This window comes from Bartonella sp. AP4SXKL, from assembly GCF_042195845.1.
Lineage (GTDB): Bacteria > Pseudomonadota > Alphaproteobacteria > Rhizobiales > Rhizobiaceae > Bartonella.
The window spans coordinates 1-57,671 of sequence record NZ_JBHIPA010000002.1 but is presented as its reverse complement, the minus strand read 5'-3'; the positions used below and the strand labels follow the sequence as shown (position 1 = coordinate 57,671).

The following is a 57,671-nucleotide window of genomic DNA, read 5'->3' as shown; positions in this document are numbered from 1 at the left end:
AGTGGTAGTGCTACAATTTGGTATTTAGGAAGAGCCTCTGGAGGTACGACACGTTCGAATACTGAAGCACAGTGTGTAAACAAGAAAACGAAGATTCCTCTTGCATTATCTGATCAAGGTGCTCCTTCTAGAGGAAAAAATACAGGCTCTCGTAAACCTACTATAAAACAACCAGCTAAACCACGACCTCCACGTCATTTAAGAGGGGCACAGAATGTCTCTAGTGTTTCTGTATCTCCAACTGTTTCCTCTCTTGGAAGTCACGTTATTGAAGTCTTAGGTTCAGGAAGTTCTCATCCTTTTTCTGATGAAAAACAACAAACTGCTGTTTCAACCTCTTCTCAATCTTTAGCCGATCAAATGATTGTGCGTCCAGTTCATAAAGAACAACCTTTTCTACAATTGAGTGAGAAACTTTCAGTTTCTCACTTTTTGACCACTCCCTCTACAGATGCGGTATTGTCTATGTCTGTGGCTCCAGCGATGATTTTTCACAATGAAATGCAAACCGTACGTGCGGGAAGAGGAATTCTAGATAAAAGTAAAAAGAATACGGCTTTATGGACCTATGCGATTAAATCTAAAGAGAGTGTTGTTACAGAGCATATAGATTTTAAACTGGATCAGACCGGTATCGTTTTGGGGATCAATGGTTTAAGCGAGTGGGAAAATGGAGAATTTTATATAGGTGGTTTTGGCAGTTATGATCGTGCCCGTGTTGCGCATGCACGGGGGGGCATCAGTGGTATCAATACTTATGGTATTGGTGCTTATGTCACTTATTTTGATCATAGTGGATGGTATCTCGATGGTATTTTAAAATACAATCATTATCAAAATACTCTAAAAGCCGTTTCAACGAATGGTTTAGGGATTGAAGGAACATATACTCAAAGGGCATTGGGAACTTCCTTTGAAGCTGGTTATCGACTTAAGACGTCAAAGAACAGTTGGTTACAGCCTTATGGACAATTTACATGGTTACAAGTTGAGGGTAAAGAAATCAAGTTATCGAATGACATGACAGGTGACATGTGTCCATTCACTTCATTACGCAGTGAGGTTGGCTTATCTTTAGGATATGAATTTGGTTCTCACATGGATTCCTCATCGCTTGCGTATATTACAGCAGCATGGTTGCGTGAGAATAAAGATGACAATCAAACGTTAATTAATCAACGCCATCCATTTACCACTGGCTTATCGGGGAATGCAGGTAAATTAGGAATAGGTTTAAGCAGTTTAGTGAGTGAGAAGTTAAAGTTATATGGTGAGGCACATTATATTAAAGGGCGTAAAACAAAACAGTCCTTTCAGGGTATTTTAGGTGTACGCTATCGTTTCTAACGATATGGTTATTTTTTAATTGATCTCAATGATAATTTTGATGGAAAGTGTTGAGGAATATAAAAGAAGTTCAACATTTGCTGAGGGGCGGTAGCGCATCTTTATGATGGGATGAGCAATTGCAGGTATTTTTATTAAAGTCTTCTTTATAATTCATTCTATATTTTTGAGAATTTGTATAGATTTTTGCAGAGTCACTTGGCAAAGGGCTCCTTGCTCGCTATAGAAATGGCTAGAGAATATTATAAATGAAATAAAGGTGGTTAAATGGCTTTAGAGCGTACTTTTTCGATGATTAAACCAGACGCAACCCGTCGTAATTTGACTGGCGAAATTACTAAAATGCTTGAGGATGCGGAGCTACGTGTTATTGCATCTAAACGTGTCTGGATGAGTAAACGTGAGGCTGAAAAATTTTATGCTGTTCATAAAGAACGCCCTTTTTTTAGTGAATTGGTTGAATTCATGTCTTCTGGTCCAACCGTTGTACAAGTTTTGGAAGGCGAAAATGCAATAGCTAAAAACCGTGAAGTAATGGGGGCTACGAATCCTAGTGATGCAGAAGAAGGGACAATTCGTAAGGTTCATGCTTTATCGATTGGCGAAAATTCTGTCCATGGATCCGATAGTGCTGAAACGGCAAAAACAGAAATCGCCTTTTGGTTTTCTGAGGCAGAAATTGTTGGTTAATAAAGCGTTTATAATAATAAAGCGTATATAAGAAGCAAAAATCCGAAACACTATATTTCGGTTTTTTGCTTATGAGATTATAGATTTTTTTGAAAGCATATGGAGCATTAATCGTTTTTTTAGCTTTTAATATTGCAGCTGCTTTTACGAAAATATAAAGGCTATTTACTCTTTTTTGAATAGCTTTTATCTACACGTCTCCCTTATTTGTAATGTGCAAAAAAGCATTTTATTGATCTATCATTAATAAAAATAAATCAATCTTATGCTATTCTCATCTCTTATTTAAGTACAAAAAGATAAATCATCATTATAAAATTCCATACTATTCATAGGATAACGTGTTTTAAACCTGCACGAAAATAATCCCACCCTGTCCACAATGTAAGGAGGGCAGAAATCCACAGCATAGTAATGCCAAACTCTACTGTGTAAGGGAAAATTTTATTACCGGCTGGTCCAGCTAAAAGAAATACAATAGCGATCATCTGTACAAAAGTTTTCCATTTTGCAAGACGAGAGACAGGAACACTAACTTTTAACTCCGCCAAATATTCACGTAATCCTGATACAAGGATTTCTCTGCAAAGAATGATAATAGCTGCCCATAGAGTCCACCCAGCGATGGTACTGTCTGCGGCAAGCAAGAGCAAACAAGCAGAGACGAGAAGTTTATCGGCAATTGGATCTAACATGCGACCAATATTGGATGTTTGTTCCCAAATACGAGCAAGGTAACCGTCAAGAAAGTCAGTAATGGATGCAACGATAAAAATAGAAACAGCAATCCAGCGAGTGATATCACTTGATTGTAGTCGCCCTTCTAAAAAAAAGCATGCAACAACCATTGGGACTGCAACAATTCGTGCATAAGTTAAAATATTTGGAAAAGAAAAAGTATGATTTTTCATGGAGCCATTTTTAATTCTTGTGAAAGAGAATATATTTCCTAAACGTAACAAGGCGAAGGTTATGAAACAAGCCTATTTTTCATGAAAATGGTTATGAATTTTTTGTGCAATTGTCATAGAAATTCCCGTAACTTTTTTTAAATCTTCAAATGAGGCACTAGCAACAGCTTTGGCACTTCCAAAATGATGAAGCAATGCACGCTTTCTTGTCGGACCAATATTTTCGATTTCATCAAGTGGGTTTTTGAATGTTGCTTTCTTTCGTTTTATCCTATGAGTTCCAATCGCAAAACGGTGTGCTTCATCACGCAGACGTTGCAAAAAATAGAGGATAGGATCACGTGGAGGAAGTGTAAAGGGGGGAATACCTTTTATAAAAAATCGTTCACGTCCCGCATGACGGTCAACACCTTTGGCGATTCCAACAACTGTGAAGAGATCATTTAATTGTAATTCAGCAAGTATTGCATGTACGCTGTTGATTTGTCCTTCACCACCATCGATTAAGATAAGGTCAGGCCAAATGGGAAAAAGATCATCATCTTTTATGTCATGACTTCTATTTGGCAGATCATACTCTTTGATAAGGCGTGAAAATCTTCGTTTAATCACTTCTTTCATCATGCCAAAATCATCGCCAGGCGTGATATCTGTTGAGCGAATGTTGAATTTTCGATATTGATTTTTAATAAATCCCATTTGACCAGCAACAATCATAGCCCCTACAGCATTTGTTCCCATGATATGAGAATTGTCATAGACTTCTATCCGGCGTGGAGGAACAGGTAGTTGGAATGTTTTAGCAAGACCTTGAAGCAATTTTGTATGGGTGGCTGTTTCAGAAAGCTTATGTTCAAGTGCTTCATGAGCATTGAGATAGGCACGATTAACAAGAGTTTTCCGTTCACCTTGTTTAGGTAAAGAGAGGGATACTTTGTGGTTTGCTTTGAGACTAAATGCTTCTGTAAGAAGTGCCTTTTCTTCAATTTCTTCAGATAAAAGGATGCTTTTGGGAAGTGGTTTATCATCGTAAAATTGGGCAAGAAAACTCGCTAAAATTTCAGTACGGGAAAAAGAGGGATCTGCTTTAGGAAAATAGGCACGGTTTCCCCAATTTTGCCCCATGCGAAAAAAGAACACTTGAATACAGGTCATTCCTTCTTTTTGCGCAATTGCAAATACATCCGCTTCTTTTATCGTTTGAGGATTAATACCTTGATGGCTTTGTATGTGAGAAAGGGCTGATAAGCGGTCACGATAGGAAGCTGCTTGTTCAAAATCAAGATTTTCTGCGGCTTTATGCATAGCTTGAACCATATCGCTTTTAATAGATTGATCTTTTCCCGAAAGGAACGCTTTTGCTCCTTTCACCAGTTCTTTATAATCACTGTCACTAATTTCATGAGTACAAGGTGCAGAACATCGCTTAATTTGATAAAGCAAACAGGGGCGTGTACGGTTTTCAAAAACTGAATCAGTACAGGTTCGTAATAAAAAGGCGCGTTGTAAAACATGAACTGTTTGTGTCACTGCACCAGCAGAAGCAAAAGGACCAAAATAGTGAGCTTTTCGTGTTCGAGCACCACGATGTTTGTAAAGTGCAGGCACTCGATGATCATCTGTAATCATAATATAAGGGAAACTTTTATCATCACGCAGGAGTACATTAAAATGTGGATGCAATCTTTTGATGAGATTGGCTTCTAAAAGGAGTGCTTCTGTTTCTGTATGGGTGACGATAAACTCCATATGATATGTTGCACGAATCATGCGGGTAATACGATTATTGTGTCCTTGTTCACGTGTATAGTTTGAAACACGTTTTTTGAGATTACGGGCTTTGCCAACATAAAGAATATCACCATTTTCATCAATCATCCGGTAAACCCCTGGCTTATGCGGAAGGTGTCTAACAAACTCTTGTATGAATTTGATACCTTGGAACTGATTTTTCTCATTGCTTTGATTGGCATTATGCCATGTAACATTAGAGAGAAAAGAAAGTTTTTCCCGTTCATTTTGCGGACAATTTGTATTATTTTTCAGGACCATTCCGTTTGTTACGAATATGTTGTTTGTTTAATATATGAAATATTCTTTTTTATTAAATAATGATTATTTATGTCTTTATAATTTTTTTCTATAAATAATATCTTATAACATAAGAGTATGATTTTAGAGAGCCGATCTTTCATAAAAAATATGAGAGTTGTTATTCTAAGACAGCTTTATGAATTTGCCCAATTTATCCATTAAAATGATTGAAATAAGAAATCCATGATGATTAAGAGGATAGACTTTCTAAAAGGAAAAAAATTAATTCACGCTGATCGTTATTAGCTTACCATTATAATATGTTGGTATTATCCAAAGAATCAAAGAACTTTATCATTTAATGCCTTTGTATTTTACAACATGATATTTGATTTAGAAAAAATATCAGAGAAAGATCTAACATAACAGATGTTCTTTTTGAAGCCACTTATGCGTTATTTGGGCATTTTCATCTTGTCCCAGACGGTTGATAAGAAAGGGGCTGAGTTTTTTCATTTCTTCTTCCAAAAGGTAGGGAGGGTTAATAATAATCATACCACTTCCATTCATTGTCGGTGGACTTGAACTTTTTCGGATACGCATTTCAAGCTGTAGAATCTTAGGAATTCCGGTTTGATAAAGCGCGTGAAGAAAACTTTCAATTTCTTTGTCATATTTAACAGGATACCATAAAGCGTAGATTCCTCCAGAAAAGCGACGATAGGCTTTCGTTAATCCATCAATAAGGCGGGAAAACTCTCCAGTTTTTTCAAAGGGAGGGTCAACAAGGATAAACCCACGTTTTTCTTTTGGTGGTACATGAGCATTTAAGGAAAGCCAACCATCTAAATGCAGAACTTTTGTTTGATAATCTCCTGCAAAGTTTTTTGCTAAAATATGATAATCTTCATTGTGCAATTCTATTGCGGTGAGGCGATCTTGTTTCCGTAATAATTGACGAATAAGAACAGGAGATCCAGGATAAAATACAATTTCTTTTTCCCCTTTATTGAGGGCATCAATGATATCACACCATGGACAAAGGAGTGTTCTTAAATCTTCTGGGATAGGAGTTGAAAAAAGTCGTTGGACACCTTCGCGACACTCTCCTGTTTTATGTGCTTCTAAAGAAGAAAGGTCATAAATACCGATTCCAGCATGCGTATCTATAACGCGAAAAGCTTTTTCTTTGCGTTTGAGATATTCTACAATGCGAGTGACAATAATGTGTTTAAAAACATCAGCAAAATTGCCAGCATGATAAATATGCCGATAATTCATGGAGTAAACTCTATCATATGTATAACTGTACCGGATTATTAGCATAGAATAATAGAATTGATATCCATAAAAATACTCTTGTAGAAATCAAACAATACCCTCACTCCCACATTATACACTACAGAAAAAATATTAATGTCATCAGAGCATTTATTCACAGAGCTATTTTTATATAATGAGATTAATCGTTAAAATTTTAATTTTTTTATATGAAAGATAGACAAGAAGAGATCAAACATTTCAATAGAGATATTTATGTTGTAAGAGAATTTTTTTATGACCGCGGACTCTTTCAGGAAAACTATAAAAAAACTCAATTAACGAGAATATTAGTGAAGTTTGTTGAAAAATTGAAGGGTATCTTTCAAATTCATTTTGTTTAAAGATTAAAGAATTTCAAATGCTTGATAAAAACATTGTTACATTTATAAGTTTTTTAGCAAGCGTAAAATTATGGATAGAGCAATAAAGTGCTGGTGTTATAGTGATAGATTTTTGTAAAAGTGTGAATGAATTTCATTGTTTTAAGCGGAGCCGAAGCTTTACATTATACACGCTAAATAGCTAGGTTATTGTGTATGATGCTAAAATAAAACTTTTGAAAATTGATATGTGCTCTGCAAGCTATCTCAATCAAAATGAGGAATTTTAAACTAAAGTAAATAGGTTTATCTATCTCTAACACTGTATTATCGAGCGGCTTTATGAGGTAATCTTATAAAAAAGGCTAGGATAAGAAATTCTTTTTATATGGATTATGCTTCTATACCATGCTTTTGATTGAATGTAATTTTCTATTCATGCCCATTCTGTTTTCAATACTGAGATAGGTTAAACACATGATATTATGAGAACGCATGCCCAGAATCCGGAGACTTGTAATAGTTAGAGCATACAGTGGCTTAGAGAGCTGGTTATATGGAGGTATTTTACTGAATAAAGGCACAAGCTGGTACCTTTTTTATTTTTTAGCAGTATTGCCATACCTCTTGGCACTTGAGTTGGTTCATAAAGTGCATTTTTACTCTTTCCGCTAATAGTTTTTACTTACACGCCAGATATTTAACTGAACGCGATGATGGCTCATATTTCGTATTGTACATAGAATAATGAATGATAAAATTCCTACCCCAACGCAAAGAATAAATGTTGTGCGTAAGATGATCGTTTTTGAAGAGACTGATGATGTGTTAAGAAAGTTTTTTAGAGATTTTTCTTTCTGAATTTTTTAATTGAATACGTAAAGTGTTTTACAACATGTTATGATCTTTATCAGTAAAGGATAATTTGACGGAAATGTTTGTAATGATACGTAAAACATTGTGTAAAAGGAGAGACATTAGCTATAGTATTTACAGGAAGATGAGTAACCTAGGAAATCAGATGAAGTTATTTTAGAAAAGTTTTTAAGTGTTTTGAATTTTGTATGAGGCGGTTTATCATTGTTGAATGGTTTGTGTTATAGTACGCTAAAAAGGGATGAGAGGATAAAAAGTTCTTTTGCAATAAAAGCGTGTAATTGTTTTTAAGTTAAGAAGAAAATATACAAGTAAGATATTATATTTGATACATTCTTCAGAGGAAGCATGAATAAATGAAATCAAATTTAAAAGCATAAGTTAGAGAGAGTAATGGGTAATATTTTTTCACCAACGCATTTAATTGTAATTTTATTGATTATCTTTGTGCTTTTCGGTCGCGGTAAAATTTCTGAATTAATGGGCGATGTTGCTAAGGGAATTAAAGCCTTCAAAAAAAATATGAAGGAAGAAGATGACAGCATTGAGGATAAAGTTGAAATGGCTCCTACTTCCCAAATAATTGATGTAGAATCACAACAATCTCAGCCGTTATCGGTAAAACATGCAACAGCGCGCAGAAAGGTTTCTTCTGCTTCTAAAAAACGCAAAACATCTGTTGCTAAAAAACAGTAACAAAAACGCAATCATCATTGTGCATTATTTTTTGATGAGAAAGTCGAATTAAGAGATGTTTGGGATTGATGGACCAGAGTTTATCGTAATCTTACTTGTTCTCATCATTGTCGTTGGACCGAAAGATTTACCTAAAATATTAAAAACAGTAGCAAAGGTAAGAGCTCATATGTGTTCAACAGCAAATGAATTGCGTCATCAGTTTGATGATGCAATAAGACAAATCGAGCTCGATGCTTTGCAAAAAACATGTTCGAATATTAGCGATTCAAGTAAGAAGTTGACAGAGACTTTTGATCCCATTCAAAATACATTAGAAGATATCCACGATAATTTGGATGTTAAGGCAACACACCATAAATCAAAAAAAGATAAAGAAATTTTGGAATGCGATCAAAACGTAACCAATAAAGATACGACAGTATCTATTGCTTCTAAAGATAAAGAAGATATGTCATGAATGTTAAGAAAGATGAAGTTGATGCCCATATGGCACCACTTTTAGAACATTTAATTGAACTTCGTCAGCGAATTATTGCTGCCTTGGTTGCATTTATGATCGCTTTTATGATGTGTTTTCTTGTTAAAGATTATATCTTAATTTTTTTACTATGGCCATATCAGTGGGCAATGAAAATAGCAGGGGGTAATCCTGAGGGTATTCGTTTGCAATCAACGCAAGTATGGGAAACTTTTTTAACGAAGATGAAGCTTTCTGCTTTTGGGGGAATTATTTTATCTTTTCCCTATACGGCTTTTCAGTTTTATAGTTTTATTGCACCAGGGCTTTATAAAAATGAGCGGATGGCTTTTTTACCATTTCTCATTGGGGGGCCTATTTTATTTTGTATTGGGGGAGCGTTTGTTTATGGTCTATTAGCGCCAATAATACTATGGTTTAGCCTTTCTCAACAATTTCTTCCAGATGTTCATTTAAAAATAGAGTTTATAGTGCGTATTTCTGATTATTTGGGCTTTATGACATCATTTATCCTAATTTTTGGTTTGATTTTTCAATTACCTCTTGTCATCAGTCTTTTAACAAAAATTGGATTTTTAACGTCTTATGATTTGGCGTCTAAACGAAAATGGGCTATTTTGCTCTCTTTTATTATTGCGGCAATCATAACGCCGTCGGATTTTTTTACGATGTTTGCAGTGGCTTTACCAACGATAGCACTTTACGAGATTTCAATTTTAATTGCTTACAGTATAGAAAAGAGAAGAAAATCCGCTTAAGAAAAGTGTATAATCTTATGCGATAAGGAATGAATAAAAACAATATAAATGAGGAATTTTTATGCTTGATATTAAGTGGATTCGTGACAATCCTGAGAAATTAGATAAAGCACTCGTAAGTAGAGGTCTTGAGCCACAAGCTGAAAGGTTAATACAACTTGATCTTGCACGTCGGTCGTATATTGCTAAGGTGCAATTGGCGCAGGAACGTCGCAATGCTGTTTCAAAGGAAATAGGACAGGCTTTAGCGGTATCGGATCAGCAAATGGCTGAACGTCTTAGGGCTGAAGTTGAAGAGATTAAAGCTTTTCTTTCCTCTGCAACAGTGGAAGAAAAACAGCTGACGGAGAGTCTTGAGAAACTTCTTTCAGCACTTCCAAATATTCCATTAGATGATGTTCCAGAAGGTAAAGATGAAAGTGATAATGTCGTCATTCGACATTTTGGTACACCTCCAACATTTAATTTTACACCAAAGGAACATTTTGATCTTGGTCAAGATCTCAAACAGATGAATTTTGAACGAGCTAGTCGTTTGTCTGGAACACGTTTTACAGTACTTTCAGGGGCATTAGCACGGCTAGAACGAGCATTAGGCCAGTTTATGCTTGATGTGCATGTCAATGAGAATGGTTACACAGAAGTCTCAATACCTCTTCTTGTTCGTGATGAGATTGTTTACGGAGCAGCACAATTACCGAAATTTGCTGAAGACCTTTTTCGTACAACAGATGGTCGATGGCTTATTTCCACAGCAGAAGTGCCATTAACCAATTTGGTCAACGATGAAATTCTTGAAATATCAGATTTACCACTGCGATTTTCTTCTTTATCTCCCTGTTTTCGTTCAGAGGCGGGAGCAGCCGGTCGTGATACGCGCGGTATGTTGCGTCAGCATCAATTTTGGAAAGTTGAAATGGTCTCGATTACCAGTGAAGAGCAGTCTTTAATTGAATTGGAACGTATGACGGAATGTGCAGAAGATATATTAAAGCGGCTTGGTTTGCCTTTTCGCACAGTGGTTCTTTCTACGGGTGATATGGGGTTTGCAGCGCGTAAAACCTATGACATCGAGGTTTGGCTTCCTGGTCAAGAATGTTATCGTGAAATTTCTAGCTGTTCAGTTTGTGGAGATTTTCAAGGTCGCCGTATGAATGCGCGCTATCGTAAAGAAGGCGATAAAAAATTGCATTTTGTTCATAGCCTTAATGGTTCTGGTACGGCTGTTGGACGTTGTCTTATTGCCGTACTTGAAAATTATCAACAGGCTGATGGATCAATTATTATTCCAGATGTTTTACAACCTTATATGGGAGGCATGCGCTGTATTACTGCTTAATTTTACGAAAGGAGAGACAATATGCGTTTATTGCCAAGAGGTGATGATACACAGACGCAAGTTTTTGCCATTTTAAAAGAAGCAGTTTGTCAGTATGATAAAAGTGCACCTCCATTGGAGATTGAATGATACTATGGGGCAAAAGGGTATTTTACAATTTCGTGAGGAGTTAGCCGCTCTTGTACTGAAAATGCGTAGCAAAGGCATTGATGACGTGCGATTTTTTTCGGCATTAGAGAAAATTCCGCGTCAACAGTTTGTTGCTGCTCCTTGGTTCAATAGTGCTTATGATAATAAAGTTATTCCCCTTGAGTGTGGTGAATATATGGAACGTTTGGAAGAACAACTCTTAATTCTTTCGGCATTATCGTTGAAAAAAAGGCATCGTGTCTTAGAAATTGGTACAGGATCTGGTTTTTGTACTGCTCTTATGGCATGTCTGAGTGACCGTGTGACAACGATTGATCGTTATAAAACGCTTGTTGATTTAGCACGCCAAAAATTTCAAACTTTAGGAATTGAAAATATTGTTATACGGCAGATTGATGGAAGTCATAGCGTGACAGGCTTAGGATCATTTGATCGCATTCTTATTTGGCCATCACGTTTTGATGAACCAAAGGAATTTTTAGAACTTTTAGCTGAAAATGGAATTCTCATTCAGGCGATAGGACCTGACGAAGGGGTACAAACGGTGACGCGCTATACAAAAATTGGTAGTCGATTTGAGTGTTTAGAACTGTTCCAAGTGCGTTACCAACCTTTTATTAAAGGCATTGCGGAGATACTTTAATTTTTAAAAGCTAAGAAGTTTCTGCGAATTGTCTACGTTAAATTCATTTTGATCTTATATAAAGATATTTATGAATAAAACATCTCATTTTAACTCTTCGGTAATTTAAAAAAGCTTTAATGGAGTGAGTTGATTATTGATGAGTGAGCAAAACGATGTGTCTAAAAGCTTTGGATAATATTTTCCAGCATAATTTTCAGAGAATAACTTTGTTAGCGGTGGTAACTATTGTTGCTGGTTGTAGTTCTGGTACACAGCGTTTTTCCAATACGTTCTCTCATCGTACGGTATCATCTCAATCAAATATATCAAGCACTATGTATACAGACCCGCGAATGCTATCATACGGTAGTGGTATGATACAAAGCACTGAATTGCCACCTGTGGAATCAAGCGATGATTCGTGGGGAGATGATAATTCCCCCTATAATTTTCCACATCAAGATAGGATAACTTCTTCTGATGGTCGCGTTATGGGCTCCCCTCCACGTAATCTTGGAACACTTTCTCGTTCACAAATGGATAAATCTCCTATTTTTCGGCGGAATTCTTATATTGTCCAGAGCGGAGATACACTGCTCAGTATTGCACGACAAGTAGGGGTTAGTGTTGAGGCATTAAAATTAGCAAATGGTATAAACAGCAATTCCATTTATATCGGTCAGGTCCTTGTTGTTCCAAGCAGGCGTACATTAGCAGCTTCAAATGCACACAATAATAACGATTGGGCAGTGTCAACAACAGAATCTGCATCCCAATCTCAAGTGATGTCCTCTATAAAAAACAAGAAGTCCTCTCCTATATATAAAGCTCCTGTAACAACGCCACCCTCTGCAAAGATGAACAAATCAAGTTCTGAGAAAAATTTTTCTAAACAGATGACGCAATTGAAACATGAGACTGGTTTGTCAAGTACTGTTACGAATACAGATAATATGACGACTCCGCAAGCCACAGGAATTTCTAAGATGCGTTGGCCAGTACGAGGGCGTTTATTAAGCCAGTTCGGTCAAAAAAAGGGAACAGTAATGAATCGAGGAATAGATATTGCAGTGCCTGAAGGGTCTTCGGTAAAGGCGGCAGAAAATGGTGTGGTTATTTATGCGGGAGATGGACTAAAAGAGCTTGGTAATGTTGTGATGATTCGACATGAAAATGATATTATCACTATTTATGGATGTAATAGTAAGCTTGTTGTTAACAAAGGACAAAGGATAAGACGCGGTGATGAGATTGCTAAATCTGGTGTTTCAGGAAATGTTAAAACGCCACGTGTCTATTTTGAGATGCGTAAGAATTCATTACCTGTTGATCCCCTTAAATATTTAGAAAACTAATTTATTGATGACTTTTACATTTGAATAGTCTTACAGTTTATAGAAAATTCATGAAAAACAATTGATTTTCTTAAATTAATAACATTGCAGCAAAAAATCATTGGTTTTAGAAAAGTAGTTCGTTGGGGTCGTTAGATATTACCATCTTTGTATTTATGAAAGTGTAAGACAATAGTATCATACTATTTGTCAGCTTTGAGTGTTCCAATTGCTCTTGCATTTGAGAGAAGCATGAAAAAGATATTTTCACGCCTTTCTTAAAAAGTTTTTATCTACAGGCTCATTTAATATGTGTGACGTGCAAGAAAATCGTTTTGATTAATTCAGAAGGTTTGAAATGAGAGCGTTTTATTGTATTTAGATCTGTCATTTGATATCAAAAACGATAAATTATCTATATAAATTAAGTTTGTTCATTAGAAAAATTATCTTGTATAATTTATTGAGTTAGTGAAAAGATTTGTATTGTAGGATATACAATAGGGGAAAGTGAATCTATTTTTTAAGATTTTTCTCATTGTATTTTGGTATTCTGCCTCTTAAGGATTTATTGTATTTTTGTAAAGCTGTGATTAGATTATGTAGTTATTGCTTTTTATGATAAATTCTTTAGGAATTTTTTCTGTATCGGAATTTCATTTTAATAGAGTGGGAAATACCTGAGGTTTAACTATAGGAGATAAAAATGTTTATTACGAACGCTTATGCTCAAGTTGCAGGCGATGTTTCCGGTGGAATTTCATTTGCTAGCGCTGTCCCATTCATTTTAATTTTTGCAATTATGTATTTTTTTATCATTCGTCCACAGCGTGCCCAAATGAAAAAACGCCAAGAAATGCTTAATGCAGTACGTCGTGGTGATACAGTTATAACGGGTGGTGGTATTATCGGCAAGGTTACGAAGGTTCACGACGAGAGTGGTGAATTAGAGGTTGAAATTGGTGAGAGTATGAATATTCGTGTTATTCGCTCAACATTAGCTGATGTGCGCGTTAAAGGTGAGCCGGTTGCAGAAAAAAAATCAAAACTTAATGCTAAAGCAAAAAGACCACAAAAGTCTAAATCTAAAACGACAACGAAAGAAGATATGAGTATCTCTGAAGAGAAAAAAGCTATATCAAAGGAAAATGCATCTTAAGGTGTAATGGCAGTTTATTACATTTTTTAAGCATTTTTATAAAAAGCTTGGCAAGATCAAGACAATTTCATTGAAAAAGAGGCTTTTATAGTGGCTACAGAAAATGGAGTTTTTGTTTTCTTTAGATTATTAAAATAGTTGTTTTATTTATAGAATATTACGCAATTTTTTTCTGTTTTTTAAACAAGATCATTGTTTTTATAAAAAGCAATTTGTGAGTAAATAAGCTGAGGAAACTTTTTAAAAGATAGATTTATTTAAGCAGGTATAGCATTTTACCGCGGTTTATTCCCAAATTTTCATATATTTGTTGTATGAGAAGATTAGGGCATTATATAAAAATTTTTACTTCAATACTAGGCTATGTTTAACATATCAATGTTTATATCAGCCTTATTTTAATTTTTATGATGAGAAGAAGCAAAGACAATTGGATTATTCAAAAATAAAAGGTGCATATTCATGTTCGATGCAATTCAAATTCGTGAAGCACATTTTCCAAGTCGCGCACCTATTGATGCTTATGGAAATGGTGGGTTTCGTTTTGCTGATATGTCTCATAGAGGTTCTATTATTTGTGTACCATCAGGTATTTATGGCATTGAGATGGCAGGGCCTGTTCCCACTCAAAGGGATATATCTCGTATTTTAGAAGAAGCTTCTGAAATCGAAGTTTTATTAATAGGTACTGGAATTGAATTATTACGATTACCTGAAGAGTTACGGGTGCTTTTATGGGAAAAACGTATTTCATCAGATACAATGAGTACGGGAGCGGCGGTGCGTACATTTAATGTTTTATTGGCTGAAGATCGCGCTGTTGCGGCGTTATTATTTGCGGTAGAATAGAGTATTGTTTAATAAAACAAAGGCTCTGGTCTAGCATGAAAGACTTGTGTGATTATTTTCTGCGCTGTAAAATACTGTCGTTTAAGGCGGTGATATAAGGGTATAGAATATACATAACTTAACACATTAAGTGTTTTTTAAATACAGCAGCAAGTATTCAGGACAAAGTTTGCTCATAGTTCCTAATGAATCACATGAGTGATCAGCTCTTGGCACTTAAGACGGTTCATAAGAGGCATTTTAATTCTTTCTTATACAGTTTTTACCTACAAGCCAGTTCCGCTTGTGACGTGCAAGGGAATAGTTTTTATTGATGTAACATGGAATTGGTTTGAAATGAAAGTATATCTACGATATTTGGGATTCTAATTTAACATACAAAACACAAAATTATCATTATAAATCAATGCGTTTATAGTAACAGAAACGTACCGAGAGCAATTGGATTTTTTACAAATTGGTGTTGGTAAGAGCCTTTGTCTTTTAGGATGGGGAGGAGGTCAATGATTTGATGAAGTTTTTGTGATCAGTGCATTTTTTATAAAATAACATTGTCATCTATCCACTGAAAAAGTGTCTTGCATTGTTTGTTGTTCAAGTTTTACTATGCATGTTACGATTGGTTTTTAGCTTTTTTATTGCAAATGAAAACTTGAAGTCCGATAAGATAAGTTTTATCAGAAAAATTATTTATTTAATTTTTTTCTTTCTAAAACGAAAAGGGATTAGAAAAGAAATTTTAATTCATAATACAGTTAAGAGACACATTTAAAAATCTTATTTTCTGAACTGTATTTGCTTATCCTTCATTTTTTAATATGAATAAAAAGAGGGTATTAATTTAATTGCTAAAAAAGGGACGTTAATAGGTTCATAGAATGATAGGCTCTCTTCCTTATTGTCTTGATATTTTACGTACCATAGATCGTGATCGCTATATATCGGTTTTATTTGCACCTAAAAAAAAGCGCCAAGCATTGGCTGCTCTTTATGTATTTAATGCTGAAGTTTCTCGTATCCGCGAAAGTGTACATGACCCACTCATAGGAGAAATACGGTTACGTTGGTGGTATGATGCTATTGCTCATGGTGAAATGCAAACGAGTGGAAACAATCCGATTTTGAATGATTTATTAAAAGCAATCACTCTTTTTAATTTACCTAAGACAGCTTTTTTACGTTATTGTGATGCGCAAATTTTAGATCTTTATCACAATCCAATAGAAACACTTCATGATCTAGAGCATTATTGTGGTGAGACAGCAGGCATAATTTTACAGCTTTCTTGTCAGATATTAGATCCTGAAACTGCACAAGAGTTTACAGATATCTATGAACATGGAGGGATTTCTCAAGGATTAAGCGGTGTATTGCGTCTTTTATCATTCATGCAATCACGATATCAATATTATTTACCCACTGATATATTAAAGGCTGTAGGAGTGAATAGGGAAGATTTGGAATCTCATCGTCTCAGCGATCAACAAAAGGGTTGTATTGTTGAAGCTATGGTAGCATTATCGCGCGATCATTATACCCAATTTTACGAGTATTCTTGTACTTTACCTAGAGTTCTTAAGCCAGCTTTTCTTCCATTGGTCATTGTACCAGCTTCTCTTCAAAAAGCTATACAGCTGGGGGCAGCAATTTTTCAAGAGAGTGCAACTTTGCCATTGATGTATCGCTATTGGTTGATAACAAGGGCAGCAATAAGCGGCAATTTTCCAAAGATATTGTAAAAAAATATTACTACGTTGGAATGCGTAACATGTAGACTGATTTTTTCATATGAAGATAAAAGGAGCTATTGTGATTCCAAACCATTTTTTTGTTATAAAAAATGTTGATGTTTTGGTTGTTATGAACGCAAAAGAATAAGAAATTTTATGATCTTGAAAATACGCTGTATTTCTTCATCAGTAATATGTTTTATTCAGAGTATTGGATGGGTGAGATGCAGAGAAAGAAAAACATGAGATAAATCTTAATACATTGGTTTGTTTGAAGAAGAACTTTTAAGTACTCTGAATGTATTGATTGTATCTCATTTGCAAATGAAATGAAATTTCTATTTTATGAGAGAAGTTATCTTAGCAGTCTATAAGTCTATAAAAAACTCTTATTTTTGAGAAATTATAACATCATAATTGATGACTGTTATGATTGATGAATATATTGATTTATAATGATAATACGTTTTTTCTTATATTGAATGAGAGTCTTGAATAGAAAAAGATTTCTCCATTTTTATAATGAATTTTAAAAATAGTTTTTTTATCTATTATAAGTTGGATGTGTAAATGAAATCATTTAAGGAAGAAGCAATACGCTCCCTATGAATGAATATTAAGAGTAGCAATATAATGAGCTATGAATGAATGACGATAGGGATGATGTTTATAGCTTAATGGGCGGCAACCTTTACGACCTTTGGATGGATAATGTTTTTTAATGCATTGCAAAAACGATTCTACATTCCATTGACTATTTTCTCGCAAATCCATACATGCACTGTTTTGCGAGAAAATGAATCATTATACAAACGCTGATCCTAAGATATGCAGACAAGAAATCCGTCTTACCTCTTCAACTATAGACGAAGAGCTGATGAAAACTTTATCAATAAGTTCTTAAAATTATGCACAATCTTTTTATTGGAGAGCGTTAAAGATCTGATTATAATTTGTGCTATTAATTTCCAAAGGATGTTCTTTATTGGCAACTTGTAGCATTTCTAGCTTGAGATCTTCTCTTATCATCATATCTATATTGGCGCGGACCTCAGTTGAAAGATTATGAGACGTGATATCTTTAGGCATGGTTACAGTCTTTATTTGATAAATGATACGGTTTGTTGCAACCGGACCTTTTATGATGCCATAATGACCTTTGGGAGCGGAAAATAATGCTTTAATGCCTTCAACGCCAAGGGTTTCAGATGAGTCTTGACGCCGGAGGGTTGGTGTTGTTTGTTTTGTAACACCAAGGGTATGAGCAAGAGCAACAAGACTTTTTCCTTCCGTGAGCTGTTTGAGAGCATTTTGGGCTTTTTCATCAAGAAGACGTTGGATTTCCTCATTTTTCCATTGAGAAAGAACATCTAGCTTAGCCTCTTCAAGTGTCTTATCACGGGAAGGAATAATTTTATCGACCTTGTACCAGAGATATCCACCATTTTGAAAAGAGAGAGGATCAAGATCGACTCCTTCGTTTGATTGATAGATGGCATTCAGTAAAATATCTTTTTGAGGTAAATCCGTGAGTATTGCACCTTCAAGCGTTTTTCCCGTTTTATCAATAGTAATTGTGCGCAAAGATAACTTGTATTGGTCAGCTAACTCTTTGAGAGAAGCACCCTCAAAACGAGCATTTTCAATGGCAGCATAATTGTTACGGATATCATCAGTAGCACGATTTTTGGCAAGTATTTGGCGAATATTTTCTTCTACACTTTCAAAAGGAAGAGAGCTTGAAGGTTCAATATGCGTAACGCGAATGAGAACAGGTCCCTGTAAGTCATTTATCACAGGACTGACTTGGCCTTGTTGAAGTTCAAAAATTTCAGATGTCAGATGATTAGGAAGTTCGTTTTCTGCGAGAGGACCTTTTTTTATGTCATTAAGAGTCTTTTTTTCAGCTTTTACCAGTTCATCAAAACTCAATCCGTCAGCTATTTTTTTTGCTGCATTATCGGCTTCTTCGCGTGAGGGGAATCGCAGTTCTTCGAATGTACGCTTTTCAGGCGTTACAAAACGTGAAGCATTTTGTGTATAATAGGCTTTCGCCTCATCTGTTGAGATATCTTTAGGTTTTACAAAATCATTAAGTTCCATAGATAGCAAAGAGACAGTACGGTATTCTGGAGCACGAAATTGACTTTGATGTGTTTCAAACCATTTTTGTAATGTTTCGTAATCAGGATCAGCAATTGTTTTCTTTTCTTTTAGATCAATAACGAGATAATCAGCAATACGCATTTCTCCTTGATAAAGAGCAAGTGCTTTATAAAAGAGATTTGGTGCCTTCATATCAGAAAGTAAAGCAGCAATAAGCTGATTACGCTTTTCTTGTTTGGTGTAATAATTAAGAAAAGCACTTTCACTAATACGTAAATGCTGAAGATAGTTATAAAACAAGTTTTTATCAAAAGTGCCATTTACCTGGAACATCTTATCAGAACCAATCGTATGAGCTATTGTATCTTTTGAAAGACTTATTTTCATTTTACGTGCTTGTTCATCAAGCAGTACATTTTGTTGTAATTGATTAAATACAAAAGCAGGAATTTGGTATTGCTGCATTTCATTTGTTGTAAACATTCGTCCAAGATGAGCAGCATATGCTAAACGTGCGCTTTGATCGGCGAGTGCAAGACGATAATCATCGACAGTTACTGTGGACTTTCCAGAAGTAATAAGATCTCTTTCACTTTTTTTGTGTAACTGCGGTACCCCCCATAAAAGAATGAAGCATAAGAGTAAAATAGCAAGGAAAATTCTAAAAATCCAAGAATTTGTAGCATTTCTTATGATGTCAAGCATTGTTCAAGTCCATTTTTAATATGAGTTATTATCAAAGCTGTAATGGAATTTGCAATAAAGAGATGAAAGATGCAAGCTTTAAAGACTTGCTTTCATTTTATAATTTGGTAACTACAGATAAACAATGTATTGTAAAAGCTCTTGAGGTGAAAATATGTCTCAAAATATTCGGCCTTTTCTTGCTGGAAATTGGAAAATGAATGGAACGAGTGAATCGCTTGGAGAGTTGCGTGCTATTGCTACAGGCGTTAGCTCTGATCTAGGTCATCTTTTTGAGGCGCTTATTTGTGTTCCAGCAACGCTTTTATCGCGTGCTTCTAATACGCTGAATGGTGAAAATCTCCTTTTGGGAGGACAAAATTGTCACTTTGATGATCATGGTCCTTATACTGGAGATATTTCAGCTTTTATGCTTAAAGAAGCGGGAGCAAGTCATGTTATTATTGGGCATTCAGAACGTCGTACAGTGTACCAGGAAAATGATGCGATTGTCTGTGCCAAAGTGCAAGCTGCGTGGCGAGCAGGTCTTGTGGCTCTTGTATGTATTGGTGAAACATTGGAGGAGCGTAATAATAATAAAGTACTGGATATTCTCACGCAGCAGCTTGAAGAATCTCTCCCAGATGATGCAACAGCAGAGAATACCATTATCGCTTATGAACCAGTTTGGGCGATAGGCACCGGCAACACAGCGACTCCAGAAGATATTGCAAAAGTACATCATTTCATTCGTGATAGGGTGCGCTCTCGTTTTGGTGATGAAGGCAATAAGATACGTTTGCTTTATGGTGGATCCGTAAAACCATCCAATGCATTTGAGCTTTTAAGCATTGCTCATGTTAATGGTGCTTTGATAGGTGGAGCAAGCTTAAAAGCGATTGATTTTTTAACTATTTGCGATGTTTGTCGTAAACTATAGCAGAGAAATTTGAGTTTCCCCTTGGATTGTGCGTTATTTATGTGTAAATAGCTATTAAAGAGTTATTTGAAGAGCAGGGTTTATGCAAACAGTACTTATAGTTATTCATTTTTTGATTGTGATTACTTTGGTTGGTGTTATATTAATTCAACCTTCAGAAGGTGGTGGGCTAGGTGTGAGTAATAGCTCAGGGTTGATGAAAACTCGTGGATCTCGAAACCCTTTAACACGTTTGACTGCTATTTTAGCCTGTTGTTTTTTTGTTGTGTCTATTGGACTTACCGTGGTGAGTAATATATCAAATTCTAGTTCTGATATCTTAAAGCGTATACCGGTTAATTCAGAACAGAATTCTACCAATAAAGACTCAGGATCAGTCCCATCGTCAGATGGTGAGTCCTCCCCTTCTATTCTTGAACAGCTAGGAGGCACTTCGAATTCTTCGCAGGAACAGAAACAGTCCACAAATCCTGAAGCAGAAAGTCCAGTTCCTCAGGTTCTTGAAAATACAGTTCCCGATAACAGTACAAAATAGTTTTTTAAGAAAACATAGACTTTTTAAAAAAGGTGATTTTTTTCGCCTTTTTTATTTTAGAAGAAAAATTGTTTCTTTTTGCATTTTTTGCTGGAAAAATCATTATAAATTGCTTATCACCATAAGCCCATGGCACGTTATGTTTTTATTACTGGTGGTGTGGTTTCTTCCCTTGGAAAAGGCATCGCAGCGGCGGCGTTAGCAGCGTTATTACAGGCTCGTGGCTATCGCGTACGTCTTCGCAAACTTGATCCTTATTTAAATGTTGATCCAGGTACGATGTCGCCTTATCAACATGGTGAAGTATTTGTGACCGATGATGGTGCAGAAACGGATCTTGATCTTGGTCATTATGAGCGTTTTACTGGGCGTTCTGCAAATAGCCAAGATAATATTACAACAGGGCGTATTTATCGCAATATCATTGAACGAGAGCGGCGTGGTGATTATTTGGGGGCAACAGTCCAAGTTATCCCTCATGTTACAGATGAAATTAAGAGATTCATTACGATGGGAAATGAAGAATTTGATTTTGTTTTGTGTGAGATAGGTGGAACGGTTGGTGATATTGAAGCAATGCCTTTTCTAGAAGCGATTCGTCAGCTTCGCAATGAGCTACCGAGACAAAATGTCGTTTATGTCCATCTCACATTAATGCCTTATATTCCTTCAGCAGGTGAATTAAAAACGAAACCAACACAACATTCTGTCAAAGAATTGCAAGCAGTTGGTATTTCTCCTGATATTTTGCTTGTACGTGCAGATCGATCTATTCCAGAAACAGAACGGTGCAAATTATCACTTTTTTGCAATGTTCGCTCCAATGCAGTCATTCAGGCATTAGATATGCCAACAATTTATGATGTTCCTATGGCATACCATAAGGAGGGTTTGGACTCTGAAGTTCTTTGCGCTTTTGGAATCGATTCGGCACCTTCCCCCAAGATGGATCGTTGGGAAGATATTACGCATCGTATTCACCATCCTGAAGGAGAAGTTACGATTGCTGTTGTGGGAAAATATACGGGCTTAAAGGATGCTTATAAATCTCTTATTGAAGCGATTGCGCATGGTGGTTTAGCGAATAGAGTGAAGGTTAATATTGAGTGGATTGATTCGGAGCTTTTTGAAAAAGAAGATTCTGTTTCAGCTTTACAAAAAGCCCATGGAATTTTGGTTCCAGGTGCTTTTGGGGCACGAGGGGCAGAAGGGAAGATTCGAGCAATTCAATTTGCGCGAGAGCGTAAAGTTCCATTTTTAGGGATTTGTTTTGGGATGCAATTAGCTTGTATAGAAGCTGCGCGCAATATTGCACAGATTGAGAATGCTTCATCAAGTGAGTTTTGCGAAACAGACAATCCAATTGTAGGTTTAATGACAGAATGGCTTAAAGGAGATGTTCTTGAAAAACGTACAAGAAATGGTGATCTCGGCGGTTCAATGCGCCTTGGTGCTTTTGCTGCTGAATTAAAAGAAGAGAGTCATATTGCTCAAATTTATGGGATGACCAAGATTGTCGAGCGACATCGTCATCGTTATGAGGTCAATATTGATTATAAGGATAAGTTAGAACAGTGTGGTTTGATTTTTTCTGGGATGTCTCCTGATGGTATTTTACCAGAAACGATAGAATATGTAGATCATCCATGGTTTATTGGTGTTCAATATCATCCAGAATTAAAATCACGTCCTTTTGATCCACATCCTCTTTTTTCTTCTTTTATTGAAGCCGCTGTAGAACAAAGTCGATTGGTTTAATGCGTAAATTGGATTACTTTGCTTTTGAGGGATAAAATGACTAAACCAAATGCCCGTGTGAAAGTTGGAAATATGATTTTTTCAAATGAAATGCCTCTTTCATTAATTGCAGGGCCGTGTCAGATGGAAAGTCGTGATCATGCTTTTGAAATGGCTGGTCGTATTAAAACAATTACCGATCAGCTTGGTATCGGGTTTGTTTATAAATCAAGTTACGATAAAGCCAACAGAACCTCTTTGGGGGCGGCACGTGGTATTGGTCTTGAAAAAGCAATGTCCATTTTTTCTGATTTAAAAAAAGAGTTTAATTGTCCCATATTAACTGATGTGCATACAGAAGAGCAATGTACAATTGTTTCTTCTACAGTTGATATTTTACAAATACCGGCTTTTTTATGTCGTCAAACAGATCTTTTGGTAGCAGCCGCCAAAACAGAATGTGTTATTAACATTAAAAAAGGTCAGTTTTTAGCGCCGTGGGACATGGAGAATGTTTTAAAAAAGGTTGTTTACAGTGGTAATCCGAATGTTATGCTTTGTGAGCGAGGCACGTCATTTGGTTACAACCGACTTATTTCTGATATGCGTTCGTTGCCTATTTTACGTTCATTTGGTGCTCCTGTTATTTTTGATGCAACGCATTCTGTTCAAGAACCTGGGGGGCAGGGGGCTTCATCTGGTGGACAGCGTCAATTTGTTGAAATTTTAGCGCGTGCAGCTGTTTCTGTTGGGGTCGCTGGTATTTTTTTAGAAACACATCAAGATCCAGATAATGCACCTTCTGATGGACCCAATATGGTTAAAGTTGATGATTTACAAAGATTGCTTGAGACTTTAATGGAATTTGATTATCTGTCAAAAAAGTTGAGTTGAGAAGAGAAAAAATATTTCATTAATAGGGCATTATAAATGAATCGAGACTTTTATTGGATAAGGAAACACATATGACTATAATTGTCGATATCTTTGGGCGTGAAGTTCTTGATAGCCGTGGTAATCCAACGGTAGAAGTTGATGTTCATTTGGAAAATGGTGCTTTTGGTCGCGCTCTGGTTCCTTCGGGAGCTTCAACAGGAGCACACGAGGCTATAGAGCTTCGTGATGGTGGTTTGCGCTATCAAGGGAAAGGTGTTGAAAAAGCGGTTGCTGCAGTTAATGGCGAAATTCTTGAAGAACTTGGTGGGCGGGATGCAACAAATCAAATTGCTATTGATCAAGCAATGATTGCTTTGGATGGAACGCCAAACAAAGCCCGTCTTGGTGCCAATGCACTTCTTGGTGTTTCATTAGCTGTTGCAAAAGCAGCTGCGGATTCATTAAATTTACCTTTGTATCGTTATATTGGTGGTACACAAGCGCATATTCTTCCAACCCCCATGATGAATATTATTAATGGTGGTGTTCATGCTGATAATTTGATTGATTTTCAAGAGTTTATGATTATTCCTATAGGAGCTCCTACTGTAAAAGAAGCTATCCGTTATGGCGCTGAGATTTTCCATGCATTGAAAAAGCGTTTAAAAGATGCGGGTTATAATACCAATGTTGGTGATGAAGGTGGTTTTGCTCCTCAATTTAAAAGTGCTGATCAAGCAATTGATTTTATTATGGAATCTATCATGATATGTGGTTATAAACCAGGTGAACAAATTGCCATTGGTTTAGACTGTGCTTCAACCGAATTTTATAAAAATGGTTCGTATTTTTATAAAGGTGAGGGGAAATGCCGAGACACCCAAGAGCAGGTAGATTATTTAGCGCAGCTTGTGAAAAATTATCCTATTATTACAATTGAAGATGGAATGGCAGAGGATGATTGGGAAGGTTGGAAGCTACTTACTGACACAATTGGAGAAAAATGTCAGCTTGTTGGCGATGATTTGTTTGTAACGAATTCAGCACGTTTGCGTGATGGTATCAAAATGGGGGTAGGCAATTCTATTCTCATAAAAGTTAATCAAATTGGTACATTGAGTGAAACACTTGATGCTGTAGAAGTAGCACATAAAGCAGGTTATCGTGCCATTATATCTCATCGTTCAGGCGAGACAGAGGATTCTTTCATTGCAGATCTTGCTGTTGCAACGAATTGTGGACAAATTAAAACAGGTTCTCTTGCACGTTCGGATAGATTAGCAAAATACAATCAACTTATTCGTATTGAAGAAATGCTAGGAGCCCAAGCGCATTATGCGGGTGATTTATATCGTGTATAGTTGTGAGCAAAAAATATGAAAGTATAAGATCATTTAGATTATGAAATTGAGATTTCTTATCAAAGGCATATACGCAATAATTTTTAAGTGTTTAAATTTATAGGGATTAAGATGAGAGGTATAATTATTAGTCAAGATCAAGGAAATTATCTCGTTTCGGGTGATGATGGTAAACGTTATCAGTTTGCGACTTGGGATTGGTTGGGAAAGAATCCACCAAGGATTGGTAATGCTGTTGATTTTGTCTGTGAAGGAGGTGTTGTCAGTTCTGTTTTCCCATTGTTGAGACCAGGTACAGAGAACACAAAGATAATGTTCGCACTGCTTTGTTGGGTTGCAGGTATCTTTGGTGTCCATCGCTTTATGGTTGGTAAAGTTAGGACTGGTGCTTTAATGCTGGTTCTATCTTTATCATTGTTTGGATTGATAATTACCGGAATTTGGGCAGTTGTTGATTTTATAGTCATTCTTGGAGGAAGATTTACGGATAAAGATGGGAATCAGATTACAGATTTTTAAAAATTTTATAATAAAGAGAAAGTAATTCAGTTCGCTTTTTATTTTTATAAATAATTAAGTTGCATTATGCAAAATTATTGTACTATATTTGTTTGATATGAGATATTAAAAAACATGTATAGCTAAGTAAAAGTATTGAAAAAGGCAATGCTATTTTATACGGGTAAAGAAAAGACGCAAATTAATTAAGGCGTGCATTATTTTTCTGCTTATAGCAGTGGATAGCATTGGATTATTGGAGGCTCCAAACTATCCTAATTTCACGTTTATTACGGCTGCTACAAATTGTATTTACACCGTGAGGTTAATCCGCATATTATCAAATTAGAAATAATCTCTTTATGAATAACACATAAGGAGCGTGGGTAAGGATGAAGAGTAAAATTATTGTTCAAAATCAAGGGGTTTATTTCGTTTTGGGAGGTGATGATAAGCGTTATCAATTTGAGGATTGGAATTGGTTAGGAAAAAACCACCAAGCATAGGGGATACCGTTGATTTTATCTTCATTTTAATAGGAAATTTTAGGAAAAAAGCTACAAATTAGAGGATATCCAATATTTATAATATAAAAAGTGAGGCATTCAACTTACTTTGATCGTATTAAGGGGGGGATAAATTGAAATAACAAATTATTTTGGTGTAGATTTGGTAATGAGGTATTAATCAAAATCATGCATAGTTGGGCAAAATATCAAGAAATTTGTGCTGTAAAGACTGTGCTATTTTATGTGGACAAAGCAGAAACGTCGATCAATCAAAGTACGCTTTGTACTACCTCTTATGACGGTGGGAGTCTTAAGCTATTTCAGTTATCACATTTATCATGGTGAGTATGGATTGTATTCACGCAGTGAAGTTAATCAGCATATTAGCGAATTAGAAAAGGAGCTTCATGAAATAGAAGCTGAGCGGATATTCATGGAAAAGCGTATTTCTCTTTTACGCAATGGGCATATAGAAAAAGATATGTTGGATGAGTATGTCCGAAAGAATTTGAACTTTTCTAAGCCAAATGAATTGACAATCTTAATACCTTGAAATGATACCAAAGGTAAATGAAAAATCGCTTAATTTAAACAACAATCAGCAATGATATTGTTTAAGCCGATTGATAAGGCTTGTAACTTTTGTTCGTAAAGGTTATTCCTAAATAATCATAAAAGGGAGTTTAATATGGCAGAACGACTTAAAAAAAATTCTGCGTCGGCGGCGCGCACTGCATTATCAAGCACCACAAAGAAAGCACCAATAGCAGATTTTACAAAAGAAGAAGAAATTGATGCCTATCGTGAAATGCTTTTAATTCGCCGTTTTGAAGAAAAAGCAGGACAACTTTATGGTATGGGGCTTATTGGGGGATTTTGTCACCTTTATATTGGTCAGGAAGCCGTTGTTATAGGAACATTGAAAGCGGCAAAAGAAGGTGATCAGGTTATTACGTCTTACCGTGATCATGGTCATATGTTAGCCGTTGGGATGAGTCCGCGTGGTGTTATGGCAGAATTAACGGGACGTCAAGGTGGCTTTTCCAAAGGGAAAGGTGGCTCGATGCATATGTTCTCTAAAGAAAAGAACTTTTATGGGGGACATGGTATTGTTGGTGCGCAGGTTCCCATTGGTTCAGGTTTGGCATTTTCGAATCAGTACCTTGGTAAAGATAATGTGACATTGGTTTATTTTGGTGATGGTGCTGCAAATCAGGGGCAGGTTTACGAGAGTTTTAATATGGCTTCACTTTGGAAGCTTCCCGTTGTTTATATTATTGAAAACAATCAGTATGCTATGGGAACGTCAGTTTCACGTGCATCTGCAGAAACTGATTTTTCCCGACGTGGTCTTTCTTTTGAAATTCCAGGTATTGTTGTTGACGGTATGGATGTTCGATCAGTAAAAGGAGCTGCTGATAAAGCAATTTCTTGGGCACGCTCAGGTAAAGGACCGATCATTCTTGATATGCAGACCTATCGCTATCGTGGTCATTCCATGTCTGATCCAGCAAAATATCGTTCAAAGGAAGAAGTCCAAAAAATAAAAGAGGAGCACGATCCGATTGATCAAGTAAAAAGTCGGATTCTTAAAAAAAATTGGGCGAGCGAAGACGATTTAAAATCTATTGAGAAAGAGGTCCGTGCAATTGTTGCTGATGCGGTAGATTTTGCACAAAGTGATCAAGAGCCAGATGCTTCTGAGCTCTATACTGATATTTTAGTTTGATGCGAGGGAAGCAAGTATGTCTATTGATATTTTGATGCCGGCGCTTTCACCAACTATGGAAGAAGGTAAACTGTCTAAATGGCTCAAGAAAGAAGGTGATAAGGTTAGCTCTGGCGATGTTATTGCTGAAATTGAAACGGATAAGGCTACAATGGAAGTAGAGGCCGTTGATGAAGGTACTCTTGGTAAAATTTTTGTGCCTGAAGGTTCAGAAGGCGTAAGGGTTAACACTGTTATTGCAATTTTGTTAGAAGAAGGTGAGCGTACTGAGGATATTTCGCAACCTACTGATACAGCACAAAAACCTAAGGAATCTGCTCTTTCTCTGCCTTTGTCAGTTCCGCAGGCTGCTCCTACTTTTGATACATCTCTTAATTTTGATATTCCAGCGGGAACACAAATGGTTACAATGACAGTTCGTGAAGCGCTTAATCAGGCTTTGGCTGAGGAAATGCGGCGTGATGAAAAAGTTTTTCTCATGGGGGAAGAGGTCGCGCAATATCAAGGTGCCTATAAGGTTAGTCAAGGTTTGTTGGAAGAATTCGGAGAACGCCGAGTTATTGATACCCCAATTACAGAGCACGGTTTTGCTGGGCTGGCTGTTGGGGCTGCTTTTGGTGGGTTACGTCCTATTGTCGAGTTTATGACATTTAATTTTGCGATGCAGGCGATGGATCAAATTATTAACTCAGCAGCCAAAACACGTTATATGTCTGGTGGACAAATGACCGCTCCTATGGTTTTCCGAGGTCCCAATGGCGCGGCTGCCCGTGTTGGTGCTCAACATTCTCAATGTTATGCTGCATGGTATAGTCATGTACCAGGTCTGAAAGTTGTCATGCCTTATAGTGCTGCAGATGCGAAAGGTTTGCTGAAATCTGCTATTCGTGATGATAATCCTGTTATTTTCCTTGAAAATGAGATTTTGTATGGGCATCAATTTGATGTTCCTCAACTGGATGATTTTCTTTTGCCTATTGGTAAGGCACGTATTCATAAGTCTGGACAAGATGTGACGATTGTTGCATGTGGAATTGGGATGCATTATGCTGTTCAAGCGTTACCAGAAATTGAAAAACTTGGTATTGATGTTGAATTGATTGATTTACGAACCATTCGCCCGATGGATCTTCCAACAATTCTTTCGTCAGTTAAAAAAACAGGTCGTTTGGTTACAATTGAAGAGGGATTTCCTCAGTCATCTGTGGGAACTGAAATAGCAACGCGTGTTATGCAGCGGGCTTTTGACTATCTTGATGCGCCAATTGCTACGATTTCTGGCAAAGATGTTCCGATGCCTTATGCCGCTAATCTTGAGAAGTTGGCTTTGCCTAATACTGCTGAAATTATTGAGGCCGTTAAGGCTGTGACATACAGAGCATAACGGAGGAAAGCATAATGCCCATTAAAATTACAATGCCAGCGCTTTCCCCTACGATGGAAGAGGGAAATTTAACAAAATGGAATATTAAGGAGGGAGATAAGGTTTCCTCTGGTGATGTTATTGCTGAGATTGAGACGGATAAAGCGACAATGGAAGTCGAAGCCGTTGATGAAGGTAGGGTTGCTAAAATTGTTGTTCCTGCTGGAACACAAGGCGTTAAAGTAAATGCTTTAATTGTTGTTTTAGCAGAAGAAGGTGAAGATTTAGCTGAAGCTGCAAAAGTTACAGAAGAAATCTCTTCTTCTACAAGACAAAAACCAGGGGGCATCAAACAGACAGATTCTCTGAAACAGACGGACTCAAAGGGAATAAAAATGTCTCATGAATCATCAACTGGGCAATTAATACAGCAAGATAAAAAGGAAGCTCGTCTTTTTGCCTCTCCCTTAGCGCGGCGATTAGCATCTCAGGCAGGTCTTGATTTATCCCTTATTTCTGGAAGTGGTCCGCATGGGCGTATTATTAAGCGCGATGTAGAAAAAGCTGTGAGCAGCGATATGTCTAAAGTGTCTTATTCATCACCGATAGGGGAGCTAATAGCTACAGGTGCTTCGGACAAACAGATATTGAAACTCTTCAAAGAGGATGAATATAGCTTCGCTCCCCATAATAATATGCGTAAAACAATCGCGACACGTTTGGTGGAATCAAAACAGAGAGTCCCACATTTCTATGTAACGGTAGATTGTGAACTTGATGCGCTATTAGCACTGCGTACACAACTAAATGCTGCTGCTCCAATGGTTAAGGGGCAGGAAGAAACTCAGCCTACTTATAAGCTTTCTGTTAATGATATGGTGATCAAAGCTGTTGCACTTTCTTTGAAAGCGGTTCCTGATGCGAATGTTTCTTGGCTTGAAGGCGGGATGCTTCATCATAAACATTGTGATGTTGGGGTTGCTGTTTCTATTCCCAATGGATTAATTACACCGATTATTCGCCATGCAGAGGAAAAGCCGTTATCACTTATTTCCAAAGAGATGAAGGATTTTGCAAAGCGTGCGCGCGAGGGCAAGTTAAAAATGGAAGAATATCAGGGTGGAACAACAGCTGTATCAAATATGGGGATGTATGGTATAAAAAGTTTTTCGGCTATTCTTAATCCACCGCATGCGACGATTTTTGCGATTGGTGCAGGGGAGCAACGCGCCGTTGTTAAAAATGGTGCATTAGTTGTTGCGACAGTTATGTCAGTTACGCTTTCTGCGGATCATCGTGCTGTCGATGGTGCTTTAGCAGCAGAGCTCGCGCGGACTTTTAAGAAGATGATTGAAAATCCATTAGCAATGTTGGTTTGAACTGTTTAACAGTTCTTCACGTAAATTGTGAGAAAGCGTGTTAAGAGAATAGAAACAAATTTAAAGAGTTTAAAGAGCAATGTTATTGCTATTTCTGGTTTGGGTAAAGCATTTACATGAAGCTTAAAGCAAAGACATAAGATAATTCTCTCATGTTATTTTACAGTCTTAAGTTCAAAAAATGCATATCCGTTTTTTATATATCCATGGAGGAATTACTGTGGCAAATCTTTATGATGTAATTGTGATTGGATCAGGTCCAGGCGGATATGTAACCGCAATTCGTGCAGCACAATGTGGCTTTAAGACTGCGATTGTTGAACGTGAACATTTGGGAGGGATCTGTTTAAATTGGGGATGTATTCCCACAAAGGCCCTTCTACGTTCAGCGGAAATGAAACATTTTGCTGAACATGCGATAAATTATGGACTAAAAATTAATGGTTCAATTGAGGCAAACATCAAAGATGTTGTGGCACGTTCACGGGGTGTTTCAGCACGTTTAAATGCTGGTGTTGGTTTTTTAATGAAAAAAAACAAAATTGATATTATCTGGGGTGAAGCAAAGCTTACTAAAGAAGCAAAGGGAAGCCTTCCTGCGGAAATTATGGTTTCTTCATCCTCCAAACCGATTATGCAACCGCAAAATCCAGTCCCTAAAGGGACGTTAGGGGAGGGAACTTATCAAGCAAAGCATATCATTATTGCAACGGGCGCACGTCCTCGTGTCCTTCCTGGTATTGAGCCAGATGGAAAACTCATTTGGACTTATTTTGAAGCTATGATACCGCCAGCAATGCCAAAATCGCTTTTGGTTATAGGGTCTGGGGCTATTGGCATTGAATTTGCTTCTTTTTATCATGATATGGGGGCGACAGTAACTGTTGTTGAAATGATGCCCCATATCATGCCTGCTGAAGATATTGAAATTTCAACGTTTGCTCGTAAACAGTTAGAGAAAAAAGGTTTACGCATTCTTCGTCAAGCAAAAGTAACAAAGGTTGAAAAATCTTCCGATTCTGTAAGTGTACATATTGATGTTCAAGGTAAAATAGAGTCAATGACTGTTGACCGGTTGATTTCCGCTGTTGGGGTGCAAGGTAATATTGAGAATCTTGGTTTAGAAGCTTTGGGAATAAAAAACGATCGCGGCTGCATTGTAACTGATGAATGGAGTTGGACGGGGGTGGAAGGCATTTATGCTATTGGTGATGTAGCAGGTCCTCCTATGTTGGCCCATAAAGCAGAAGAAGAAGGTGTGATATGTATTGAGCATCTTGCAGGTTTGAAAAGCGCTCATCCACTTGATAAAAGAAAAATTCCAGGGTGTACATATTGTACACCACAGGTTGCCTCTGTAGGGCTTTCAGAAGCGGCAGCAAAAGAAGCAGGTTATGATATACGTATTGGTCGTTATTCTTTTGCTGCGAATGGTAAGGCGATTGCTTTGGGTGAAGATCAGGGGTTAGTAAAAACGATTTTTGATAAAAAAACAGGACAGCTTCTCGGGGCCCATATGGTAGGGGCTGAGGTAACAGAATTGATACAGGGTTTTGTTATTGCTATGAATCTTGAAACAACAGAAGAAGAATTAATGCATACTGTCTTTCCACATCCGACCTTATCGGAAATGATGAAAGAAAGTGTATTAGATGCTTATGGTCAAGTTTTAAACGCTTGATGACTGGATTGTATGAAAAATTTTATATTTTTGATTGTTACTTCGTATTTATAAGGCAAAGGCTTAAATGGTTACGGTTGTTGATAGAGTTGCAAATAGACGATTGCGTCATCCTGAAAAGGCACATCGTCCTGATACAAGCGTTCAAAAAAAGCCAGATTGGATTCGTGTAAAAGCGCCAACATCACCAATTTATAAGGAAACACATAGTATTGTACGTACGCATAAGTTAGTGACTGTATGTGAAGAAGCTGGTTGTCCTAATATTGGCGAATGTTGGAGCCAGAGGCATGCTAGCTTTATGATTTTAGGTGAAATATGTACGCGTGCTTGTGCTTTTTGTAACGTTGCAACAGGTATTCCACTTGCCGTTGATGATAATGAGCCAGAACGTGTCGCTGATGCTGTTGCACGGATGGAATTAAAACATGTTGTCATTACATCTGTTGATCGTGATGATCTTGCTGATGGTGGTGCTGAGCATTTTGCAAAAGTTATTTATGCGATTCGTCAAAAAACTCCTAAAACAACAATTGAAGTTCTTACACCTGATTTTCGTCATAAGGATGGCGCTTTAGAAGTTGTTGTTGCTGCTAAGCCTGATGTTTTTAATCATAACTTAGAAACAGTTCCTTCTAAATATTTGAAGGTCCGTCCAGGGGCACGTTATTTTCATTCAATTCGTTTATTACAACGTGTTAAAGAACTTGATCCAACAATTTTTACAAAATCGGGAATTATGGTTGGCCTTGGGGAGGAGCGAAATGAAGTTTTGCAATTGATGGATGATTTGCGCGCTGCTGATGTTGACTTTATGACAATTGGACAATATTTGCAGCCTACACGAAAACATCATCCAGTTGTTCGTTTTGTGCCTCCTGAAGAATTTGAGTCTTTTGCCAAGATTGGTAAAGTAAAAGGATTTTTACATATGGCCTCCAATCCTCTAACGCGTTCATCTCATCATGCTGGAGATGATTTTGCCATTTTGCAAAAAGCGCGTGATGAAAAATTTTCCTTACAGAGATAATTATGCCGATTTTTACAATACATCGGCAGATCACCCATAGTGCCAGTGAAATGTTTGATCTGGTTTCAGATATTGAGCGTTATCCTGAATTTTTACCAATGTGTGAGTCTTTAATAATACGTTCTCGAAAAGAATATGGAAAAAAAATATTGCTTCTTGCGGATATGACCGTTGGCTATAAGATTATTCGTGAAACTTTTACGACTCAAGTATTTCTTCAGCCGGAAAAAAGTCTTATAGAAGTTAAATATATTGATGGTCCATTCAAATATCTTGAAAATCGTTGGGCCTTTCATGATATTGAAAATACCAATGCATGTAATGTAGAGTTTTTTATTGATTATGAATTTAAAAGTAAAACGCTTGGATTAGTGATGGGCTCAATGTTTGATATTGCGTTTCGTAAATTTACCGAGGCTTTTGAGAAGCGTGCGCATCAGATTTATGGCTCTACGGTAACATAGTCTATTCTGTTATTTTTTAACAATACGTATTGCTTAAACAGCGTGAAGGTGAAAACCGGTTTCCATCTTTACTATTTGTTTTTAATTCAGCTTTCAAAAGCATATTGAGGGAATATCATTTTAAATGATGAAGATGATGCACAGTTTCATGCTTTTGTTTCTCTCTTTTTTAATGGATGCACACTCGTTAAACAAAACGCCCAAATAGAACATGCTTGCGTCATACCCATTTCATAATAGTGCTCATAATAAATAGTATAGATTCTCGTAAAAGTATATAAAATCTACATCTGTACACTTATGAAGAAGTTCTCCTGTATCATTTATTTGCCATCTCTCAAGATGTTGTACCAGCTCTTAGCACTTGAGAGAGAGGTACAAGTTTCCCTTTCATTAATCATTTTATTTATACAGTTTTTTCTCTTGTGGCGTGTAAGTGAATAAATTTGATTAATTCAACCTACACAGGACTAAAGTGAGATAATTTTACGCTAGTCAGATCGTTCATTTTCAAGTTGTGATACAATAAAATTTTTTCAAGATGTTGACGATTATAGACTCGATGGGGAATAAAGAATTTTGAAATTAGTATGGGGAATTCAGTGAAGCAATTCCAGAATCATTTTAAAAGCATTTTCAACAGTTGCATGGCGGATAGCATTGCGATTAAGATGAGCAAAGTGCATTTCTTTGTGCAGGGGGGGGTGGTTTTTATAAGCTACTGCGCAATGCACAAGTCCTACAGGTTTATCAAGACTTGCACCTCCTGGACCAGCAATTCCTGTTACAGAAACTGCAATGTCAGCTTGTGAATGTTTTAATCCACCCTCAGCCATTGCAAGAGCAACTTCTTTTGAAACGGCACCATAGGTTTTTATAAGTTCAGCACAAACGCCAACAAGGCGTGTTTTAGATTCATTTGAATAAACAACAAATCCACAATCGAGAACATCTGACGATCCTGCTATATTTGTGAGGCATGCAGCAATGAGTCCCCCTGTACAAGACTCTACAGTTGTTAACAGCAAACCTTTTTGGCGAAAGGTATTAAGAACTTCATGTGCTTGTTTTTCACAAAGATATGTCATTGGGGAATTTCTCCTGAATAAAGGACGCTCACTGTTGCAAGAGCAGCAATTCCCTCACCACGACCAATAAATCCAAGCCTTTCATTTGTTGTTGCTTTGATAGAGATACGATCAGGTGTTATTGCAAGTATTGTTATAAGATTTTCTGTCATGGCATGACGATATGGACTAATTTTAGGATTTTCAGCGATAATTGTGATATCAACATTGGCGATACGACCACCTGCTTGTTTTATAATATCAAGAGCATGACGGAGAAAAATTTCTGATGATACATTTTTCCATTGAGGATCAGAGGGAGGAAAATGTGTACCGATATCTCCAGCACCTTGAGTTGCAAGAAGGGCATCTGTTAATGCATGAAGAGCAACATCCGCATCGGAGTGTCCATTTAATTTTTTATGAAAAGGGATTTTTATACCACATAATATAAGAAAATCACCATCCTCAAAAGAGTGAACATCATAACCATTGCCGGTACGAATATCAGGAAATATTTGCATTTTCTTTTGGAGATATAAATGTGCAGTATTAAAATCTTCATGCCATGTAATTTTTATGTTGTTAGGATCTCCAGGAACGGTACGCATAGGAATTCCAAACCATTCGGCAATTGCAGAATCGTCAGTGAATTCTTGTTTGCAAGCTTGTTTTGCTTGTTTATGGGCCGCTAAGATATGTTCAAAGGGAAAACACTGTGGAGTTTGTGCACTATAAAGATGGGTACGGGGAATTGTTTCTAAAACATGCTGATTATTTATACGTTTAAGGGTATCAGAGATGGGCAGAACAGGAAGAACACCTTCTTGAGGCGTGATAGTGTTGTGAATGTTATTAAGAAGCTTGTTTTCGATAAAAGGGCGTGCACCATCATGAATATGCACATATTGGGGGGCAAATTTTTTGAGTGCCTGAAGTCCATATAAGGTAGAGATTTGACGTGTATTGCCTCCTTCAACGATAATAAGGCGCTCTTTAAAATCGTCAATAGCTTGTTCACAGATTTGACGATCTTCTGGATGAATAACAAGAATAATTGTTGTGATAGCTGGATGCCGCAAAAAACAATGCACGGTATGATAAATAATTGGCTTTTGTCCTAGAAGCCGATATTGTTTTGGAATTTTATGGGGAGATCCTGCTCTTTCACCCCGTCCAGCGGCTAATATTATTGCTGCAATAGAAATACTTAATCTCCTTGTATTATAATCTTAGTTTGCTTTTTTGTCATTAATTTTAAAATGATTTTGAAAGGATGGTTGTTGTAGATCAGCAAGGGATATCACGGATAACACCTCAAAAAAAGCATTTAATGCTTTTTGAAGTGCGGTATTTAAACCACAAAAATCAAACAAGGGGCAAGTTGGTTCTGCAGTATCGAAACATTCTGCGAGGGAAAAGTTGTCTTCTGTTACTTTCACAACATCCGCGACTGAAATTTCTGCTGCGGGTTTAGCCAATCTAACTCCACCATTGCGTCCACGCACTGTTTGTATAAAACCTGCTTGAACAAGCAGCTGAAGGATTTTAAATAAAAAAAGCTCTGAAACGGCATATGCTTTAGCAATTTCTGGAACACGACTGAGAGTTCCCTGATTATCTGCACAATACATAAGCATTCGAAGAGCATAATTTGTTTGTTTTGTTAATCGCATCTCATTTCCTTCGTAAAGTATCGTCGAACACAGTCTATTTTAAAGATATTTTGCAAAATGTAGAAGTTTTTTCTCGTTGACTATATTTGCCTATTTTAAATGTAGTATTAGTATTGTCAATTTTTGCTACAAAAGGTTATATGAGAATAATGGGATAAGGGTATGTAAGCTCATGACGAATATAACATCTGTGACGAATCTTCAAGACATAGATAAAAATACTTATAACGATGAGTTGTATCGTTTAAGTAAGGTATATATTTTTTTAGGGATTACAATTATTGTATTGGCTTTACTTACGGCCTCTGTTTCATTTATTATTCTTATTGGATTAACTCCTGTTGTTCCCAGTAGAACAGTAACCCTTATTCTTATAGGAATTAATAGTTTTTGGGTTTTAGGGCTTATTGTCATCGTTTTTTATGAGATGATACCGATCATTCGTGCTTGGCGTTCAAGGCGTGCAGGATCGCGTCTTCATGTGCGCCTTATTTCATTGTTTGCACTTGTTGCGACAATGCCAGCTGTTGCTGTAGCTCTTGTATCGGGTCCAGCACTAAATTTGGGACTTGATCGATGGTTTGATACAACAACGCGGCAAATTGTGGGCTCTTCTATTGATTTAGCAAATGCTTATGCAGATGAAATGCTCCAAAATTTAAAAAATTTATCCTACGCGATGGCATTTGCACTTGATAACAAAAAACTCTTAGAACGTAATCCAGCTGAATATAGGATGCAATTGACGCGTCATGCTCTAGGACGCAATTTGCGTGGTGCATTTTTGTTAAGTTCTAGTGGAGCTATTTTTGTATCGAGTGCTCTTGGTGATGAAGATAAACTGCCAATTCCTCCTTCTCATCTTATTGAACGTGCAACCAGTGCGAGACCTTTTTCTTTTCAACCAGGCGTTCATGATTATTTTGGTATTATTTTAAAATTTACCAATATTCCAAACACATTTTTATATTTGGTGCGTGACGTTGATAAAGGTGTTTTATCTGCTTTGCGTTTGACAGAAGTTAATACAGATCGTTATCGTGATTTAAATGAGAATCGCCTGCTGACACAGATTGCATTTGGTATGCTTTATTTGTGTCTTTTTTTTAGTTTATTCTTATCAGCCATTTGGGCTGCTATTGCTGTTGCTGATCGCTTAGTACGTCCTATTCGTCTTCTCATTAGTGCTGCCGATGATGTTGCTTCTGGAAATATGGAAATTTTCGTGCCAGTACGAGCAAAAGATGGAGATATTGGGCAATTATCCAAAACTTTTAATTACATGGTCAGTGAATTGAAAAGTCGGCGTAATGAATTGATTGCAGTGCGTGATCAAATTGATGAAAGACGGCGTTTTTCTGAAGCTGTGTTATCGGGTGTAACAGCGGGAGTAGCAGGTATAGATGATAATGGTGATATCACCATTATCAATCGGTCTATTGAAGCGATGTTTGATATTCGCTCAGAGCGCGTTGTTGGAAAAAGTCTTTTATCTTTAAGCGCTGAAATTTGGCAGGTTTTTCAGTTTGTGCGTTCATTGGATCGTAAAAACCATCGTGAGCAGGTCACTTTAAACGTTGCAGGAAAAGAGCGTGTCTGTAATGTCCAAGTTACGATGGAGGAGGATGATGGACAAGGGCAATCTTGGGTTCTAACAATTGATGATATTACAGACCTTGTTGCAGCGCAACGTACAGCGGCGTGGGCGGATATTGCGCGGCGTATTGCACACGAAATTAAAAATCCTCTTACACCTATTCAGTTATCCGCTGAACGCATTCGTAAACGTTATAACAAAGCTATTACACAAGATAGAGAGGTCTTTGAGCGGTGTATTGACACAATTATTCGGCAGGTTGGAGATATTGGGCGTATGGTTGATGAGTTTTCCTCTTTTGCACGTATGCCCAAACCCAAAATGCATATTTTAGATATACGAGAATTGTTGCGCGAAGCATGTTTCTTGATAGAGGTGACGCGACATGATATTCATTTTGAGCAAGATTTAGGAACTCTACCACTTATGGGTGCATTTGATAACCGTCTCATTGTACAGGCTTTTTGCAATGTTATCAAAAACGCGAGCGAATCCATAGATTCAGTTATGCGAGAGGAAAATATTCACGGTCATATTCTTATCCGTTCTTATCGTCAGGAAGAATGGGTGGTTGTGGATGTTGTTGATAACGGGAAAGGACTTCCTAAAGAGCAAAGACAAAAGTTATTAGAACCCTATATAACAACGCGGGAAAAAGGAACAGGGCTGGGGTTAGCTATTGTGCGCAAAGTTATTGAAGATCACGGTGGTTTCATGGAGCTTCATGATGCACCGGAGAGTTTTTATGAAGGTCGTGGTGCGATGATCCGTTTGATATTTCCAGCGGATGGGGGTAAGCAGGGTAATATTATACAAGCCATAAATCATAAGATAGGGGAATAGTATGGTATCAGATATCTTGATTGTTGATGATGAAGCAGATATTCGTGAGCTTGTTGCTGGTATTTTAGATGATGAAGGTTATGAAACGCGTGTTGCTTGTAACTCTGATGAAGCATTGGCTCAAATTAGTGAGCGTATTCCAAAGCTCATTTTTTTGGATATTTGGCTACAGGGTAGTCGTCTCGATGGTTTAGCACTGCTTGATGAAATTAAAACACAATATCCGGCTCTTCCGGTCGTTATGATCTCTGGTCATGGTAATATTGAGACGGCTGTTTCCGCTATAAAGCGAGGGGCATATGATTTCATTGAAAAACCTTTTAAAGCTGATAGACTTGTATTGGTTGCAGAGAGAACACTTGAAAATTCAAATTTAAAACGTGAGCTTTTAGAATTGCGAAAGCGTTCGAACGAGACATTAGAGTTGCTCGGAAAATCGACAGTTATAAAAAATTTGCGTCAAATCATAGAAAAAGTAGCACCAACCAATAGTCGCATCATGATAACAGGTCCTTCAGGGGCAGGAAAAGAGACTGTTGCACGAGCTATTCATGCGCTCTCAACGCGTTCGAATGGGCCATTTGTTACAATAAATGCTGCAACGATTACTCCGGAAAGAATGGAAATAGAGCTGTTTGGCAGCGAAATGGAGGGAAGAGAGCGTAAAATTGGTGCCTTAGAGGAAGCTCATGGCGGTATCTTATATCTTGATGAAATTGCTGATATGCCGCGTGAGACTCAAGGGAAGATTCTTCGGGTTTTAACGGGGCAAACATTTGAGAGAATTGGCGGCACAAAACGTGTTAAGGTGGATGTCCGTATCATTTCTTCGACAGCGCAAAATCTTGAAAACCTCATTTCTGATGGGCGCTTTAGGGAGGATCTTTTTCACCGTCTTTCCGTTGTTCCTATTGTTGTTCCGCCCCTTTCAGCGCGTCGTGAAGATATTCCAGAACTTGTACATCATTTTGTAAAAACAATATCACAGCAGGTTGGGATTAAACCGCGTGCAATCAGTGATGATGTGATTGCTATTTTGCAAACGCACGCTTGGCCGGGTAATGTGCGGCAATTACGTAATAATATTGAGCGTCTTCTTATTCTTGTGCGGGATGGTGATGGTCCTATAACAGCGGACTTTCTTCCCAGTGAAGTAAGTGATTCTTTGCCACGTCTTCAAATGGATTCAGATGAAAGTATAATGGATTTGCCGTTACGTGAAGCTCGAGAATTATTTGAAAAGAGATATTTAGTGGCGCAGATTGGGCGTTTGGGTGGAAATATATCACGTACTGCTGAATTTATAGGCATGGAGCGTTCAGCTTTGCACCGTAAACTTAAAGCGCTTGGAGTTTCTTAAAGCGATGCGTATTATTATTTGTGGAGCAGGACAGGTTGGTTATGGGATAGCAGAGCGTCTTGCTGCTGAAAATCACGATGTTACTGTTATTGATATTGAAACGAGATTAATTGAAAAGATTCGCGATACATTGGATGTGAGAGGTTTTGTTGGTCACGGTTCACGGCCTGAAGTTCTTTTGGCTGCAGATGCAGACAAAGCTGATATGTTGATTGCTGTCACTTTGTTTGATGAAGTTAATATGGTAGCTTGCCAAGTAGCACATTCATTATTTAATGTGCCCACAAAAATTGCTCGTATTCGCTCACAATCTTATTTAGAACCACGTTATAAGACGCTTTTTTCCAGAGAGAATATTCCCATTGATGTGGTTATTTCGCCAGAAGTTGAAGTTGGGGAAATGGTTTTGCGCCGTATTGCTTTACCTGGTGCAATAGATGTTCTTTATTTTTGTAATGATGATATTGTGGCACTAGCTTTGGAATGCATGGAAGATTGTCCCGTTATTAATACACCTTTGCGTCAATTAACAGAGCTTTTTCCAGATCTTCATACGACGGTTACTGCTATTAAACGTGGCGCGGAATTATTGGTTGCACATTCAGAAACGCAACTACGCGTTGGTGATATAACCTATCTTGTTGTTTCTCGTGAACAGATGCGTCGTGCTGTTGGGCTTTTTGGTCATAAAGAACAAGATGCCCACCGCATGATTATTGCAGGGGGTGGCCACATTGGCCTTTATGTTGCACAGGCTATTGAAAAGCGTTTCCATAAATTAAAATTGAAGATCATAGAAGCGCATAGAGAAAGAGCCCTCACAATTGCTGATCAGCTTGAAAAAACAACAGTTTTATACGGTAACGTGTTAGATCCAGTGATTCTTCAAGATGCGGGAATTGATCAGTCCGATTTAATGATTACATTGACCAATCAAGATCAGGTTAATCTCTTAAGCGCTATTATTGCTAAAAGATTGGGCTGCAAAGCCAATATGGTATTGATTAATAATGTTGCCTATCAAGAATTTAGTCGTGCTGTTGGTGTGGATGCATATCTTAATCCCCATAGTGTTACAATATCGAGAATTTTGCAACAAATGCGCCGTGGGCGTATTCGTTCTGTTCATTCAGTTTTTAATGGCCGAGCAGAAATTATTGAAGCTGAAGTGATGCAAACATCTTCATTGGTTGGTAAGTCATTATCAGAGCTCAATTTATCAGATGGTTTGAGAATTGGTGCAATTTATCGCAATAAGACAATAATACAGCTTTCGGCAGATACGCGTATTTTGTCTGGTGATAGAATAGTGATTTTTGCTCTTGCTGATAGGGTTCGTGATGTTGAACAACTCTTTCGCGTAAGTTTAGAATATTTTTGATATATTATCTATGGATATTTGTACTTTTTGGTATAGTGGACAATTAAGATTGGTGGATAGGCTTTGTTTGTCTTCAATGGTTAAAACTGGACAGCGCGTTAAGCTTTTTAGTTATGATAAAAAATAGATAATCTCCCTGCTGGTGTTGAGCTGCATGAAGCCGAATCAATTTTACCACGCTCAGCAATTTATCGCCTTGATCCCGATTTTTCTGATGATAAATTAGGGTGTACAATTGTTCAGTTCTCGGATTTTTTTCGTGTTATGCTGATGAAATATCAACAAGGTGTTTGGTTAGATACAGATGTTTACCTTGTTAAACAATTTCATCCAGATGCGGATAAGGTTTGGTTGGCAAGAGAAAATAATACAAGAGTAGGCGTTTCTGCACTTTATTTTCCGCCCAATAACCCTATTATAAAAATATTTGAGGATTATTGGGCTGGCACAGAAATTATTCCTCATTGGCTTGGGTTTAAGCGTCGTGTTTGGAGACCGTTCTGGTTAAAGAGGAAAAAAATGCCGATTTTACCGGGAAATCTTGGCGTTACAATATTTGGCAATGATGGTATTTCACGATTAGCAAAACGATATGGTTTTTTTCATGAAGCAAAGGAAAAGGAAACTTTTTATTATTGGACTGGGCGAAAAACTGAACGTATTTTTGAACCAGCTTTTGGCGTAAAGCCGCTTACAGATTCACGCTTGATAGGCTTTCATATTCACAGAAAGACAAAGGCCACGAAAAGACCTCAGGAAGGAAGTTTTTACCATTGGGCGGTATCTCGCATTCCGGATGTTCATCATTTGTTTAGGTAGAGTTATTATTGCTATTTTAACTATTGAGATTTTAATCTATCTTATACAATCTCTTGATTGTAGCTTGCACAAGAGAGTAATGTTAACATATGGACAAAAACATTGAATGTGTAAAGAGCGGTTGTTATATGAACGGAAAGTAAAAATATGAGTGATCCAATGAAAACAGCATTAAGCCTTGTTCCTATGGTTATTGAACAAACAAATCGTGGTGAACGGGCCTATGATATTTTTTCCCGTCTTTTAAAGGAACGGATTATTTTTATTAATGGACCTGTTGAAGATGGTATGGCAATGCTTGTTTGTGCACAATTGCTTTTTTTGGAAGCGGAAAATCCTAAAAAAGAAATTAGTCTTTATATTAATTCTCCAGGTGGTGTCGTAACATCTGGTATGGCTATTTATGATACTATGCAGTTTATTCGCCCTCCTGTTTCTACGCTTTGCATGGGGCAAGCGGCATCTATGGGGTCTTTATTATTAACGGCTGGAGCAAAAGGTCATCGTTTTACATTGCCAAACGCACGTATTATGGTGCATCAACCATCTGGTGGTTTTCAAGGTCAAGCTTCAGATATTGAGCGACATGCGCAAGATATTATAAAGATGAAACGGCGTTTAAATGAAATTTATGTTCAACATACGAGTCAAGATTATGAGGTTATAGAGAGAACTCTCGATCGCGATCATTTTATGACAGCAGAAGAAGCCAAAGCGTTTGGCTTAGTTGATGATGTTATACAATACCGTGCAGAAACTGAAAAAGAAGAAAAAGATTAAGAATTTTTATAGAAAAAACAGCTACTTTAAATCAAGAGTTTTATAAAAAATATCGCAAAATAAGAGAAACACCTAAAAGTATTGAGACATGCATGGTTTTCTATATGTCTTTTAGTTTTCATGATGAAAGGCTTCCTTTGAAAAGGCAAAGTGTTCATATATTGTGGTGAAAGGAAAGAAAAATGAGCAAAATTAGCAATAGCGGGAACGAATCAAAAAATACTCTCTATTGCTCGTTCTGCGGCAAGAGTCAGCATGAGGTGCGTAAGCTCATTGCGGGGCCTACTGTATTTATCTGTGATGAATGTGTAGAGCTTTGCATGGATATTATTCGGGAAGAAAATAAGTCTTCTGGGGTTAAGGTGCGTGATGGTGTTCCTACGCCACAGGAAATTATAACAGTTCTTGATGACTATGTTATTGGTCAGCAGCATGCAAAGCGTGTTCTTTCTGTTGCTGTTCATAATCATTATAAACGGTTGGCGCATCAGTCTAAAAGCAATGATATTGAGTTGGCTAAATCAAATATTCTTCTTGTTGGTCCAACGGGTTGTGGTAAAACTTATCTTGCACAAACATTAGCACGTATTATTGATGTGCCTTTTACGATGGCGGATGCGACCACTTTGACTGAAGCGGGTTATGTGGGAGAAGATGTTGAAAATATTATTTTGAAGCTTCTTCAAGCAGCAGATTATAATGTTGAACGTGCGCAGCGTGGTATTGTTTATATTGATGAGGTTGATAAGATTTCTCGTAAAGCAGACAATCCTTCTATTACAAGAGATGTTTCGGGGGAAGGAGTTCAGCAAGCATTATTAAAAATTATGGAAGGAACGATTGCTTCTGTTCCTCCTCAAGGTGGACGTAAGCATCCGCAACAAGAGTTTCTTCAGGTTGACACCACAAACATCTTATTCATTTGTGGGGGAGCTTTTGCAGGTTTAGAACGGATCATTTCAGGGCGTGGTGAAAAAACTTCTATTGGTTTTTCTGCGACTGTTAAGGCTCCGGATGAGCGTTGTGTCGGTGAAATTTTTCGTGATTTAGAGCCTGAAGATCTTATTAAATTTGGTTTAATACCAGAATTTATTGGGCGGCTTCCTATAGTCGCTACCTTAGAGGATTTAGATGTTAACGCCCTCATGCAAATTTTATCCCAACCTAAAAATGCGTTAGTAAAGCAATATCAGCGTCTTTTTGAAATGGAGAATGTTGAGTTAGCATTTCATGAAGATGCTTTACGTGTTATTGCAAAGAAAGCAATTGAACGTAAAACTGGTGCTCGTGGTTTACGTTCTATTATGGAGAAGATCCTTCTTGAGACGATGTTTGAGCTACCGGCTCTTGAAGGCGTTCAAAAAGTGGTTATTTCGAGTGATGTCGTTGATGGTAAAGCGCGTCCTCTTTATATTTACTCAGAACGTGCAGAAGATAAAGAAAATGTATCAGCATGACACTGTGCGATGCACAATATAAAAGGTGGTAGTGAACGGTATTTGATAGGTGTTTCTAATAATATCATTATAATGCTTGATTTATGTATGAGTAATTACCACTTCATGTACAGTGAAGAGCTGAGATTTTCTAAAGGTGGGCTAATTGTTGTAGATAGCTCATAGGCTCCAGAAAGGAGAGTTATGCAATATATTGATGAAAAGACAGATGAAGTAAGAGATGGGGTTTATGCTGTTTTACCTCTTCGTGATATTGTTGTCTTCCCCCATATGATTGTTCCACTTTTTGTGGGCCGCGAAAAATCAATTCGTGCTCTTGAAGAAACGATGGCGGTTGATAAGCAAATACTATTGGTGACACAAAAAAATGCTTCTGATGACGATCCAAAATCAGAGGATATTTATCATATTGGTACATTTGCTAATATTCTTCAACTTTTAAAGCTTCCTGATGGTACTGTAAAGGTTTTGGTTGAAGGAACTGCACGTGCAAAAATTAGTCAATTTGCTTTAAGTGAAGGTTATCATCAGGCTTTTGCAACTGTTACAGAAGAACCTAGAGAGAGTGATGTTGAGATTGAAGCTCTTTCAAGGTCAGTGATTACTTATTTTGAAAACTATGTAAAGCTTAATAAAAAAATCTCTCCTGAAGTTGTGAATGCGATTGGCCAGCTTGATAATCCTTCTAAGCTTGCCGATACGATTGCTTCTCATTTGATGATTAAACTGGCAGAAAAACAGGAAATATTAGAGCTCTTACCTGTGCGGGCCCGTCTTGAACGTGTTTTGTCCTTCATGGAAGGAGAAATTTCTGTTTTGCAGGTTGAAAAACGTATTCGTTCGCATGTTAAACGGCAAATGGAAAAAAACCAACGAGAATATTATCTCAATGAGCAGATGAAGGCTATTCAAAAAGAGTTAGGAGCAGGTGATGATAGCCGAGATGAACTCTCTGAATTAGAAGAACGTATCAAAAATACAAAACTATCCAAGGAAGCGCAGGAAAAAGCTGGAGCAGAATTGAGAAAATTACGGAATATGTCTCCGATGTCTGCAGAAGCGACAGTTGTACGTAACTATCTTGATTGGTTATTAGCAATGCCTTGGGGTAAAAAATCTAAGATTAAAAACAATTTAGATTTTGCTGAAAAGGTCATGAATAATGAACATTTTGGTCTTGAAAAAGTTAAGGAGCGAATTATTGAATATTTGGCCGTACAAAGTCGCGCGTCAAAGATAAAAGGTCCCATTATTTGTTTATTAGGTCCTCCAGGTGTAGGGAAAACATCATTAGCGCGCTCTATTGCAAAGGCAACGGGACGTGAGTATGTTCGTATCTCATTGGGAGGTGTCCGAGATGAAGCAGAAATTCGTGGACATCGCCGAACATATATTGGATCGATGCCTGGAAAAATTATCCAGTCTATGAAAAAAGCAAAAAAATCTAATCCGCTTTTCTTGCTTGATGAAATTGATAAAATGGGCCAAGATTTTCGTGGCGATCCTTCATCCGCTTTATTAGAAGTTCTTGATCCTGAACAAAATGGTACATTCATTGATCACTATTTGGAAGTTGAATATGATCTTTCTGATGTCATGTTTATCACAACTGCCAATACGCTTAATATTCCAGGTCCGTTAATGGATCGTATGGAAATTATTCGTATCGCTGGTTATACTGAATGTGAGAAAATGGAAATTGTTAAACAGCATCTTTTACCAAAGGCACTAAAAGATCACTGTTTGTCTAAAAAAGAACTCAGTATTTCTGATGGAGCACTAAGGTCAATTATTCAGTTTTATACACGTGAGGCAGGCGTTCGTAACCTTGAACGTGAACTCATGAAAATTTCCCGCAAATCCGTTACAAAAATTCTCAAAACACATCAAAAATCTGTAAAAGTTACAGAAAGTAATATTCATGATTTCTTGGGTGTTAAACGTTATCATTACAATCAGATTGAAGGAGAAAATCAAGTTGGTGTTGTAACAGGTCTTGCGTGGACAGAAGTCGGTGGAGAGTTATTGACTATTGAAGGAGTTATGATGCCCGGCAAAGGGAAGATGACTGTAACTGGAAATTTACGTGATATTATGAAAGAGTCCATTTCAGCGGCAGCATCTTATGTACGTTCTCGTGCTGTTGATTTTGGTATTGAACCTCCACTTTTTGAAAAACGCGATATCCATGTTCATGTTCCAGAGGGTGCGACACCAAAAGATGGCCCATCGGCTGGGATTGCAATGGTGACAGCAATTGTTTCGGTCCTTACAGGAGTAGCTGTGCATAAAGATATTGCAATGACTGGTGAAATTACTTTACGTGGACGCGTTTTACCCATTGGTGGATTAAAAGAAAAACTCTTAGCAGCTCTTCGAGGAGGGATAAAAAAAGTACTTATTCCTGAAGAAAATGCAAAAGATTTGGTTGATATTCCTGATGATGTCAAAAATAATATGGAAATTATTCCGGTAAATCATGTGAGTGAAGTTTTGAAACACGCTTTGGTTCGTTTTCCAGACACTATTGAATGGAAAGAACCCTCTACAGGGGCTGTGCCAATCCGGTCAGAGAGCAGTGATAGTGAAGGGATACAGATTGCGCACTGATTCACTTATCTCATTTATAACGGCATTTTTTAGGTGGTAGAAGGTGTTGTTGAGGTTATTATTCTGTTTTTTGTTGGAAAAAGTGAAAAATTCCGTGAATAACTGTGATTATTGCTAAAAAAACAATGTTTTGGATAAAAATAAGACTTCTGTTTGCTGTACTTTTCAATAAACTGACCAATAACATGATTAAGTCATGTTCAGGTAATATAGGGAAAGGAAATATTTTATGAATAAAAGTGAATTCGTTAGCTCCGTTGCTGAAAAGGCAGGTGTTTCGAAAGCGCAAGCTGGTGCTGTTGTTGATGCTTTTATGGCTTCTGTAACAGAAGCTTTGGCTTCAGGGGGAGATGTTCGTCTTCCAGGTTTTGGCACTTTTGAAGTTTCTCATCGTGCTGCAACAAAGGGGCGTAATCCTTCAACTGGTGCTGAAATCGATATTCCAGCACGTTCTGTACCCAAATTTTCTGCAGGAAAAAGCCTTAAAGAAGCAGTTAATAAAAAATAATTTAAGCTACATTAAAAAAACCCGATTTATTTATAAGCGGGTTTTTTTAACACATGTGTTATGCTTGTTTTTCACATAAAACTTTGAGATCCTTGCGATATTTTTTATTTTCATGTATTGCTGAAATATATTGTTTTTAGTCTTTTCAATGAAATATTGTACTGTATTAATTGAGCGCGGGTATGGCTTATAAAATGTAATATTAACTTTTATTACGCTGAAGTGTTACGGTATTTATTTCAAAACAAGATCCGTAAATAATATGAAGCGGAAAACTCTGTAAAGTCCATAAAAGTTATTATATATCACCATTTACGCTTAATAAAAGTGCATGTTGGTGCCACCATGCTATCTATTTTCTCAGTTCCTATAATGTTGCGACTAGCCCCAGATATCTGAGACGAGTGCATAAGGGATAGTTTTATTCTTTTACTCTTATACGCCAACCTTTCTTGTGACGCACCAAGAGGATAATTTTATTGATTTATTATAAGATCCTGAAATAAAAAAATCTTTTGATATTCAGATTTGGTTTTTAATATTGGGATTTTTCTTGGCATTTGAGAGGGGAGAGATAGCTCCAGCTCTATCCTACAAATATTTTTTCCATATCTTTGTTTCACTTGTGATATGCAAGCGAGTATTTTTCCTTCATCATACAAGAGTTAAAATGAGAGAACATCACAAATTTTGAGGGAGGAAGTTAAAAAACAGAAAAATTACTCTTATAAAATAATATACATTACGTAATATAAAAACTATTAATAAAGATAGTACAGTATTACTTGTGTATCTCCATTTATTTATTTTGATTATTCATAATATGTTTATATAATTATTTTGTTTTTAGTCATTAAATCATATTAAATTATTGATAGCGGTAAAGTTTTTTTATAGCCAAAAGTTATTTTACAGCATCTACATAATTGAATAAATGATGAAACGTAGGGTAGTATTTATTGATTGGGGGAGACAGTCTTTAAAAGGCTTTAGAATGATTTTTTCACGAGAGTTATAAAGATCTATTCAGTAGGAGAGAGGCGAATCGTGTGTTTTTTATAAACAGGAGCTCTTTGATTCTTTATTTGCTAACCACTGAGTACAATCATTGAGAGCTCTCGCTGTTATGGCTTGTTTTTTTACTAATTTTTTTTCTTTACTTGGTAAGCGTTTTCCTGAATGTTTAATAGAAGCAATAGGGGGAAAGAGTCCGAAATTGATATTCATTGGCTGAAAAGATTGTGTTTCTGCTTTTTCATCTATGATGTGTCCCCCTGTAATATGATTCAAAAGGGCTCCGAATGCTGTAGTTTGTGGGGGTAGGCAAGGGGAAATATGATGATATTCGGCAGCAGCAAAACGTCCAGCAAGAAGCCCTATTGCCGCTGATTCTACATAACCTTCACATCCGGTAATTTGCCCTGCAAAGCGTAGTTGTTTTTTTTGTTTTAAACGAAGGGTTTGATCAAGAATAATTGGCGAGTTGAGGTAGGTATTGCGGTGAAGACCACCAAGACGCGCAAACTCTGCTTTTTCAAGACCGGGAATCATTCTAAAAATGCGAATTTGTTCACCATATTTCAATTTTGTCTGAAAGCCGACCATATTATAAAGCGTTCCAAGTTTATTATCTTGGCGTAATTGAACGACAGCATAGGGTTTAACTGTAGGGTTATGGGCATTAGTTAAGCCCATAGGTTTCATAGGACCATGTCTTAACGTTTCAAGTCCGCGCTCAGCCATAATTTCAATGGGGAGGCATCCATCAAAATAGGGCGTTTTTTCAAAGTCACGAAACTCTGTTTTTTCAGCATTTTTTAACGCTTCAACGAATGTTTCATATTGTTCTTTGTTGAGGGGACAATTAAGATAATCTTTTCCTGTTCCCTCAGGACCAATTTTATCATAGCGAGACTGATACCAACAAATGTTGATATCAATACTGTCGGTATGGATAATAGGTGCAATTGCATCAAAAAAAGAAAGAGCTTTTATACCGGTTATTGCTTGTAATTTTTGAGCAAGTGCAGGCGATGTAAGGGGGCCTGTTGCAATGACAACATGTTTCCAAGCTTTAGGAATTTCTTGAACTTCTTCACGTTTGATTGTTATAAGAGGGTGGTTTTCAAGTGCTGTCGTAACGGTTTTTGAAAATCCATCACGGTCAACAGCAAGAGCACTACCTGCGGGAACTTTGTTGGCATCAGCAGCTTTCATAATTAACGATTTTGCTAATCGCATTTCAGCATGTAAAAGTCCTACGGCATTTGTTAATGAATCATCGCAACGAAACGAATTTGAACAAACCAGTTCTGCCAATTTATCGGTTTTATGGGCATCTGATTTTTTTTCGGGTCGCATTTCATGCAAAACAACAGAAATTCCTGACTGAGCGATTTGCCAGCTTGCTTCACACCCCGCAAGACCGCCACCGATGATATGAATTGGGATATCAAATGTCTTTAACATAATTGACTTTTAGCGTAAGCAGTTATGTATGAAAAGCATAGATTTTGTTTTTTTTAATATATTTGTTTGCTTTTTTTCTGTAATTAATGGTATAGAAACGCCGCTTGTATAAGGTTATTAGCTTGTAAGTTTGAGCGGATGTGGCGAAATTGGTAGACGCACCAGATTTAGGTTCTGGCGGGAGACCGTGGGGGTTCGAGTCCCTCCATCCGCACCAAAGCAATCCCTTAAGTGCTACGGATTTCTACGTGTCTGAAATTCCGCTTCATGGTAAATGTAACACTCGAAGTGTTAGAATGTAATGATTATTAGAGTGGGTTGATCCCTCTCCTTAGAAAAATGAAGGTGTTTAATGCAGGTTACCGAGACGCTTAATGAAGGACTGAAGCGCGAAATTAAGATCGTGGTTCCAGCGAAAGATTTAGAAGAAAAGTTGAATGAACGATTGGATGATACCAAGGGAAAAATCAAGCTTAATGGTTTTCGTCCCGGTAAAGTGCCTAGTGGGCATTTGCGAAAAATGTATGGTAAATCCTTTATGGCGGAGATTCTCAATGAGATACTCAGTGATGCACCCCGTTCTATTTTAGCGGACCGCAATGAACGTGCAGCGATGCAGCCAAAAATTGATATAGATGAAGATGAAAAAATTCTAGATGGCAAAGCTGATTTTACTTTTAGTTTAAAGTATGAAGTTTTACCAAAAATTGACATTAAAGATTTTGAACATATTAAGGTTATCCGTGAAATTGCAATTATTCCTGAACAGGATATTGATGATCAAGTCAATCGCGTCCTTTCTTCTACGCGTAATTATTCTCTAAAAGAGGGGAATTCTGAAGAAGGTGATCGCATTACCATAGATTATCAAGGTAAGCTTGAAGGCGTTCCATTTGAAGGTGGGGCAGATAGTGATGCACAACTGATTCTTGGGTCAAAACAATTTATTCCTGGTTTTGAAGAGCAATTGGTTGGTGTGAAAGCTGGGGATGTAAAAACGATTTTTGTTAAATTTCCTGATAATTACAGTGCGGCACATTTGGCGGGACGGGAAGCAGAGTTTGACATTACTGTCAAAGCTGTCTTTAAACCAGATGAATTAAAAATTGATGATGAAGCAGCGCAAAAAGTTGGTTTAGAGTCTCTAGATCGCTTACGTGAGGTCGTTCGTGGGCAGATTGAAAGCCAATATGGTTCAGTGACACGTCAAAAAGTTAAGCGTCAAATTCTTGATGCTTTAGATGCTGATTATAATTTTGAGATTCCTGAAGAACTTTTAGAGGTTGAGTTTAACAATATATGGGCTCAGGTTAATGATGATTTGAAAAAGGCTGGGCGCAGTTTTGAAGATGAAGGTATTACAGAAGAAAAGGCACGTGAGGAATATCGTGTCCTTGCGCAGCGTCGTGTTCGTCTTGGTTTGGTGCTTTCTGAAATTGGCATGAAGGTTGGTGTTAAAGTTAGTGAGGATGAGCTAAAAGCAGCAGTTTTTGATCAGGTTCGCCAGTATCCTGGACAAGAGAAAGAGATTATGGATTTTTTCCGTAAGACTCCGGAAGCTGTTGAAAATCTACGTGCTCCGATTTTTGAAGAAAAGGTCATTGATCATTTATTAGCACAGATAAAAGTCACAGATAAAGAAGTGACGGTTGAAGAGTTGATGAAAGAATATGACGAATCAGATATCCCTGAAGAAAAGCCGGCAAAGAAAAAGTCTGCAGTGAAAGAAACGTCTACAGAGAAAAAACCAGCTAAGAAAAAGGCTCCTAAAAAAGCTTAATATTTATGCAAACAGAACAAGCCCGATAGAAACGGGCTTGTGTTGTAAGATTTATGTCCTGGGGTTACACTGAGAGAATGGTTTTAGATAAGCCATGAGTAAATTTTAAAATATTGGTAGTGGATTGGCAATGAGCATCATTGATACGCGTACTCCTGATTCTAAGCGTTTTATTTCTGGAGTTACAGGTGATTGGGAAGTCATCATTGGCATGGAAGTTCATGCGCAAATCATATCAAATTCAAAACTTTTTTCAGGAGCATCAACAAAATTTGGTGCAGAGCCGAACAGTCATGTATCACTTATTGATGCAGCCATGCCAGGTATGTTACCTGTTCTTAATCAAGAATGTGTTCGTCAAGCGGTTCGAACGGGGTTAGGATTAAAGGCGCATATTAATTTAAGATCTGTTTTTGATCGCAAAAACTATTTTTATCCAGATTTACCGCAGGGGTATCAGATTTCTCAATTTCGCTATCCGATTGTGGGAGAGGGAAAGATTATTATATCTGTTGGTCCAGATTCGAATGGCCAATTTGAGGATATTGAAGTGGGAATTGAGAGGTTGCATCTTGAACAAGATGCTGGAAAATCGATGCACGATCAACATCCAACAATGTCTTTTGTAGATCTTAATCGTTCTGGTGTTGCTCTTATGGAAATTGTTTCCAAGCCTGATATGCGCTCATCAGATGAAGCCAAAGCCTATATGACAAAATTGCGTACGATTGTTCGTTATTTGGGCACTTGCGATGGCAATATGGATGAAGGTTCTATGCGTGCAGATGTCAATGTATCTGTTCGTCGTCCTGGTGAAAATTTTGGAACGCGCTGTGAAATTAAAAATGTGAATTCTATTCGCTTTATTGGTCAAGCAATTGAATATGAAGCGCGTCGTCAGATCGCAATTTTAGAAGATGGAGGCGTCATAGATCAAGAGACTCGGCTTTTTGATGCCGCTAAAGGTGAAACGCGCTCTATGCGCTCAAAGGAAGAAGCGCATGACTATCGTTATTTTCCTGATCCTGATCTTTTACCGTTAGAATTTGATCAAGCATTTGTGGATGCTTTGGCAGCAGACTTACCAGAGTTGCCTGACGCTATAAAAGCACGTTTTGTTAAGGAAATGGGATTGACAGTGTATGATGCTTCCATTCTTGTGACAGAAAAGGCTATTGCTGATTATTTTGAAGAGGTAGCGCGTGGGCGTGATGGAAAAATAGTTGCCAATTGGGTGATTAACGACCTTTTAGGGGCTTTAAATAAAGATAATCGTGAGATTGAAGAGTCACCAGTATCGCCAAATCAATTGGGAAGCATTATTGATCTTATAAAAGAAGGAGTTATTTCTGGAAAAATTGCCAAAGATCTTTTTGAGATTATTTGGAATGAGGGGGGAGATGCACGCCAAATTGTAGAAGAACGAAATATGAAGCAGGTAACGGATACAAAGGCTATTGAAAGAGCTGTTGATGAGATCGTTGCCAATAATTCTGATAAAGTTGCGCAAGCAAAGCACAAACCTGCTTTAGCTGGTTGGTTTGTTGGACAGGTAATGAAAGTAACAGGTGGTAAGGCAAATCCCCAAGCTGTTAATGAATTGGTTAAGATGAAACTTGGCATAGATTAAATTTTATGGGGTGGAGAAGAAGCCATACATATGATATCTTCTTGAAATTAAAGGATAGCACGTTAACCTATCAATTGGAATTGTAGTTGAATTTACTAGTAACTTTTTCGATAATTTCAATCGTTAATAATTTTATTCCAACGATTAATTTCATGAACGCACTAAATGAATGGAATAGCAGATGGCTCGTTTTTTTAAGCAAATCTTCACATGGTGGAATGGCAATACCATTGGTACGCGTTTTTTCACATGGCGCAAAGGTAAGCGGATAGGGGAAGATCAGTTTGGAAATATATATTATGAAGGAGGACTTCATAAGGATGGTTATCCGCACCGTTGGGTTATCTATAAAGACTATTCTGAGGCCTCTACTATTCCACCAGGTTGGCATGGCTGGATTCATCATCGCTGTGAGTGTCCACCAACACAAGAGGATTATCATCCTTATGAATGGGAAAAGCCTCATGTTGCAAATATGACAGGAACAAGTGAGGGCTATCGACCAAAGGGAGCTATCACCTCCAATGGAGAGCGTTCTTGTGTGCATGAAGATTATGATGCGTGGTCACCTAAAAAATAACATGTTTTAATGTGCGTGTGTATTTTTGTCTTATTTGACTCTATGTTATGAAAAGAATTATTTTTTAAGGTGCGATTGATTTTGATATGATGAGATTTTTTTTATTGTTAGGGGTGAGGCATTTTATATATATTTTTTTAATGGGAATTTTAGTGTTTTTATCCTTAAATAATGGGGTGCGGGCTGAGCGTATTAGCAATGGAATTGCTGTTTTTGCAGGTCTTGACAAAATCACGGGACGGACCACACGTTTTGAAGTTACTCTTGGTAAAATTTATCAGTACGGTGCATTACAGGTAACACCACGTGCGTGTTATACGAGCTCTAAAGATGAACCCACGCGTACAACTGGTTTTGTTGAAGTCAATGAAGTAACATTAGATAAAAAAATACGGCGTATTTTTACAGGATGGATGTTTGCAGATAGTCCTGGTTTGAACGCTGTTGAGCATCCTATTTATGATGTGTGGTTAAAGGATTGCAAGCAGAATGCTCAAGATCTTCCTCTTCAATAATTAGTGTGTTATCTATTTATAATACATTGATTTATAATGGTCCTTTATCATTTTACAACTTAATAGCAAATTCCTATGATTACCTCATTTAATTTTTTTTATATTGAATAATCCAAACTATTCTCTTGCGCGTTACAAGTGGCGGATGTGTCAATAACACTGTCTAAAAAAGGAATAAAAAATTCCGTCATGAACTGTTTAAATTCAAAGATGCATCATTAGAATCAACATATTTTTTAAGTGTTTCATAAGAGACAGTTCTTGAATTATATCTGTTAAAGGTTGAAATGAAAGGCTTGTTTATATTTGTTAAAGAGATGAACTGACGCTTTTGCATGTATGTGGGAAACAGATTATCAAGTAAGTAATTTATCATGAAACACTAATTATTATATCTAGAGAACGCTGTATTGGTATTTTTCTCATAGAGATGTCGTTTTTCGTTCAAAGCGTAGAAGCAATGCAGGCCATATTAATGGAAAAATTGAGATTTAAGATTCTTTAAAGTTTATCAATCGAAGTATAGCTTGGTTAAAAAATGCAATAATCAATATATTTCTAGTAAGAAAATAATGTTTATATATTTTTATTATACACCACCTCATAAGTGAGTTTGTCTATTCGTAAGTTCTTGTATATTGCATGGTAACTTCACATTTAAGTAAGTAGGATACCACTAAGTTTGTAAATCATATTCTTGATATCCATGCTTTTTAAAATCTTTTGTATAAAATACACGTGTTTTCATATAGAGCTATTGAAAATTTAAAAAGGGGTTTCGAAGAGGCGTTGAGAAGATTCTGCATCACTGGGAATGGTATATTTATTTTGTATAAAGTATAACCCATTTTCTAAAAAATACGAGATTTTATACAATGAAAGTTTCTAGTCACCAACATAATGATGTTTCCCGATTGCCAAAACAACCTAAAGAACCCTTATTGAATGTTCCATTTATTATAGTTGTTTTGATAGCATTTTGTTTTTGTCTTTATTGCATTTCTCAGTATTTTTTTTCTCATCATGTTTATGTTGAAAGCCTTGAGCTTTTTTCATTTATACCAGCATTGTTTAAGAGGGATCCTGTAGCATTTTGTTATACCATGGTGAGTTATTCATTTATGCATAGTAGTTTTAAACATGTTGCTCTTAATATGGTTTGGCTTTTGGTTTTCGGCTCTCCTTTAGCAAGGCATTTTGGTGTTTTACGTTTTTTAATTTTTTGGGTGTTAACGGCAGTTATTTCTGTTTTGACTTATTTTACATTTCATCAAGAAAGTACCATATCACTTATTGGGGCGTCAGGTGCCGTATCTGGAATGATGGGTGCTATTGCACGTTATGGTTTTCCTAGTGGTAATCTAGCTGTCAATGCGCAGAACGAAAAACTTTTAGGACCTTTATTATCTGTCAAAAAAGCTCTGTGTTCTAAGGGGGTTCTTGTTTATATGAGTGTATGGCTGACGACTGATTTGATCATAGGTATTTTTTCTATTTTGTTTGAAGAAAATGGCATCTCAATAGCATGGGAAGCTCATATTGGCGGGTTTTTTGCGGGTTTTTTGTTGGTTGGTTTTTTTGATGTTTCACAAAAAATTAAAAACTAGAATCTAAGATATTGATGTGCCACATAAAGAGCTATTGTTGCTGCATTTGAAACATTTAATGATTTAATATTTCCAGGCATGTCAAGGCGTGTTAAAGCGCAAACGGTTTCGCGTGTTTTTTTACGTAAACCTTTACCTTCTGCTCCTAAAACAAGAGCAATTTTATTCCCTGTTAATGCTGTTTCTAGAGGTTGGTCACCTTCTGAATCGAGACCAAAGCTTGTAAAACCTGTTTGATGAAGTTCTTGAAGAGCTTCAGCAAGGTTTCGTACGGTAATATAATGAATCATTTCCAGAGCTCCAGATGCCGCTTTCGCAAGAACACCGCTTTCGTGGGGAGAGTGACGGCAAGTTGTAATAAGTGCTTTAGCTTTCAATGCAACTGCAGAGCGCATAATAGCGCCAACATTATGTGGATCGGTAATTTGATCCATGACAATGACCAGATCAGTATTGGTTAGTTCCGACAGTTTGCATGGTTTGAGGGGGAGAGTTTCCAAAACAATACCTTGATGAACAGCCTCACTTCCAACAAGCGAATCAAGATATTTGGGGGTGCATAATGTAACAGAGCAAGGATAATCTGATTCGGATATATTTAATCGTTTTAAGGCATTTTGTGTAACGTAAAGACATTTTAAAATTCTTTTTGGGTTTTCTAAAGCAGCCTGAACAGAATGAATGCCATAAAGATGGATGATCTCTTGCTGTAAAGAAGCAGCTTTCTTCTTTGGGTGTGTAAAAGATCGAGAAGGAGAGCCTTTTGTATCGCGATATCGGCGACGCAAACGAGCATAATGAGAATTTTGTGATGTTTTTTCTTTCATAGCTTCTTTATAACGTGTTAATAAGAAAAATAGAGAGAAAAAATCTATGATTTAAAATTATGAGCAGGAAATTTGTACAGAATTGTATTTATTCTGTTGACAGATACAATAGTAATCGTCATAACCACTTCGCAATCAGATTGAATTGAATGGGTATTCAAGATGGTTGTCGTGATGTCTCATTGCGCGACTTTATCGGTGTAATGGAGGGGTGCCCGAGTGGTTAAAGGGGGCGGACTGTAAATCCGTTGCGTATGCTACGTTGGTTCGAATCCAACCCCCTCCACCATTCATCGAAGGAGAGTTAGTACGTGGGTCATGCGGGTATAGCTCAATGGTAGAGCAGCAGCCTTCCAAGCTGAATATGCGGGTTCGATTCCCGCTACCCGCTCCAAATGGTTGTTGATGATTGGGCAAATAGGTATGATGGAGGATATTCCATTTATAGATTTGGTGGGGTTTTCCGTCTAAGAGTTGTGGTGATTGGGCTGTTTACAGTCTGGTCAGACTTAAGTTTTGCAGAACTGTCCCTAGGTGCTAATAAAAATAGGGAATAAAACAAGAGATTAATAGCAATGGCGAAGAGCAAGTTTGAACGAACAAAACCGCATGTTAATATTGGTACGATTGGTCACGTTGATCATGGGAAGA

General features: G+C 37.2%; 45 protein-coding genes, 3 tRNA genes and 2 pseudogenes (1 of these 50 running past the window's edge). 41 read left to right on the top strand and 9 right to left on the bottom strand.

Annotated features, from left to right (window positions below; genetic code table 11):
* A protein-coding gene (gene bafA, locus ACFIMI_RS01450) for a BafA family autotransporter (protein WP_375692187.1) crosses the window boundary here: on the top strand, positions 1 to 1,347 show its 3' portion. It extends 1,230 nt beyond the left edge of the window; 1,347 of the gene's 2,577 nt are visible here — the last part of the coding sequence; the start codon falls outside the window, past its left edge; the stop codon is at positions 1,345 to 1,347.
* Positions 1,348 to 1,614: 267 nt separating this feature from the next.
* Positions 1,615 to 2,037 (top strand): nucleoside-diphosphate kinase, encoded by a 423-nt coding sequence (gene ndk, locus ACFIMI_RS01445; RefSeq protein ID WP_375652273.1) that lies wholly within the window; start codon positions 1,615 to 1,617, stop codon positions 2,035 to 2,037.
* Positions 2,038 to 2,366: 329 nt separating this feature from the next.
* Here ndk and pgsA read toward each other — a convergent pair whose 3' ends face one another.
* The 3 genes from pgsA to ACFIMI_RS01430 form a co-directional block, all read right to left on the bottom strand.
* The gene (gene pgsA / locus ACFIMI_RS01440; protein ID WP_273723320.1) at positions 2,367 to 2,948 is read right to left on the bottom strand and encodes a CDP-diacylglycerol--glycerol-3-phosphate 3-phosphatidyltransferase; all 582 of its coding nucleotides are present in this window, start codon (positions 2,946 to 2,948) and stop codon (positions 2,367 to 2,369) included.
* A 72-nt stretch (positions 2,949 to 3,020) separates the two neighbouring features.
* Positions 3,021 to 5,000: an excinuclease ABC subunit UvrC gene (gene uvrC, locus ACFIMI_RS01435; protein WP_375677784.1), complete on the bottom strand. Its 1,980-nt coding sequence runs from the start codon at positions 4,998 to 5,000 to the stop codon at positions 3,021 to 3,023.
* A gap of 399 nt (positions 5,001 to 5,399) precedes the next feature.
* Complete coding sequence (locus ACFIMI_RS01430) at positions 5,400 to 6,263, bottom strand: 23S rRNA (adenine(2030)-N(6))-methyltransferase RlmJ (RefSeq protein ID WP_375612916.1); 864 nt, start codon at positions 6,261 to 6,263, stop codon at positions 5,400 to 5,402.
* A gap of 1,631 nt (positions 6,264 to 7,894) precedes the next feature.
* Between ACFIMI_RS01430 and tatA the strand changes: the two genes are divergently transcribed.
* The 9 genes from tatA (at position 7,895) to ACFIMI_RS01385 (ending at position 16,631) form a co-directional block, all read left to right on the top strand.
* Positions 7,895 to 8,197 (top strand): twin-arginine translocase TatA/TatE family subunit, encoded by a 303-nt coding sequence (tatA, locus tag ACFIMI_RS01425; RefSeq protein WP_375652271.1) that lies wholly within the window; start codon positions 7,895 to 7,897, stop codon positions 8,195 to 8,197.
* Between the two features lie 55 nt (positions 8,198 to 8,252).
* Positions 8,253 to 8,657, top strand: coding sequence for a twin-arginine translocase subunit TatB (locus ACFIMI_RS01420; RefSeq protein ID WP_375612914.1), 405 nt, complete (start codon positions 8,253 to 8,255; stop codon positions 8,655 to 8,657).
* On the top strand, positions 8,654 to 9,436 hold the full coding sequence (tatC, locus tag ACFIMI_RS01415; RefSeq protein ID WP_375637380.1) for a twin-arginine translocase subunit TatC: 783 nt from the start codon (positions 8,654 to 8,656) through the stop codon (positions 9,434 to 9,436). Before ACFIMI_RS01420 ends, tatC begins: the two co-directional genes overlap by 4 nt.
* A gap of 61 nt (positions 9,437 to 9,497) precedes the next feature.
* On the top strand, positions 9,498 to 10,775 hold the full coding sequence (gene serS, locus ACFIMI_RS01410; protein WP_375612912.1) for a serine--tRNA ligase: 1,278 nt from the start codon (positions 9,498 to 9,500) through the stop codon (positions 10,773 to 10,775).
* A 133-nt stretch (positions 10,776 to 10,908) separates the two neighbouring features.
* Positions 10,909 to 11,568 carry a protein-L-isoaspartate(D-aspartate) O-methyltransferase gene (locus tag ACFIMI_RS01405; protein ID WP_273791164.1) on the top strand — a complete coding sequence of 220 codons (660 nt, stop codon included), beginning with the start codon at positions 10,909 to 10,911 and terminating at the stop codon, positions 11,566 to 11,568.
* A 155-nt stretch (positions 11,569 to 11,723) separates the two neighbouring features.
* Positions 11,724 to 12,905, top strand: a complete 1,182-nt coding sequence (locus tag ACFIMI_RS01400; RefSeq protein ID WP_375611257.1) for a peptidoglycan DD-metalloendopeptidase family protein — start codon at positions 11,724 to 11,726, stop codon at positions 12,903 to 12,905.
* Positions 12,906 to 13,590: 685 nt separating this feature from the next.
* The gene (yajC, locus tag ACFIMI_RS01395; RefSeq protein ID WP_375628961.1) at positions 13,591 to 14,043 is read left to right on the top strand and encodes a preprotein translocase subunit YajC; all 453 of its coding nucleotides are present in this window, start codon (positions 13,591 to 13,593) and stop codon (positions 14,041 to 14,043) included.
* 462 nt (positions 14,044 to 14,505) lie between these two features.
* Entirely contained in the window at positions 14,506 to 14,892 is a 387-nt protein-coding gene (locus ACFIMI_RS01390; RefSeq protein WP_375611259.1) for an Mth938-like domain-containing protein, read from the top strand.
* A gap of 878 nt (positions 14,893 to 15,770) precedes the next feature.
* A complete protein-coding gene (locus ACFIMI_RS01385; protein ID WP_375611260.1) occupies positions 15,771 to 16,631 on the top strand; it encodes a phytoene/squalene synthase family protein in 861 nt (286 codons plus the stop codon).
* A 912-nt stretch (positions 16,632 to 17,543) separates the two neighbouring features.
* Here ACFIMI_RS01385 and ACFIMI_RS01380 read toward each other — a convergent pair.
* Complete coding sequence (locus ACFIMI_RS01380) at positions 17,544 to 19,433, bottom strand: peptidyl-prolyl cis-trans isomerase (protein WP_375631766.1); 1,890 nt, start codon at positions 19,431 to 19,433, stop codon at positions 17,544 to 17,546.
* A 154-nt stretch (positions 19,434 to 19,587) separates the two neighbouring features.
* Between ACFIMI_RS01380 and tpiA the strand changes: the two genes are divergently transcribed.
* The 13 genes from tpiA to ACFIMI_RS01315 all read left to right on the top strand — a co-directional run bounded on the left by tpiA (position 19,588) and on the right by ACFIMI_RS01315 (position 33,514).
* Positions 19,588 to 20,352, top strand: coding sequence for a triose-phosphate isomerase (gene tpiA, locus ACFIMI_RS01375; RefSeq protein WP_375612907.1), 765 nt, complete (start codon positions 19,588 to 19,590; stop codon positions 20,350 to 20,352).
* 82 nt (positions 20,353 to 20,434) lie between these two features.
* Complete coding sequence (secG, locus tag ACFIMI_RS01370) at positions 20,435 to 20,887, top strand: preprotein translocase subunit SecG (RefSeq protein WP_375612906.1); 453 nt, start codon at positions 20,435 to 20,437, stop codon at positions 20,885 to 20,887.
* Positions 20,888 to 21,016: 129 nt separating this feature from the next.
* Positions 21,017 to 22,645: a CTP synthase gene (locus tag ACFIMI_RS01365; protein WP_375631768.1), complete on the top strand. Its 1,629-nt coding sequence runs from the start codon at positions 21,017 to 21,019 to the stop codon at positions 22,643 to 22,645.
* Between the two features lie 36 nt (positions 22,646 to 22,681).
* Positions 22,682 to 23,518, top strand: coding sequence for a 3-deoxy-8-phosphooctulonate synthase (gene kdsA, locus ACFIMI_RS01360; RefSeq protein WP_273791141.1), 837 nt, complete (start codon positions 22,682 to 22,684; stop codon positions 23,516 to 23,518).
* Between the two features lie 71 nt (positions 23,519 to 23,589).
* A complete protein-coding gene (gene eno, locus ACFIMI_RS01355; RefSeq protein WP_375692186.1) occupies positions 23,590 to 24,861 on the top strand; it encodes a phosphopyruvate hydratase in 1,272 nt (423 codons plus the stop codon).
* A 111-nt stretch (positions 24,862 to 24,972) separates the two neighbouring features.
* Positions 24,973 to 25,380 (top strand): TM2 domain-containing protein, encoded by a 408-nt coding sequence (locus ACFIMI_RS01350; protein ID WP_375612903.1) that lies wholly within the window; start codon positions 24,973 to 24,975, stop codon positions 25,378 to 25,380.
* A 729-nt stretch (positions 25,381 to 26,109) separates the two neighbouring features.
* Complete coding sequence (locus tag ACFIMI_RS01345) at positions 26,110 to 26,421, top strand: septum formation initiator family protein (protein ID WP_375612902.1); 312 nt, start codon at positions 26,110 to 26,112, stop codon at positions 26,419 to 26,421.
* A gap of 135 nt (positions 26,422 to 26,556) precedes the next feature.
* Positions 26,557 to 27,597, top strand: coding sequence for a pyruvate dehydrogenase (acetyl-transferring) E1 component subunit alpha (gene pdhA / locus ACFIMI_RS01340; protein WP_375628974.1), 1,041 nt, complete (start codon positions 26,557 to 26,559; stop codon positions 27,595 to 27,597).
* A gap of 16 nt (positions 27,598 to 27,613) precedes the next feature.
* Positions 27,614 to 28,981: a pyruvate dehydrogenase complex E1 component subunit beta gene (locus ACFIMI_RS01335; protein WP_375692185.1), complete on the top strand. Its 1,368-nt coding sequence runs from the start codon at positions 27,614 to 27,616 to the stop codon at positions 28,979 to 28,981.
* A gap of 14 nt (positions 28,982 to 28,995) precedes the next feature.
* Complete coding sequence (locus ACFIMI_RS01330) at positions 28,996 to 30,339, top strand: pyruvate dehydrogenase complex dihydrolipoamide acetyltransferase (protein WP_375685879.1); 1,344 nt, start codon at positions 28,996 to 28,998, stop codon at positions 30,337 to 30,339.
* A gap of 220 nt (positions 30,340 to 30,559) precedes the next feature.
* The gene (lpdA, locus tag ACFIMI_RS01325) at positions 30,560 to 32,020 is read left to right on the top strand and encodes a dihydrolipoyl dehydrogenase (protein WP_375685878.1); all 1,461 of its coding nucleotides are present in this window, start codon (positions 30,560 to 30,562) and stop codon (positions 32,018 to 32,020) included.
* Between the two features lie 67 nt (positions 32,021 to 32,087).
* A complete protein-coding gene (gene lipA / locus ACFIMI_RS01320; protein WP_375612897.1) occupies positions 32,088 to 33,050 on the top strand; it encodes a lipoyl synthase in 963 nt (320 codons plus the stop codon).
* A gap of 2 nt (positions 33,051 to 33,052) precedes the next feature.
* Entirely contained in the window at positions 33,053 to 33,514 is a 462-nt protein-coding gene (locus tag ACFIMI_RS01315; protein WP_273791149.1) for a type II toxin-antitoxin system RatA family toxin, read from the top strand.
* Positions 33,515 to 34,113: 599 nt separating this feature from the next.
* Here ACFIMI_RS01315 and ACFIMI_RS01310 read toward each other — a convergent pair.
* The 3 genes from ACFIMI_RS01310 to rirA are packed head-to-tail and all read right to left on the bottom strand — an operon-like array spanning position 34,114 to position 36,257.
* Positions 34,114 to 34,602, bottom strand: a complete 489-nt coding sequence (locus ACFIMI_RS01310) for a CinA family protein (RefSeq protein ID WP_375612896.1) — start codon at positions 34,600 to 34,602, stop codon at positions 34,114 to 34,116.
* Positions 34,599 to 35,789 carry a bifunctional 2-C-methyl-D-erythritol 4-phosphate cytidylyltransferase/2-C-methyl-D-erythritol 2,4-cyclodiphosphate synthase gene (locus ACFIMI_RS01305; RefSeq protein WP_375692210.1) on the bottom strand — a complete coding sequence of 397 codons (1,191 nt, stop codon included), beginning with the start codon at positions 35,787 to 35,789 and terminating at the stop codon, positions 34,599 to 34,601. The genes ACFIMI_RS01310 and ACFIMI_RS01305 overlap by 4 nt, the downstream gene beginning before the upstream one ends.
* Positions 35,790 to 35,813: 24 nt before the next feature.
* Positions 35,814 to 36,257: an iron-responsive transcriptional regulator RirA gene (gene rirA / locus ACFIMI_RS01300; protein ID WP_375611276.1), complete on the bottom strand. Its 444-nt coding sequence runs from the start codon at positions 36,255 to 36,257 to the stop codon at positions 35,814 to 35,816.
* A gap of 172 nt (positions 36,258 to 36,429) precedes the next feature.
* On the opposite strand from rirA, the gene ACFIMI_RS01295 reads away from it, so the two are divergent.
* From ACFIMI_RS01295 to ACFIMI_RS01260, 8 genes and pseudogenes are all read left to right on the top strand, one after another.
* A complete protein-coding gene (locus ACFIMI_RS01295) occupies positions 36,430 to 38,697 on the top strand; it encodes an ATP-binding protein (RefSeq protein ID WP_375611277.1) in 2,268 nt (755 codons plus the stop codon).
* 1 nt (position 38,698) lies between these two features.
* A complete protein-coding gene (locus ACFIMI_RS01290; RefSeq protein WP_375611278.1) occupies positions 38,699 to 40,057 on the top strand; it encodes a sigma-54-dependent transcriptional regulator in 1,359 nt (452 codons plus the stop codon).
* A gap of 4 nt (positions 40,058 to 40,061) precedes the next feature.
* Entirely contained in the window at positions 40,062 to 41,438 is a 1,377-nt protein-coding gene (gene trkA / locus ACFIMI_RS01285) for a Trk system potassium transporter TrkA (RefSeq protein ID WP_375611279.1), read from the top strand.
* A gap of 10 nt (positions 41,439 to 41,448) precedes the next feature.
* Positions 41,449 to 42,257: pseudogene (locus ACFIMI_RS01280) on the top strand (hypothetical protein).
* Positions 42,258 to 42,404: 147 nt separating this feature from the next.
* Positions 42,405 to 43,037, top strand: coding sequence for an ATP-dependent Clp endopeptidase proteolytic subunit ClpP (clpP, locus tag ACFIMI_RS01275; protein ID WP_375611281.1), 633 nt, complete (start codon positions 42,405 to 42,407; stop codon positions 43,035 to 43,037).
* A 182-nt stretch (positions 43,038 to 43,219) separates the two neighbouring features.
* Positions 43,220 to 44,494 carry an ATP-dependent Clp protease ATP-binding subunit ClpX gene (gene clpX, locus ACFIMI_RS01270; RefSeq protein WP_273723371.1) on the top strand — a complete coding sequence of 425 codons (1,275 nt, stop codon included), beginning with the start codon at positions 43,220 to 43,222 and terminating at the stop codon, positions 44,492 to 44,494.
* 183 nt (positions 44,495 to 44,677) lie between these two features.
* A complete protein-coding gene (gene lon, locus ACFIMI_RS01265; protein WP_375612894.1) occupies positions 44,678 to 47,104 on the top strand; it encodes an endopeptidase La in 2,427 nt (808 codons plus the stop codon).
* Positions 47,105 to 47,333: 229 nt separating this feature from the next.
* On the top strand, positions 47,334 to 47,612 hold the full coding sequence (locus tag ACFIMI_RS01260; RefSeq protein ID WP_375611283.1) for an HU family DNA-binding protein: 279 nt from the start codon (positions 47,334 to 47,336) through the stop codon (positions 47,610 to 47,612).
* Between the two features lie 1,056 nt (positions 47,613 to 48,668).
* On the opposite strand, the gene trmFO is transcribed toward ACFIMI_RS01260, so the two are convergent.
* Positions 48,669 to 50,081 carry a methylenetetrahydrofolate--tRNA-(uracil(54)-C(5))-methyltransferase (FADH(2)-oxidizing) TrmFO gene (gene trmFO / locus ACFIMI_RS01255; RefSeq protein ID WP_375612893.1) on the bottom strand — a complete coding sequence of 471 codons (1,413 nt, stop codon included), beginning with the start codon at positions 50,079 to 50,081 and terminating at the stop codon, positions 48,669 to 48,671.
* Between the two features lie 134 nt (positions 50,082 to 50,215).
* On the opposite strand from trmFO, the gene ACFIMI_RS01250 reads away from it, so the two are divergent.
* The 6 genes from ACFIMI_RS01250 (at position 50,216) to ACFIMI_RS01225 (ending at position 56,193) form a co-directional block, all read left to right on the top strand.
* Positions 50,216 to 50,298, top strand: a tRNA-Leu gene (locus ACFIMI_RS01250).
* Between the two features lie 135 nt (positions 50,299 to 50,433).
* Positions 50,434 to 51,861, top strand: coding sequence for a trigger factor (gene tig, locus ACFIMI_RS01245; RefSeq protein ID WP_375692184.1), 1,428 nt, complete (start codon positions 50,434 to 50,436; stop codon positions 51,859 to 51,861).
* A 130-nt stretch (positions 51,862 to 51,991) separates the two neighbouring features.
* Complete coding sequence (gene gatB / locus ACFIMI_RS01240) at positions 51,992 to 53,491, top strand: Asp-tRNA(Asn)/Glu-tRNA(Gln) amidotransferase subunit GatB (RefSeq protein ID WP_375611286.1); 1,500 nt, start codon at positions 51,992 to 51,994, stop codon at positions 53,489 to 53,491.
* A 181-nt stretch (positions 53,492 to 53,672) separates the two neighbouring features.
* A complete protein-coding gene (locus ACFIMI_RS01235) occupies positions 53,673 to 54,071 on the top strand; it encodes an NADH:ubiquinone oxidoreductase subunit NDUFA12 (protein WP_375612891.1) in 399 nt (132 codons plus the stop codon).
* Positions 54,072 to 54,160: 89 nt separating this feature from the next.
* On the top strand, positions 54,161 to 54,586 hold the full coding sequence (locus ACFIMI_RS01230) for a DUF2155 domain-containing protein (protein WP_375692209.1): 426 nt from the start codon (positions 54,161 to 54,163) through the stop codon (positions 54,584 to 54,586).
* An 875-nt stretch (positions 54,587 to 55,461) separates the two neighbouring features.
* Complete coding sequence (locus ACFIMI_RS01225) at positions 55,462 to 56,193, top strand: rhomboid family intramembrane serine protease (protein ID WP_375692183.1); 732 nt, start codon at positions 55,462 to 55,464, stop codon at positions 56,191 to 56,193.
* On the opposite strand, the gene ACFIMI_RS01220 is transcribed toward ACFIMI_RS01225, so the two are convergent.
* Positions 56,190 to 57,020, bottom strand: a complete 831-nt coding sequence (locus ACFIMI_RS01220) for a TrmH family RNA methyltransferase (protein WP_375612889.1) — start codon at positions 57,018 to 57,020, stop codon at positions 56,190 to 56,192. The two genes, ACFIMI_RS01225 and ACFIMI_RS01220, sit on opposite strands and share 4 nt — an antisense overlap.
* A 205-nt stretch (positions 57,021 to 57,225) precedes the next feature.
* Here ACFIMI_RS01220 and ACFIMI_RS01215 point away from each other — a divergent pair.
* The 3 genes and pseudogenes from ACFIMI_RS01215 to ACFIMI_RS01205 all read left to right on the top strand — a co-directional run.
* Positions 57,226 to 57,309, top strand: a tRNA-Tyr gene (locus tag ACFIMI_RS01215).
* A 31-nt stretch (positions 57,310 to 57,340) separates the two neighbouring features.
* Positions 57,341 to 57,414: transfer RNA gene (locus tag ACFIMI_RS01210), tRNA-Gly, on the top strand.
* Positions 57,415 to 57,595: 181 nt separating this feature from the next.
* Positions 57,596 to 57,671 (top strand): annotated as a pseudogene (locus ACFIMI_RS01205) (elongation factor Tu); the annotation flags it as partial.

Excerpts from the sequence above, each read along its gene's own strand:
- tpiA (WP_375612907.1), top strand. The coding sequence starts at position 19,588 with ATGTCTCAAAATATTCGGCCTTTTCTTGCTGGAAATTGGAAAATGAAT.
- pdhA (WP_375628974.1), top strand. The coding sequence starts at position 26,557 with ATGGCAGAACGACTTAAAAAAAATTCTGCGTCGGCGGCGCGCACTGCA.
- ACFIMI_RS01405 (WP_273791164.1), top strand. The coding sequence starts at position 10,909 with ATGGGGCAAAAGGGTATTTTACAATTTCGTGAGGAGTTAGCCGCTCTT.
- ACFIMI_RS01390 (WP_375611259.1), top strand. The coding sequence starts at position 14,506 with ATGTTCGATGCAATTCAAATTCGTGAAGCACATTTTCCAAGTCGCGCA.
- clpX (WP_273723371.1), top strand. The coding sequence starts at position 43,220 with ATGAGCAAAATTAGCAATAGCGGGAACGAATCAAAAAATACTCTCTAT.
- ACFIMI_RS01385 (WP_375611260.1), top strand. The coding sequence starts at position 15,771 with ATGATAGGCTCTCTTCCTTATTGTCTTGATATTTTACGTACCATAGAT.
- ACFIMI_RS01235 (WP_375612891.1), top strand. The coding sequence starts at position 53,673 with ATGGCTCGTTTTTTTAAGCAAATCTTCACATGGTGGAATGGCAATACC.
- tatA (WP_375652271.1), top strand. The coding sequence starts at position 7,895 with ATGGGTAATATTTTTTCACCAACGCATTTAATTGTAATTTTATTGATT.
- uvrC (WP_375677784.1), bottom strand. The coding sequence starts at position 5,000 with ATGGTCCTGAAAAATAATACAAATTGTCCGCAAAATGAACGGGAAAAA.
- ACFIMI_RS01350 (WP_375612903.1), top strand. The coding sequence starts at position 24,973 with ATGAGAGGTATAATTATTAGTCAAGATCAAGGAAATTATCTCGTTTCG.
- ndk (WP_375652273.1), top strand. The coding sequence starts at position 1,615 with ATGGCTTTAGAGCGTACTTTTTCGATGATTAAACCAGACGCAACCCGT.
- yajC (WP_375628961.1), top strand. The coding sequence starts at position 13,591 with ATGTTTATTACGAACGCTTATGCTCAAGTTGCAGGCGATGTTTCCGGT.
- kdsA (WP_273791141.1), top strand. The coding sequence starts at position 22,682 with ATGACTAAACCAAATGCCCGTGTGAAAGTTGGAAATATGATTTTTTCA.
- rirA (WP_375611276.1), bottom strand. The coding sequence starts at position 36,257 with ATGCGATTAACAAAACAAACAAATTATGCTCTTCGAATGCTTATGTAT.
- tatC (WP_375637380.1), top strand. The coding sequence starts at position 8,654 with ATGAATGTTAAGAAAGATGAAGTTGATGCCCATATGGCACCACTTTTA.
- tig (WP_375692184.1), top strand. The coding sequence starts at position 50,434 with ATGCAGGTTACCGAGACGCTTAATGAAGGACTGAAGCGCGAAATTAAG.
- ACFIMI_RS01420 (WP_375612914.1), top strand. The coding sequence starts at position 8,253 with ATGTTTGGGATTGATGGACCAGAGTTTATCGTAATCTTACTTGTTCTC.
- ACFIMI_RS01345 (WP_375612902.1), top strand. The coding sequence starts at position 26,110 with ATGTGGACAAAGCAGAAACGTCGATCAATCAAAGTACGCTTTGTACTA.
- ACFIMI_RS01230 (WP_375692209.1), top strand. The coding sequence starts at position 54,161 with ATGAGATTTTTTTTATTGTTAGGGGTGAGGCATTTTATATATATTTTT.
- ACFIMI_RS01220 (WP_375612889.1), bottom strand. The coding sequence starts at position 57,020 with ATGAAAGAAAAAACATCACAAAATTCTCATTATGCTCGTTTGCGTCGC.
- clpP (WP_375611281.1), top strand. The coding sequence starts at position 42,405 with ATGAGTGATCCAATGAAAACAGCATTAAGCCTTGTTCCTATGGTTATT.
- gatB (WP_375611286.1), top strand. The coding sequence starts at position 51,992 with ATGAGCATCATTGATACGCGTACTCCTGATTCTAAGCGTTTTATTTCT.
- ACFIMI_RS01295 (WP_375611277.1), top strand. The coding sequence starts at position 36,430 with ATGACGAATATAACATCTGTGACGAATCTTCAAGACATAGATAAAAAT.
- pgsA (WP_273723320.1), bottom strand. The coding sequence starts at position 2,948 with ATGAAAAATCATACTTTTTCTTTTCCAAATATTTTAACTTATGCACGA.
- ACFIMI_RS01225 (WP_375692183.1), top strand. The coding sequence starts at position 55,462 with ATGAAAGTTTCTAGTCACCAACATAATGATGTTTCCCGATTGCCAAAA.
- ACFIMI_RS01380 (WP_375631766.1), bottom strand. The coding sequence starts at position 19,433 with ATGCTTGACATCATAAGAAATGCTACAAATTCTTGGATTTTTAGAATT.
- ACFIMI_RS01290 (WP_375611278.1), top strand. The coding sequence starts at position 38,699 with ATGGTATCAGATATCTTGATTGTTGATGATGAAGCAGATATTCGTGAG.
- ACFIMI_RS01400 (WP_375611257.1), top strand. The coding sequence starts at position 11,724 with ATGTGTCTAAAAGCTTTGGATAATATTTTCCAGCATAATTTTCAGAGA.
- eno (WP_375692186.1), top strand. The coding sequence starts at position 23,590 with ATGACTATAATTGTCGATATCTTTGGGCGTGAAGTTCTTGATAGCCGT.
- lipA (WP_375612897.1), top strand. The coding sequence starts at position 32,088 with ATGGTTACGGTTGTTGATAGAGTTGCAAATAGACGATTGCGTCATCCT.
- serS (WP_375612912.1), top strand. The coding sequence starts at position 9,498 with ATGCTTGATATTAAGTGGATTCGTGACAATCCTGAGAAATTAGATAAA.
- ACFIMI_RS01365 (WP_375631768.1), top strand. The coding sequence starts at position 21,017 with ATGGCACGTTATGTTTTTATTACTGGTGGTGTGGTTTCTTCCCTTGGA.
- ACFIMI_RS01335 (WP_375692185.1), top strand. The coding sequence starts at position 27,614 with ATGTCTATTGATATTTTGATGCCGGCGCTTTCACCAACTATGGAAGAA.
- ACFIMI_RS01310 (WP_375612896.1), bottom strand. The coding sequence starts at position 34,602 with ATGACATATCTTTGTGAAAAACAAGCACATGAAGTTCTTAATACCTTT.
- ACFIMI_RS01430 (WP_375612916.1), bottom strand. The coding sequence starts at position 6,263 with ATGAATTATCGGCATATTTATCATGCTGGCAATTTTGCTGATGTTTTT.
- trkA (WP_375611279.1), top strand. The coding sequence starts at position 40,062 with ATGCGTATTATTATTTGTGGAGCAGGACAGGTTGGTTATGGGATAGCA.
- ACFIMI_RS01315 (WP_273791149.1), top strand. The coding sequence starts at position 33,053 with ATGCCGATTTTTACAATACATCGGCAGATCACCCATAGTGCCAGTGAA.
- ACFIMI_RS01260 (WP_375611283.1), top strand. The coding sequence starts at position 47,334 with ATGAATAAAAGTGAATTCGTTAGCTCCGTTGCTGAAAAGGCAGGTGTT.
- ACFIMI_RS01330 (WP_375685879.1), top strand. The coding sequence starts at position 28,996 with ATGCCCATTAAAATTACAATGCCAGCGCTTTCCCCTACGATGGAAGAG.
- secG (WP_375612906.1), top strand. The coding sequence starts at position 20,435 with ATGCAAACAGTACTTATAGTTATTCATTTTTTGATTGTGATTACTTTG.
- lon (WP_375612894.1), top strand. The coding sequence starts at position 44,678 with ATGCAATATATTGATGAAAAGACAGATGAAGTAAGAGATGGGGTTTAT.
- trmFO (WP_375612893.1), bottom strand. The coding sequence starts at position 50,081 with ATGTTAAAGACATTTGATATCCCAATTCATATCATCGGTGGCGGTCTT.